The sequence below is a fragment of the Kitasatospora dryopteridis genome (genome assembly GCF_050749075.1).
Taxonomy (GTDB): domain Bacteria; phylum Actinomycetota; class Actinomycetes; order Streptomycetales; family Streptomycetaceae; genus Kitasatospora.
The window spans coordinates 3,326,127-3,382,757 of the sequence record NZ_CP192749.1 but is presented as its reverse complement, the minus strand read 5'-3'; the positions used below and the strand labels follow the sequence as shown (position 1 = coordinate 3,382,757).

Sequence of the window (56,631 nt, the reverse complement as noted above, 5' to 3'; positions counted from 1 at the left end):
CTGGGCCTCAAGGAGAACGTCATCCTCGGTAAGCTCATCCCGGCCGGTACGGGTCTGCCCCGCTACCGCAACATCCGGGTCGAGCCGACCGAGGAGGCCAAGGCCGCCATGTACTCGGCCGTCGGCTACGACGACTACGACCTGTCGCCCTTCGGCGCCGGCTCCGGCCAGGCGGTCCCGCTGGACGACTACGACTACGGCCCGTACACCGGCTGAGTCCACAGGTCCTGAACGCCGCAGGGCGGTCACCCCTTCCGGGGTGGCCGCCCTGCGGCGTTTCCTGTGGGTTCCGGGGCCGGTGGTTCAGTGGTCGGACCGTTTCCGTCGGGCGTTCGAACTGCCCTGCAATTGAACGGAGTTGGGCATGGCGCGCGATGGTCTGCGCTACGCTCGCCGCGCGAGGTGGGGGCGCCGAATCGACGAGCGGTCCAGTGCGTGTCTTCCCTGCCGCCAGGACTCCTGCCGCAGCCGGCCCGGGTGTGCCCCGGGCTGCGCGCGCGTCGGCAGCAGCGAGAGGGAACGGTGCCATGGCCCGGGGCGGGCTCCTTGACCACGTCACGATCGCGTCCGGGCTGCGCGGGCTCGCCGGGAAGCCGGAACTCGCCGGACGGAGCGCGGAGCTGGAGGCGCTCGCGGCCGCCCTGGACGGCCCGGGCGACCCGGGGCCGTGGGCCGAGCTCGACCTGCTGCACTCCTTCGTCCGGCCGGAGAGCGTGACGCCGGCCGGCCGCGGCGAGGCCAGGATGTGGTCCCTCGTCGAGGTCGGCATCGGCGCGCTGGTGTTCGTGCCGCTGCTGGTCACCTGGTTCGGCCTGATGCGTGCCACCAGCGCCTACCAGGCCCTGATCGGCAGCGACCCGCGGCAGGCGGGCCGCCCCTTCCTGCAGCTCTGGCAGACCGGCTTCGACGGGCGGCTCGGCTCCTGGGCCACCTTCGGCCACGTCGCGGCCGGCGCCAGCGCGGTGATCGGCCTGCTGCTGGTGCTGTCGGTGGTGCACGGCCTCAAGCGGAGCGGGGCCGAGCGCCGCGAGGCCGAGTCCGCCCGGACGGCGGAGGGCCTGCTCGCCGAGCTGGCCCCGCTGCTGACCCGTGCCCAGGCCGCCCTGCACGAGCACCGGCGGGCCTCGCCGCAGCGCTTCGCCGCCGAACTCACCGGCGCCGCCGAGACCCTGGAGCGGCTCGGCGAGCAGGCCGTGCAGGCCCAGCGCGAACTCGGCAGCGCGGCCGAGGCCGTCCGGGACACCGTGCTCGACGCCCGGGGGCAGCTCGCCGACGTCGCCGCCTCGGTGGCCCCGCTGCGGGCGGCCGTCGGCGACGTGGAGCGGGCCGCCGGCCGGGTCGAGCAGGCCGTGGCCGCCGGGGCCGAGAAGCTGGTGGAGACCGTCCGCGACGGTGCGGCCGCCACCGACGGGCTGGTCGACCGCAGCGGCCGGCGGCTGGCCGATGCGGCCGCTGCCGTCCGGGACTCCGCCGAGGCCGTCGGCGCCGAACTGGCCGACGCCGGCACCCGCGTCGAGGAGGCCGTCCGCGACCTGGCGGCGGCGCAGCGCGGCTTCACCACCGGCGCGGAACTCGCCGCCGACGTCAGCGGGCGGGTACTGGAACGCCTCGACGGCCTCACCCGGCACCTCGCCGAGCTGGGCGAACAGGTCGCCGGCGCCTCCGCCGCCGCCCGTGCGGCCGCCCGGCACGCTGATGACACCGCCCGCCGGGCCGACCACGCCGCGCACCGGGCCGACGCCGCGGCCCGGCACGCCGACACTGCGGCCCGACACGCCGACGACGGGGCGCGGCAGGCCGCCGACCTGCTCCGCGAGCGGGGCCCGCAGCCCGCCCCCGGTGCCCGCGTCGAGCCCCAAGCCCCCGGCAAGGAGCACCCGGCCGCTCCCGTGGAGAGCGGCACCTCCCTGCTCGAGGCGGACCGGCTGACGCTGCGCAAGGCGGCCGGATGATCCGCCGTCCGCGCCCCGGGCGGGCCCGCGCCGACGGCCTGGCCATGGCCGGCTGGCTCTTCGCGGACATGCTGCTGGTGCTGGCCCTGGTGGCGATGGGCGACCAGGGCGACCCGGTCGCCGCCGAACGCGGCGCCCGCCCGTCGCCGTCGGCACCGACCGGCCCGTCGCCGTCCGCGAGCCCGTCCCCGGTCAGTACCGGCCCGCGCGGTGTCGAGCACGACCCGGTGACCATCCGGGTGTCCGGCGACGACACGGCGGCCACCGCGCAGATCCGTGCAGCCACCGAGGCCCACCGCGGCCGGCGGGCCGCCGTCGTCCTCACCTTCGGCAGCAACCGCGACCCCGGACTCGGCCAGGCCTATGCGCACACGGTCAACGGCCTGCTGCCGCAGGCCCGTCCGGAGATGTTCGCGGGCGCCACCACCCGGGACTTCATCTCGCTGGAGGACAACCCCCGGCACGCGTCCCTGGAGATCTACTTCTACACCCGGTGAGCCCCTCCGGCTCCCGACCCGTCCCTCGAACCTGGAGACAGCGCAGTGCAGATCCTCCCCTTCTACATGGTGTGCGACGAGTCCGGCTCGATGTCCGGCGACATCGACGTGCTCAACGACGCGCTGGTCGCACTGCACAGTGAGATCAGCACCAACCCGACCATCGCCGACAAGACCCGCTTCGCGCTGATCGGCTTCTCCGACGACGCCAAGGAGCTCCAGCCGCTGGTCGACCTCGGAGAGGTGACCGCGCTGCCGCGGCTGCAGGCGGGCGGGTTCACCTCGTTCGGCAGCGCCTTCCGCGTCCTGCGGTCGGCGATCGAGCGGGACGTGCCCGCGCTGAAGGCCCAGGGGCACGACGTCTACCGACCCGTGGTGTTCTTCCTCTCCGACGGCGTCCCCACCGACGGCGGCTGGGAGCTCGGCTACGACGAGCTGCTCGGATCGGCCTACCGGCCGCACATCATCGCCTTCGGCATCGGCACGGCGGACCAGTCCGTGATCGGCCACGTCGCCACCTTCAAGGCGTTCATGCAGCAGGACGACAACGTGAAGCCGGCCGAGGCGCTCAAGGAGTTCGCCGGCAGCCTCACCCGCTCGATCGTCCGCTCGGCGAGCGGTGCCCGGGCCGGCGAGGGCATGAGCCTGCAGGTCGACGACCACGTGCCCGGTTTCACCAGCGTCTCCCTCGACAAGCTGTGAACGGGAACGAGCCGATGAACGAGGAGCACGCCGGCCGGGACGGGTCGGCCCACCGGAACCCGCACGCCGCCGCCGCGGCGGCCGAATGGCGCTGGCCGCCCCTGCAGGCACCGCAGCGCACCGAGCAGGCCGACGGCCGCCCGGCCGGCCCGGCCGTTCCGCCGTGGGAGCCACCGCCCCCGCAGCACACCGGCTACCGGCCGGCGCAGCAGCGGCCGGACACCGCCGTCCCGCCGTGGGAGCCCCCGCCCGCCTCCGCCGCACCCGTACCGCCGGACGACCGGTCCTACGTGCACCGGCAGGCCGAGCGGCCGCAGCAGGCCGGGGTCGAGGAGACCGTGGCCATGGCCGTCCTGCGGCCGACCGCCGACCATCCCGGGCACGACCCGGGCCTCGGCCCCGCGGCGCACACCGGCGTCCGTCCGCCCGCCTACCCGGCCGAGCCCGGCGAACTGACCGAGACCGGCTCCGACCTGTTCGCCGCCATGGTCCCGGACACCGTGGTCGACGGCGGCACCGTCGGCTCCGCCACCGTCCGCGCCGCCTCCATCCGCGGCGACTCCCACCGCTACGCGAAGGAGTGCCGCCAGGACTCGGTGCTGCTCGCCCGGGTCGGCGGGATCGCCGTCCTCGCGGTGGCGGACGGCGTCGGGTCGGCCCGCTACTCCCACCGCGGTTCGGCCGGCGCCTGCCGACTGCTCGTCAGCTGCCTCCTGAACGACGCCGAGCGGCTCTCCGCCGCCCTCCACGCCGGGGACGGGAACGGCTTCGCCCGGCACGCCCACGTCGTCATGGGCCGGGTCGCCGAGCGCCTGCGGGCCGAGGCGGAGAAGGCCGGGCACGGCCCCGCCGAGTACGCCACCACCCTGCGGGCCCTGCTGGTGCCGACCGACCCGCAGTCCCGGGTCCGCGGCTTCCTCGCCGTCGGCGACGGCGGGCTGTTCCGGCTGCGCGGCGGCAGATGGGAGTCGCTGGAACGGATCGCCGGCGAGGGCGCCGTCTTCGACACCGGCACCGAGGCCCTCCCGGTCAACTTCGGCGCCCCCGTGGTGGACCTGGTCACCGACGGCCTGCCCGGCGACGTCCTGGTGATGTGCACCGACGGCCTCGCCAATCCGCTGGTCAAGGAGCCCGGCGTGGCCGAGTTCTATACGCAGCGGTGGGGCGGCGGCACGGTGCCCGGCCTCGCCGAGTACCTGTGGCAGGCGCAGATCAGGGTCCGCAGCTACGACGACGACCGCAGCGTCGTCTGCCTCTGGGAGGGCGAGCGGTGACCGGCGCGGTCGCCACCGCGGTCGCCGACGGCGGGGACCTCGACCTCGCGGACCTCGCGCTCGACGGCGTGGTCGGCGCGGGCGGCCAGGGCCGCATCCACCGGCTCGACGGCGGCTTCGACCTGCTCTACAAGGAGTACCTCGACCCGGCCCGGGTGCAGGCCTCCGCCCTGTCCGAACTGGTACGGCTGCGGCGCGGCCTCGACGAGGCGGAGCGCGGCGCCCTCGACGCCCGTTCGGCCTGGCCGCTCTGCCGGGTCCTGACCGCCGGCCGCTGCACCGGCTTCCTCATGCGCGCCGCACCCGACGCCATGCGGTGGCAGACCGCGGCCGGCAGCCGCAAGCTGACCGAACTCCAGTACCTGCTGCACCCGGAGCGGCCGGCGACCGCCGGTGTGGTACGGCCCCTGCCGGAACAGCGTCTGGTGCTCGCCCGGACGATCGTGGACCTGGTCGCCGGGCTGCACCGGCACGGCCTGGTCGTCGGGGACCTCTCCCAGGCCAACATCCTGTGGACGGTGGTGCCGGAGCCGGCGGTGTTCCTGATCGACTGCGACGGAATCCGGCGGGCCGGCTCCCGGCCCGTCCTGGACCAGGCCGAGACCCCCGACTGGGGCGACCCGCTCTCGCCGAACGGCAGTGCCGCCACCGTGGACAGCGACCGCTACAAGGCGGCCCTGGTCGTGGGCCGGGTCCTCGCCCGGGCCGCCTACCTCGCCCCGGGACAGCCGCTGGTGCCGCTGCCCGGCGTGCTCAACGACCGGCAGCACGAGGCCGTCCGCCGGCTCTGGCGGGAGGCCGCCGGGCCCTTCGGCACCCGCCCCGACCTGCGGGCCTGGGCGGCCGCCCTGGACGAACGGGGCGTCATCCCCGTCCCCCGCCTGCGGCCCCCGCCGCCCCGCCCCGTCGACACCTCCCTCTTCGGCAACCGCCGAGGCCCCCGCGGCACCATCCCCCTGCCACCCCCCTGACACGAAGGGGCGCAGTGCTGAGGGGTCACCCCGAGGGGCGCGTGGAGGCACCTGGGGCGCCGGCCGTCACTGCATGCGGAAGACCGGGCCGCGGGGGGTGAAGGGGAGGGCGGCGTGGCGGGGCACGAGGTAGGCGTGCTCGCGCCGCACCCGCAGGACGTCGCACTCGGCATCGGTGATCACCAGCACCGGCGCCCCCGGCGGGAAGTCCTCGGCGCGCTGCAGCAGGTCGATCCCGGGCTGCAGGACGGTGCCGCCGCGGCCGCGGATGCGGACCCGCCCGGCGATCTCCTCGGGCGGGAGGTACCCGGCGTCGTGCGGTGCGGCGTCGCAGAAGACCACGCGGGCGGCGGCGACGTCCCGGGCGGCGGCGTAGGAGGCGATGGCGCCGAGGGCTTTGCCGAGCAGGGCCCGGCTCATCGATCCGGAGGTGTCGAGGACGACGCCGAAGGTGCAGCGGGCGGTCTCGGTCTCCGGGCGCCACCGCCCGGCCCGCGGGATGCCGGGGGTGGCGGACTGGCGGCGCGACGGCCGGGCGTAGCTGCGGACGGACTCGGGCGAGGGGACGAACTCGTCGAACCAGCGGGCGAGTCGGGCGTCCCAGGGCAGCGGCGGGTGGGAGAGGGCGCGGATCTCCTCGACCAGTCCGGCCGGGAGGGTGCCGCGGTCGCGTTCGTGAAGTTCGAAGCCCTGCTGCAGGCCGCGCCGGTAGAACTCGTCCAGGTCGACGTAGTCGCGGACGTCGCCGAGCGCCTCGCCGAGGATGTCGGGCCGGCCCTTGCCTGCGAGGGTGGCGAGGCGCCGCAGCCGGCGCTGGTCGCGGGCGATCCGGTCGTAGACCTCTTCCGCGGAGAGGCCCTTGAGCTCCGGGTCGTACAGCGAGCCCTCCGGCATGGTGCCGACGTCCATCTCGACCAGCCAGCCGTTGACGACGTAGTCGCAGGCCACGTTGAAGAGGTACGGGTCCCGGGCGCCGGCCCGTTCGCCGTGCCGCAGGGCGGCGTGCAGCATCTCGTGCCCGAGGACGAACCGCCATTCCTCGCCGGTGAGGTGCAGCAGCGGGTTGACGTAGATCTCGCCGGCCGCGGCGTTGACGGCGGCCACCGAGATGCCGTGGGCGCGGGCGAGTTCGGCGTCGGCGACCAGGGTGATGCCGGCCGCGATGCCGCCGAGCAGCGGGTAGGAGGAGACGAACCAGTTCAGGGCCCGGGTCCACGGGCGGACGGGCTCGCGGGCGGCGGTGAGGCCGGAGCGGCGTCCGCCGGCGACGTCCATGGCGGCGGAGACGGTGCGGGTGAGGGCGGCGGCGAAGGCGGTCGTCCAGTCCGGCGGGTCGTCCCAGCGGGACCACGGCACCAGCAGCTGGTCGGACAGACCGGGCCCGCAGGCGGTCGGGACGCCCGGCACGCCGTCCTGCCGCCAGCGCCGGGCGAGTTCGTCCTCGTCCCCGGCGGGCAGGTTCTGCGGCAGGTCGAACGGGCTGCGGCCGACCTGGAAGGTGGCCTGGAAGCGGTGGACGACGGCGCAGCGGGCCGCCTGCAGGGCGTCGTCGGCAGGGGTCCGCCTCCCGTGGGCGGCGGGCACGTGGCCGAAGCCGAGGTGGAGCAGGCAGTGCGTCAGCACCCAGGCCCATTCGGCGGGTTCGGCGCGGCGCCGGGCATCGGCGTGGACGGTGCCGTCGGAGTCGACGACCGCCCAGCCGCCCCGGGGGACGGCCGTGCAGTCGGGGTCGGTGCAGATCCGGGCGCCGATCGCGCCGAGTGCGTGGTTGCGGTGCACGAGGGCGACCGCCTCGGCGAAGGCCTCGGCGGCCGGGTCGGCCGGGCGCTGCTCGCCGGTGCGGGCGGCGGCCCGTCGGCCGGCGGCGCCGCGGCTCACCGGCGGGCCTCGACCAGCCGCGGCATGTCGCGGGCGGCCTCGATCAGGAACCAGGAGGGCAGCACCGGGTTGCCGTCCGGCCCGTCGGCGATCACCGTCTGGGCGACCTCCACGGAGATCTCGGCGAGCTGCACGAGCAGCGACTTCGCGCGGTAGGCGGTGCGCCGCAGCCCCTCGGAGGCGTGTTCCTTGCGGGCCGGGAGCTCCTTGACCAGCCGGCCGCGGAAGGCGTCGGCGAGGTAGTACAGCAGGTCGCGGTCCTCGGGGCGGCCGGGCCAGCGGGCGTCGCCCTTGAGGATGGCGTCCAGCCCGTAGGCGTGGCGGACGATCTTGGCGTAGCCGCAGAAGGCCACCGCGTGCTGCGGGGTGAGCAGGCCGTGCGCGAGCACCTGGAGGGTGGGCTCGGTGATGTCGGGGCCGAAGGAGTGCAGCGCGTCGGAGAGCATGTGCCAGGCGCGCGGGGTGGAGAACGGCTCCTCGGTCTTCGGCGGCGCCGACCACAGGTGGTCCGGCCGGTCGGTGAGGTGGTCGAGCACCCACGGGTGGATGCCCGCGCCGGCGGCCCAGGCCAGCCAGTCCGTCGAGCTGGCCCGCAGGTGGACGTGGACCAGGCGGTTGACCAGCGCCGACGCCATCGGCCTGGCCAGTGCACCGTCGGTCGCCCGGTTGCCGGCGCCGATGACGATCGAGCCGGGCGGCAGTTCGTAGGAGCCGATCCGGCGGTCCAGGATCAGCGAGTAGAAGGCCTTCTGCACGTCGGGCGAGGCGGCGTTGAGCTCGTCCAGGAACAGGCAGTAGGGCTCGTCGCGGGCGACGGACTCCGGCGGGCAGAACCGGGAGCGGCCGTCCGGGGTGATCTGCGGGACGCCGACCAGGTCCTCCGGTGCCAGCTGGGTACCGATCAGGCTCACGCACTCCAGGCCGAGCGAGGAGGCGAACTCCCGGACCAGGGAGGACTTTCCGATGCCGGGCGCACCCCACAGGAAGACCGGGCGGACGGTCGCCAGACCGAGCAGCAGCTCGGGCACCTCGGACGGCGAGACGGTGACGGCACCCTGCACAGGACTCCTTCGACGGTGGGGTTCGCCGCCAGTGTGCGCAGCCGCAGCACGGCGCGCACCCGGTTTTTCCGGTGGCGCCCGCGGCGGGCCGCCGCGTACCGTCCGGACCATGAACGCCAAGCGGCCCCTGATCGCCGTCCTGACCGGCGCGGGCATCTCCACCGACTCCGGCATCCCCGACTACCGAGGCCCGAAGGGCCTGTGGCAGCGTGACCCGAAGGCGCAGGAGCTGGTCACCATCGGTCCGTACCTGGCCGATCCCGACATCCGCAGGCGCTCCTGGCGGATGCGGCAGGAGGTCGGCGCGGCCGGCGCCCGGCCGAACGCCGGGCACCTCGCCCTGGTCGAACTGGAGCGCTCCGGGCTGCCGTTGCGCGTCCTCACGCAGAACGTCGACGGCCTGCACCAGCGTTCGGGCCTGCCCGAGCGCAAGGTGCTCGAACTCCACGGCACCGCCCACCGGGTGCAGTGCGTCCGCTGCCGGGTGCGCAGCACCATGGAGGAGGCCCTCGCCCGGGTCGCCGCCGGCGAGGACGACCCGGCCTGCCTGGCCTGCGGCGGCGTACTGAAGCCGTGCACCGTGATGTTCGGCGAGATGCTGGACGAGCAGGTGCTCGCCCAGGCCGCGGCGATCGCCCAGAACTGCGACCTCTTCATCGCCGTCGGCACCCTGCTCCAGGTCCACCCGGCGGCCGGCCTCGCCCAGGTCGCCGTCGACCACGGCGCCCGCCTGATCGTCGTCAACGCCGAGCCCACCGCCTACGACGAGGCCGCCGAGGAGGTCGTCCGCGAGCCGATCTCGCAGGCCCTGCCGCAGCTGGTCCGCCGGATCATCGCCGACAGCCGGGGCTGACCGGCGGCCGCCACAGCCGGGCCGCCCGCCCCGGCCGGGTGACGCGCGTAGCATGGGCCGTCCCCGAGGAAGAGGGAGTCGGACGATGGCAACCGGTGGCTTCGACCCGTGGTCGGCGGCATTCGTCGCCCACCCGTACGACGCGTACGCCGAACTGCGGGAGAAGGCGCCGGTCAGCTGGTACGAGCCCAGCGGGCAGTGGCTGGTGGCCCGCCACGCCGACGTCTCCGCCCTGCTGCGTGACCGCCGCCTCGGCCGCACCTACACCCACCGGTTCACCCACGAGGAGTTCGGCCGACCGCAGCCCGACCCCGCGCACGAGCCCTTCCACACCCTCAACGACAACGGCCTGCTCGACCTGGAGGCCCCCGACCACACCCGGATCCGGCGGCTGGTCGCCAAGGCCTTCACCCCGCGGCGGGTCGAGTCGCTGCGCCCCACCGTCGCCAGGATGGCCGACGACCTCGTCACCGGGCTGCTCGCCGACGGCGGCGGCGACCTGATCGCCAAGGTCGCCGAGCCGCTGCCGGTCGCCGTCATCGCCGAGATGCTCGGCGTGCCCGAGAGCGACCGGCACCTGCTGCGCCCCTGGTCGGCCGACATCACCGGCATGTTCGAGCTCAACCCGACCGAGGAGACGGCGCAGCGGGCGGTGCGCGCCAGTACCGAGTTCTCCGACTACCTGCGCGCCCTGATCCGCGAGCGCCGCGCCGACCCCGGCGACGACCTGATCAGCGCCCTCGCCCTGGTCGCCGACGAGGGCGACGTGCTCAGCGAGCAGGAGGTGGTCTCCACCTGCGTGCTGCTGCTCAACGCCGGCCACGAGGCCACCGTCAACACCACCGGCAACGGCTGGTGGGCGCTGTTCCGCAACCCAGACGAACTCGACCGGCTGCGCGCCTCGGTGGACGAACTGCTGCCCACCGCCGTCGAGGAACTGATGCGCTACGACACCCCGCTGCAGATGTTCGAGCGCTGGGTGCTGGAGGACATCGAGGTCGGCGGCACGGTGATCCCGCGCGGCTCCGAGGTCGCGCTGCTCTTCGGCTCCGCCAACCGCGACCCCGAGCGCTTCGCCGACCCGGACCGGCTGGACATCGGCCGCACCGACAACCCGCACATCACCTTCGGCGCCGGAATCCATTTCTGTCTCGGCGCCCCGCTCGCCAGACTGGAACTCAACGAGTCGTACGGTGCACTGCTCCGCCGGGCGCCCGGCCTGCGGCTGGTCCGCGAGCCCGCCTGGCAGCCCGGGTACGTGATCCGCGGGCTCGAAGAACTGCTGGTCGAGGTCTGAGGCGTACAGGAGGAGCTGTGGGAGCAGCGACGGGGGCACTGCTGGGTCTGGCGATCGGGGACGCCATGGGGCACCCGACCGAGTTCGACACCATGGCGGGCATCGCGGCGGGCTGCCAGGACTGGCGGCGGCTCCCGCTGCCCGCACCCGCCCGGGTCACCGACGACACCCAGATGACGCTCGCCCTGGGCCGCGGCCTGCGCACCGCCCTGGAGCGCGGCGCGCTCACCCCGCTGCGCCTGGAGCGGCCGCTGCGCGAGGAGTTCGTCGACTGGTGGCGCTCGCCGGAGAACACCCGCGCCCCCGGCCGTACCTGCATGCGCTCCTGCTGGCGCCTCAGCCAGGACGGCCGCCGCTGGCAGGAGGCGAGCGACGTCGGCTCCAAGGGCTGCGGCGCCAACATGCGGGTCGCCCCGCTCGGCCTGGTCCGCGACCTGACGGTGCACCAGATGGCCGGTGCGGCCCAGCTGCAGTCCGGGCTGACGCACGGCCACCCCACCGCGCTCGCCGCGAGCGACCTCACCGCGTACACCGTGCGGCTGCTCGCCACCGGCACGGAGCCGGCCGAACTGCCGCGCCTGCTCCGCGCGTACGCGCTGGAGAACCGCACCCGCTACGACGAGTTCTGGCTCGGCGACCTCGCCGAGCAGGCCCAGGACCACTCGGCGCAGGAGTTCATCGCCCGCGGCTGGGACGAGTGCCTCTTCGTCCTCGACCGGCTGGACGCGGCCCTCGCCCGGCCCTCCCTCGACACCGACCCCTGCGAGATCACCGGCGCCGGCTGGATCGCCGAGGAGGCCTTCGCCACCGGCCTGCTGTGCTTCCTGCTGCTGCCCGACGACCCGGTCGCCGCGGTGCGCCGCGCGGCCTTCTCCTCAGGCGACTCCGACTCCATCGCCTGCCTCACCGGTGCCTTCGCCGGTGCGCACCACGGCGAGTCCGCCTGGCCCGCGGAGTGGGCCGAGCGCATCGAGTACCGCGACGAACTGCTCGCGCTCGGCGCGCTCTGGGACTGAGGGAACAGCGACCGCACCGCCGGGCGGGGGTGACCCCGCCCGGCGGTGGCGTCACTGCCGCGCGTACGCCGTCCGCGGATCGGACGGGTCGGCGAGCACATGGAGCAGCTCCGCGGTCGCCGGCTGCAACTCGGCGTTCAGGTGCTGCAGCTGGGTGTCGAGCCGGATCGCGTAGGACTCGACGGCAGCCCGGTCGCCCATCCGGTCGGCGGCCTGGAGCCCGAGCCGGTACAGCACCTCCGCGCCGGGCTCCACGGTGAGACCGGTGTCGACGGCCTCCCGGGCCGCTGCGCGGTCGCCTTCCGCCAGCCGGAGCTCCGCCAGGCGCACCGCCACGTCCACGATCGCGGCGACCATCAGCTGCCGGTGGTACTCCACCCAGGCGTACCGGCGCGGCGGCACCCCGTCGAACGGGCGCCCGCGCACCAGGGCCAGGGCCGCCGAGAGCTCGACCGCCCCCGCCGCACCCAGGGCGAACCCGCGCTCGGCCAGCCTCCGGAAGACCTGCCAGTCGCAGCCGACCTCCGGTCCCAGCACCAGCCCGCCCGGCGACTCGGCGGGCAGGTGCTGCCCGCCCTCCGCGTCCGTGCCGAGCCAGCGCCGCAGCGCCGACAACTGGGCGCTGCGATAGGGCAGCGTGGCGCCGGACGGCCACACCTCGGCCGCCAGCGCGTCCGGCTCGGCACCGGGGTGCAGGGCGATCCAGGCGGCGATCTCGGTGAGCCTGGCGGAGGCGGCGGCGTCGATCGCGACCGCCGTGTCGGTCACCACCGGGTGGCCCAGCAGCGAGATCTGGGGCCCCGAGGTCTCCGGCAGAGCCTCCGGGACCTCCGGCTGCCCGGCCGCGCCGGACTCGGCGGGCACGGGCGGAGCGGCCCAGAGCGGCTCGGCCGGGTCGGCCGCCCCGGTGGACTCCGGGGCCGGCTCCGCGGCCAGTCCGAACAGCCCGAGCAGCGCGGCGTAGTCCTCCTCGTCCAGTCGCTGCGGCGTCAGCCGGCAGGTCAGCGGCCCGAGGGTCAGCAGCCCGCCCGCAGCCCCGGGAAGGCGGACCACCCCGTCGTCCGGCACGGCTGCCGCAGCCACGATCGCCGCGCAGGCACCGGAGAGCGTGTCGGTCAGCTCCTGCTGACCGACGTGCTCGGCGAGGGCCTCGGCGGACAGCACCACCTTCGGCGTCCAGGCGTCCGGGGTGACCGACTGCGAGCGGGCCGTCGCCACCGAGTCCGTCCGGCTGTCCGCCAGCGCGGTACGGATCACCCGGGCCCACGAGCGCAGCTCGCCGAGTGCGGTCGGCAGGTCCTCGGCGACCGCCAGTCGGCCGTACCCGTCGCCGATCGACGTCAGACCCGAGCCGAGGCCGACCAGCAGCACCGAGAGGTCGTCCGACCACGGTGCGGTCGCGAGCTCGACCGCGATCGCCCGGAGCACCGCCCGGGCGTCGGCCGGATCGGTCGGGGCCAGCAGCACCCCGAAGGCCTCCAGGTTCGCCAGCACCAGGGACCCGTCCGCCTCCCGGCCGAGGGTCGCCAGCGCCGGGTAGGGCGAGCAGACCTGCCGCGCCTCCTCCTCCGCCAGCAGCTCGGCGCCGGTGGCCGGGCACACCCAGTGACACGGGTCGGACCCGTCCCCGGCGAGCGCGAACGGCGGCAGCGGCTCGGAGTCGGGCGCCTGCAGGTGCAGCGAGAGCGTCCCGGCCGGGCCGGGCGTCAGCCGGGCGGCCGCGAGCGCCGGCAGGACGCGGCCGGCAGCGGTGACGCGGGCCGCCAGGGTCCGAAGCGCGCGGTCGACCAGCTCGGCACCCTGCGGGTCCTCGGTCGCCCGCATGCGGAGTTCGAACTCGGCCAGTCGGGCGGAGAGCGCGTCCAGCTCCGTGTGCTGCGGGCCGGCGGCCGGGTCCTCGAAGGCGCCCGCCCGGGCGGCCGGCTGCCCGCCCGTGGCCTGCGCCGCGGGCGTGCGAGGCAGCCGCACCTGGCGTCCGGAGGCCCGGTTGCGCTGCTGGAGACGGCGCTTGAGCGCCAGCGCGGAGACCACACCGGCGGCGAGCATGCCGCCCCAGGTCACCGCGGCGACGATGCCGGGGACGGCGGAGTCGCTGTCCGCGGCCGACACGCCGGCGGCGACGGTGGAGGGCTCCGGCGTCGAGGCGGGCGCGGACGGCGCGGCGGGCTTGTCGGTACCGGAGGAGGAGGCCGGGGCAGTCGCCGAGGAGGCGCCGGCCGTCGGTGCCTGGGTGGTCGGTGCCTGCGTGGCGGGTGCCGGTGCTTGGGCGGTCGGCGCCTGGGTTGCAGGTGCCTGCGTGGCGGGTGCCTGGACCGCGGGCGCCTGGGTGGCGGGTGTCCGGGCGGCAGGCGTCTGAGTGGCCGGTGCCTGCGTTGTCGGTGCCTGCGTCGCCGGCGCCTGGGTGGGCGGGGTTGCGGCGGGTCGGTCGGGCGAGGGGAGGGTGATCTTCCAGCCGGGGAAGATCAGGTCGGGGTCGGTCAGGGCCCGTCCGTCCGCCATCTGCCGACCCTGGTTGGCCTCGAAGAGCTCCGGGTAGCGGTCGCCGTCGCCGAGGGTCTCCTGGGCGATCCCGGAGAGCGTGTCACCGGGGTGCACCACGACTTCGTGTCCCGCCGGCCCGTCCGCAGTGGCCGGGGCGGTGCCGAGGTCGGCACGGTCCACCAGGTCGCCGCCGACCGCGTCGGCCGGCATCTCCAGGATCCAGCCGGGCCGGATCAGTTCGGAGTTGGACAGCTTGGCCCCGTCCGGCTGCAGGCGGTCCTTGTTCAGCCGGAAGATCTCCTGGTAGCGCCTGCCGTCGCCGAGGTGGCGCTGCGCGATGTCCCAGAGGGTGTCGTGGTGCCTGCCGTCGGGGGGCTGGATCCGGTAGAACTTCGTTCCGTCGGTGCTCTGCCGGGCCTGGGGTACGGCGGTGGCCGATGCCGGGCCGTCCGTCCGGCCGGCGGTCGGCGCGGTGGTGGCGGTGCCGGTCCCGTCCTGCGCGGCCGGTGCCGCGGTCGCCGTGGCGGAGGCGACGGGACGGACGGTGGGCTCGGCGGCCACGGCGGTGCCGGCGAGTGTGGGCACCAGGACGGTGGCGCCGGCCGACACGAACAGCATGGTCGACACGAGTTTGCGGGCCAGTGCCTGGGTGGCTCCGGCGGCGGGGACCCGGACCGGCATCCCGATCCCGGACACCGCCGCCCGCAACTCGACCAGGACGCAGAACAGGAACTGTGCCCACACCAGCCACACCGCGACCGCGAGGACGTCGACGAACACCTCGGTGGTGATCGGTTCGCGGAGCAGCTCCAGCGTCGGCACCTCGTGTGGCAGCGGCCAGCCCACGTACCGGACGAGCCCGTACGGGATGCCGCCGACCAGGGCGAGGAGCGCCACTGCGGCGGCGAATGCACGCAGGACGTCCGCGGCCGTGCGCTGCGGACCGTTGCCCGGTCCAGGCCTGTTCTTTCCCCCGAATACCACGCCAGTCCTCTGTTGGTCCGTCAGGAACGATGAGCGGCAAGCGCCGCGACCCCTGTGCAGGTGTGAGTGAACAGGGCCGGAAATGAATGAAGTTGAGCGTTGAGCTGCCGGAATATTCTACTGGGGGGTGATATCCGCTGCCATGAATTGACCAACCGTCGAAGGCCGGCCGGCGCACGGCCCCGGCGGTCGCCGCCCTTCCCGGGGCCGTGCTCGTGCGGTCTGTCCGGTCAGCCCGTGACGACGGTCTGGATCTCCTTGACGGTGATCTCCTGCGGCGGTGCCGAGACCTGCACGTGCCGCGGCCAACCGGCGCCGCCCGCACTGAAGTTCACGTCCCACACCAGGGTCGCCGTGAGGCTGTTCCGGGCGTGCACGGTCGCTCGCAGGAAGGTGAGCGAGCAGTCCGAGCCGCCGGCCGCCCCTGCGTGCCAGGCCGTGCCGATCGAGCCGTCCGGCTTCACCTTGCAGCTCAGTCGGGACGGGGAGGCGTCCGCGTCCGGACCGCTCACCGTGATGTCGAGCCGGGTGGGCACGGCGGTGACGGTCGCGCTCATGTTGAACCTGGGCAGCGAGGCGGTGGCGGACTGCGCGGGGATGGTCTTGGCGTCGACCCAGATCCAGGTCGGCAGGTTCACCGTCTGGGAGGCCGGCTCCGGCGACAGGGTCACCCGGGTGTCGGGGATGCGCAGGGCGCTCGCGGCGATCTCCGCGAGGACCGTGGTGTTCAGGACGGTCCGCCCGCCGACGCTCGGCGTCCCGTTGTTCACCCACCGCCAGGGCCAGCCGCCGGGGATCCCGGTGTCGGACCACTCGGCGGTGGAGGCGTTCGAGTTGCACACCCACGAGTACCAGCGCCCGGTGGCGTCGTCGTTGGAGAGCTGCGGGCCGTAGAGCTCGCCGAACTGCCTGATCTCCTCCACCGGCACGTTGTCGATGTGCATCATCTTGTTGATCGTCTGGTAGACCTGCCGGAACTCGGCCGAGGTCATGGACGGTTCCCACCAGCAGGTCGGTGGCTTCCAGTCGGTCACGGCCGCCTGGCTGCCGCCGGTGGACTTGCTGCTGCACGAGATCTGCGACCGCACGTTCTGGCTGTTGATGACCACGGTCGGGAACGAGCACGCGCCGGTCGGGGATCCGGTGCCACCGCCGTCACCGGCTTGCGCCGGGGGCGGGGTGAGGCACAGGACGGCGAGTGCGGTGAGGACGGCGGCGGGGAGTCTCCTTGCTACTGGCACCGTGAATCTCCTTCGTGTCCGAGGAGGGCAGATGTGAGCCAGCGTCCGTCCGCAGCCTTCTCCAGGATCGCGTCGAAGAAGATGTAGTCGGTCCGGCTCGGAGTGGTGGTCAGGACCTTGCCGGTGGCGACCTCCCTGGCGAACGCCTTGGTCTGGTCCTCGCACCAGGTGACGTTCGCCTTGGCGGCGTCGACGGTGACGAACTTCGGGTCGTAGACGCGGTAGGCGCCGGTGACGGTGTGCTTCTTGCCGACCAGGTTCGCGATGTACGTCCGGTCGTGCTGGCGGGCGCTGGCGGTCTTGACGGTCGCGGTGGTCCACTGCTTGTAGAGCGCGTCCTCCGGGTCCTGGCGCCCGATGGCCTGGTAGACCGCCCGGTACCGGGCGGTGACGCCGGCCAGGACGGCATCCTTCTGCGGGTCGCCGGTGGGCTGGGCCTCGACCGTCAGGGTGACTCCGTCGGGAAGCACCGCCTCCGGGACGCCGGCGGCGGAGGAGGGCGATGCGCTCGCGGACGGCGAGGCCGAACCGGTGGCGGCTCCGGCGATGGTCGGGGCGTCCGTGCTCTTGGCGCCGTTGCTGCCGCACCCCGTGAGTGCGGCCATGCCGAGGGCGCCGGCGGCGATGGCGGTTCCTACCGTACGAAGTCGCATGGTTCTCCCGTTGCTGTTACTGGACGACCGCCTCGGCCGTCGCCTTGCCGTGCACGGTCAGGCTGTCCGTGTAGAACATGTTGATCATCGCGGGCGTGTACGTCAGGGCGATGTGTGCGGTGACGGCGTTCGTGCCCACGGGCTCGCAGTAGGACTGCGCGACGTCGGCGTCGGAGAGACCCGAGCGGCGGGCGAACGTCCTGACGTTGTCGGTGCAGGCGGCGGTGTCGACGGCGACCGCGCCGCCGCTCCGCAGTGCGTCCACGTCGATGTGGCCGGCGGCGAAGCGGGCGGCCTGTTCGGCGATGTCGGCGGCGCGTTCGCGCTGGTGGATGGAGAGGCCCCCGTCGATGACGAAGGCGGCCAGGGTGATGAAGAGCAGCCCGAAGAGCACCGCGGCGACCGACCCCGAGCCGCGGTCGCCCGAGAGGCGGCGCCGGAGCCAGGTCATCCCGTCCTCCGGAAGGTGTCGAGGGGAGCGGTGGAGGTCGCTTCCACGTGGGTGGAGACGTCGAGGCCGAGCGAGGCCAGCCCGTGCACCTCGCAGCTGACCCGGACGGTGAACATCCCGCCGGACACGAACGGCCCGCCGGTGTCCTCGACCGTGACCTTGCCGCCGGAGCAGATCGACGCCGCGTCCGCGGCGGCCGCGGCGGCGGCCGCCCGGACGGCCGCCGGACGGGTGCGCTCGAGCGAGCCGGCGCGGGCCGCGTCGCGGGCGGCGCCGTCCAGCGAGCTCTTGGCCCGGACCAGCAGCCCGAAGGCGACCAGCACCAGCACGAACAGCATCAGCAGCGGTGCCAGGAAGACCATTTCGACCGCGCTGACACCCGCGTCGGGGTGCCGCCGCAACGCCGCACGGCGGCGCCTGAACCAGTCAGCCGCCATCCGGGACGAACCTTTCGATCGGTCCGATCGAGGTCGAGACCACGTGCAGGTCCAGGAAGGGCACCACGCTCGGGACGTCGGCCTCGACCCGCACACCGACCTGGTCGCCGGCCGCGAGCCGCTTGCACGTCGGGCCGAGGACCAGCTGGGGGCCGAGGCTGTCGACGTAGTCGCCGGCCTTCCGGCAGGCCTGGGTGTCCCAGTCGCCCGAACGGTCCGCGGTGGCACGGGCTTTGCGGGCCCCGGCCTGTGCGGAGGCCTCGACGACCTCCTGGGCGAAGAAGTACATCGCGAACTGCACCGCCGCCAGGATGATCATGAACAGGACGGGGGTGAGGAAGACGAATTCGACCGTGCTCATGCCGGAGTCGTCCTGCAGCCGTGCCCGCAGCGCGCGGATCCGCCGTCGCACTGTCCTTCACCCCCGTTCCTGGTCACAACACCCGGTTTGGCCGGGTTACTTGCACTTACCGCTGTTGCTGTGGGTGGAGCCGGTGATGCACTCACCGGTGTCCTTGGCCTTCGTCTCCAGGGCGTTGTAGAGCAGCGTGCCGACGACGATCACGATGGCGACGATGATCGCCGAGATGATCACCCACTCGACCGCGGAGGCACCCCGGTCGGTGCCCCTGTCGCGGGCCCGCTCGATCCGGGCGAGCAGCATGACCTTGGTGTAGTCGAGCGCAGGGTGCGATATCACCGGAATCCGCATTGCATGTCCCCCTTGGAGGTGTGAAGTGATCTGCTCCGACCGGCGGTTCACCACTGGAGCACCCGCATGACGGCGGGAAAGGTCAGGAAGATCAGGAAGGCCGCGCAGAGCAGCAGCTGGGCCACCAGCATGGACTGGGACTGGGCGCCGGCCTGGCCCTCGATCTCGGCCATCTCGCGGTGCCGCATGGTCTCGGCCCGGGCCGCGAGCGACTGGCGGACCTTGGCACCGTCGTCGGCGACCAGGCCGAGGGCGGCCGAGAGGTCCTTCAGCTCGTCCACGTTGAGCCGGTCGCCGAGCCGGCCGAGTGCCACCCACTGGCTGACGCCGGTGAGCCGGGCGTCGGTGAGCGCGTCCCGGATCCGCCGCAGTGCCCAGCCGTCGCTGAGTTCGGCGGCCGCCATCAGGGCCTCGGGCAGACCGCGGCCGCCCGCCAGGTTCATGGCCACCAGGTCGAGGTAGGCGCCGACCACCCGGCGGAAGTCCTTGCGCTTCTCCTGCGCGTTGTTGCGGATCTCCAGGTCCGGCAGGAAGAAGAACAGCGCCATGCAGGCGAGCGAGAGCCACACCGGGACGAGGAGGCTGCGGCTGAGGCCGGTCAGCCACAGCCCGGAGGCGATCAGCGGCCCGAACAGCAGCCCGGACACCGACAGCAGCACCTTGGTGGCCAGGAACCCCTCCCAGCCCCGGTCGAGGATCGCCAGGTCGGCCCGGAGCGAACGCTGCTGCCAGCCCATGCGCGCATAGAACTCGGCGACCCGCGGCCCGATCGCCGCCCGCAGCCGTGACCCGCGCTCGCCCTGGCCGTCGGGAACGGAGGCCGCCATGTACTGGCCCCGCGAGCGCAGTGCGTCGATCTGCGCGACCGTGGCGGCCGCGCCCGGACGGCCGGGGAACACCGCGCGGACGAGCAGGAACAGGCCGAGGCCGAGGGCGGCGCCGGCGAGGGCCTGGTAGATCACCGGACCACCTCCGAGGGCATCCGGCCGGCCAGGAACCGCTCCGGCGTCTTCACCTTGGAGAGCCGGCGCAGCCACCAGAAGCCGGCTCCGAAGAGCGCGAGCACACCGGTCAGCACCAGCTGTCCGACGAAGGTCCCGTACGGGGCGACGAACTCCCGGTTGAGCACCGACAGGCCGAGGATGAACACGGCACTGACGGCGACCACGATCTGCACGCTGCGCCGGGTCGAGGCGCGCTGGGCGATCACCCGCTGTCGCATGTCGACCTCCTCGCGCGCCGACTTGGCGAGGGCGCCCAGCACCTCGCGCAGACCGGGCCCGCGCAGTCGGGAGTTGAGGATCAGTGCGGCGATGACGAGGTCGGCACTGGGGTCGTCGAGCTCCTCGGCGAAGAGCTGGAGGGCGGCCGGCAGCGGCATCCGTGCACGGAAGCGGTCGATCATCGCGTTGAGCTGCGGACGCAGCATCGGCCCGGCGGCCCGGGCAGAGGCCGGGATGGCCTGCTCGAGGCCGACCGCGCCGGCGATGGTGTCCCGGAGGGACTCCGTCCAGGCGGCCAGGGCCTCGACCCGCTGCATGGCGGCACGTTCCTCGCCGGCACCGCCGAACAGCTGGTTCCAGCTCAGCACCAGGATCGCCGAGGCGATGCCCGCCACCGGCCAACGGGAGACCAGCAGCACGGCCAGGCCGACGCCGAGCGCGAGCAGGCCGCGGCGGCCGAGGGAACCGAGTGCCTCGCCGACCTTGGGGCGCCGGTCCGGCGGCGGGGCGGGCCAGCCGTACAGCGAGACGACGAGCAGCGCGAGGCCGCCTCCGCCGACGATGCCGCAGAGCAGCGCGGAGAGCGCGACGGGTGAGAGGAGTGCCGTCATATCCACATCCCGCTCGGCTGGTAGCCGTGGGCGATGAGCTCGTCCACGCAGGAGATCTGCGAGTGCGGCATCAGGACACCGTCCGTCGTCAGGGCGAACACCTCGCTGGACAGCACCCGGCCGTCCACGCCGTTCACCTCGCGGACGGAGGTGATCTGCCGCCGCAGCCGGCCACCGGAGTGGAAGTCGTTCACCCGCTCGACGAAGACGACGAAGTTGACCGCGCCCGCGATCAGCATCTGGCTCGCCTCGACCGGCAGGTGCTCGGCCGCTTGCAGGGCGTAGGTGGAGATGCGGTTGAACACCTCCATCGAACTGTTGGCGTGGATGGTCGACAGCGAACCGTCGTTGCCCTGCGACATCGCGTTGAGCATGGTGACGATCTCGTCGCCCAGGACCTCGCCGACGATGACCCGGGAGGGGTTCATGCGCAGCGAGCGGCGGACGAGCTCCGCCATGCCGACCGCGCCGAGCCCTTCGGAGTTGGGCAGCCGCTCCTCGAACGCCACGACGTTCGGGTGGAGTTCGGGGAACTGGTCGAGGCCCAGCTCCAGGGCCCGCTCGACGGTGATCAGGCGTTCGTGCGAGGGGATCTCGTTGGCGAGTGCGCGCAGCAGGGTGGTCTTCCCCGCGTTGGTGGCACCGGCGATCATGATGTTCTTGCGGGCGCGGACGGCGGCCGCCAGCATCGACCCCAGCTCCGGTGTGGCGGTGGCGTTGCCGACCAGGTCGGCCAGGAACACCTTGCCGAGCCGGGCGCGGCGGATCGACAGCGCAGGGCGCCGGGTCACGTCCATGACGGCCGACAGGCGCGAGCCGTCGGGCAGCCGCAGGTCGAGCTGCGGGTTGGCCGAGTCGAACGGGCGCGACGAGAGGCCGGAGTAGGCGCCGAGCACCTGGATGAGCTCGACCAGCTCCTCGTCGGACTCGGCCACCGGGTCGCCCAGCACCTCGCGGCCGTCCGAGTAACCGATGAACACCCGGTCGCAGCCGTTGATGTCGATGTTCTCGATGTCCGGGTTGTCCAGCAGCGGCTGCAGCCGGCCGACGCCGTACAGCGCCGCGTGGACCGCCGAGGCGAGGTTCTCCTCCTCCTCGGCCGTCGGGGGCCGCCGGCCGCCGGTGATCTCGGCCCGGGCGTACTCCTCCAGCACCTGGCCGATCACCGAGCGCGCGAACTGCCGCTCGTCCTCGGTGGACATCCCGGCAACACCGGACAGTGCGTCCACCCGGCGCTGCTCGGCGAGCCGGTCGCCGACGTCCTGGCGGAGCCGCTTGACGAGTTGGTGATCCATGATCAGCGCACCTCCGGCTCGCGCGGTCGGGTGGCGGACACCGGACCGGTCCGGAAACCGGACGGCAGGGTGACGCCGTTCGGGGCGGGCTGCGCCACGGCCGGCGGTGCGGCGGGCTCCGGTGCCCGGTACGCCTCCTGCGGGACGTACGCCGGCGGAGGCGTCTGGGGTGTCTGGGGTGTCTGGGGTGTCTGGGGCACCTGGGCGGCGTACGGCGCCGGTGCCGGTGCCGGTGCCGGGGGAGCGGGTTCGGGTACCGGAACGTCGGCCCGTGCGGGTGCGGCGGGCAGGGGACCGGTGCCGACGCCGTACCGCGACCGGAGGGTGCGGGCGACCTCCCGGGCCGAGCGGACCAGCAGCGACCGGCCCACCCGGCCTCGCCGACGGCCCGCCAACTGCTCGGCGCCGGAGGGGTCGTCGGCGATCGCGCCGAGCAACCGGACCGGCAGTCCGGATCCGGCGAGCACGTCCTCCACCTGCGAACCGAGCGACTTGCGGCGACCGGGTTCGACGATCAGCAGCACCCCGATCGGCGGGGTCGCGAGCGAGCCGGGAGAGGTGCCGTGCAGCCTGGCGGCGAGCGCGGCGGCGCGGTCCCTGGTCCGGCCGATCTGCTCGGGACGGGAACCGCTGACCAGCAGGACGAGCGAGGCGTGCGGCAGCAGGTCGAGCGCGGGGGAGTCCGGTCCGATCCGGCCGCAGTCGGCGATCACGTCGATGCCGTCCGCGTCCGCCAGGCCGGCGAGCGCCCGGCCCAGCACCGGCCACTGGCCGGTCCATCCGGCGGCCTGCTCGGCGACGGCGAGGCCGATCAGGGCGTCGAGGCCGCCGGAGAGGCGCTGGGAGTGTTCCATCACCTGGCCCGGCGTGAGACCGCGGCGGGCGGCGGCGGCCAGGGAGAGCATGCCCCGGTTGGGGTCGAGCGGTCCGCCGTGGTCGGCGGCCTGCCGGTACGCCAGGTCGCCTCCGGCCGGGTCGCACTCGGCGAGGAGGGCGCGGCGCGGCCAGACGGCGGCCAGGGCGAGGGCGGTGGTGCTCACACCGGGTGAGCCCTTGCCGCTCGCGAGGGCGATCAGTGCCATGGTTCCGCCCCCGCTGTCAGGATCCGGCCCGGGCGGGCAGCAGCACCACGGCCGCCTCCCCCGACGACGCCGCGGACGCGACCGCGGCAGCGCGGTCGGCGGGCACGTAGACCGAGAGATTGAGTCCGGACGAGATCGACCCCGAGGAGTCGTCGGCGATGCCCTGGACGACTGCCTCGGCGGCGAGCACCGTGCTGGCGGTGCCGGAACTGCCGGGCGCCGCCGTCGCCTTGCCGGCGTCCCTTCCCACCCAGAGCACGCGGACGCGGTCGCCCTCGCGCAGGCCCGGCGGGTACTGGCCGGACTTCAGCGACAGGCCGACCACGACCTGGTCCGCCTTGATGCCCGGGGAGTCGCTCAGCATCTGCCCGGTGAGCAGCGTGCCCGGCACGATCTCCGAGACCGCGTAGTAGCGGTCGGTGAGCAGGGAGCGCTGGGTCCACGGGACGACGGTGAGGCCGGAGTCCTTGGCAACCAGGACCTCGGTGATCGCCCCGGCCGGGATGTGCTGGCCGGCCGCGATCCGCTGGGTCACCTTGATGGCCGAGATCCGCTCACCGGAGCGCATGACCAGGACGGTCGTTCCCAGCGCGCCCGCCAGGACGAGGAGTACGGCGAGCAGCGCGAGCGCGGGCTTCCGCTCGCGAGGTGCGGACGGCAGCCGCTCCCCGTACGGAGCCTGCGGTGCCGGCTGCGCCTGCGGGGCACCCGCCGGCTGTGCGGCGGCGGCACGCTCCGCCGCCGCGCTGGACTTTCCCCCGATAGCCACGCGTAGGTCCCCTGTTGATCCGTCGGAACAGGGCGCCGGGTGATCCCCCTTGCACCCCGTTGCGCGTGAACGGCCATGTGTATGACCAAAATTGATCGATGAACGCCGAGGCATTGTAGCGGCCGGTCAGGCCGTGTTGTCCATCGGAAATCCGAGTAGGTGCAGGTTGACGATCCGTCATGTCCCTTTGTGGGACGGTTGATCCCATCGCCGCATGCGGAACCTCCGCTTCCGCGATCAGCCGCTGAGATGCAGCCGTGCGAGGCGGGCCCGCAGCCGTGCGGCCCCGGGCGCGTCCGGGACGAGTCCGCCCAGGGCCAGCAGGTCGCGGCCCAGCGCGACGGCGGTGTCCCGGTCGGCCACCTGCTCCCAGGCCTCCCGCGCCCGGCCGAACGCAGCCAGCGCACCGGGGTGTTCGGCCCCGTGCGCGGACGCGAGATCGGCCGCCAGCGCCCGGTACCGCTCCACGGCCGTCGCCGGATCGCCGCCGAGCAGGGCGATCCGGGCGTGCAGCTCGCGCAGCAGGGCGGACTCCTCCGGGGTGGAGCCCGATTCGGCCAGCCGCTCGGCGGCCAGCCGGTCGGCCGTCCGCCAGTCCCGGGCGGTCAGCGCGTCGCCGAGCGCCGAGCTCCCGTGCTCCGGCGGGGCGGTCGTAGCGGCCGGAGCTACGGGGGACTCCGTGAGGGGGGACGGGCCGGTGCCCGTGGCCGCAGGCCCGTCGGCCGGGTCCCCGAAAAGCTCCGCGAGCGACGGGGCGGCGGACTGCGGCCCGCCGACCGGGGTGCGCTCCGGGCCCGGCCGGGCGGTCTTGCCCTTGGCCTTGCCCTTCCGCCGCCCCTTCCCGGGCTGCTCGGGCGCCGAGAGGACCGACTCCGTGCCGTCCGGCGCCACGGCGAGCAGCCACACCAGCCCCTCGGCGTCGGCCAGTTCGACCCGTACCGCACGTCCCAGCTGCCCGGCGGTCGCGGCCGCGTGCGCGATCGCCGCGGCCCGGCCGTCGGGCCCGTGGGCCCCGCCCACCGGTACGCCGTCGACCGTGGCCGACCCGTCCTCGCCGATCACGGCGACGAGCAGGGGCCACCCCGGCACCTGCGGGGTCCCCGCCTTCCCGCTCATCCCTCGTCCTCCGTCCGGTGCACGGCCGCGGCGGCCCGGCGGATCGGTAGGCCGGCGGCCACCCTCGTTACCGCCACTCGAGGACGGCGATGGTCGGCTCGGCGAGGACCCCGGCCATGGTGCTCCCGGCGAGCTCCTTGGGCGTGCTGTCCGGGGTGGTCGGCGCGACGAACAAGCGGTAGTTCTGCGACTTGGCCGTCCGGTAGAGGAGTTGGCCTCCGTCGGGGGAGACGGCCAGGAGGTCGGGCTCGTCCGCGGCGGCGAGCTGGGTGAGGATCGGCTGACCGGAGGCCGCGGCGTCGTAGCGGCCGGAGGCGGCCACCTTGTCGACGTCGAGGATCCAGAAGTTGTGGACCTTCCGGGGGTCGATCATGACCGGGAGGGGGTCAGAGGTGCACAGCACCCGGTGGCCGTCGAGCATCCGCCACGGTACGCAGGCGTCCTCCGAGAGGGCGTCGCCGAACGGCGTGTCCGCGATCTTCGGCACGTCGGCGGTGCCCTCCGTCCGGGTGCCGTACGTGGGGGAGGCCGCGGAGAAGTCCCAGAGCCGGAATCCGTTGCGCGTGGGGTCGTTGGCGCCGACCGCCCTGGTGCCGTCGGGGCTGACCGAGACCCGGAAGGCGAGGAGGGCCGAGGGCTTGTCGCCCACCAGCCACAGCTGCGGCGCGTCCTGGGTGCGGGCCGAGGGCAGCGGCGCCGTGGCCCGCTCGGCCAGGGCACCGGTGTCGGCGGCCCGGCTGGCGATCCGCACCGGGTCGCGCGGCTCCTTGCCCGGGACGGTGAACCACAGGCTCCTGCCGTCGGGCGCGAACAGGGCGTCCTGCTCGGCGGGGACGCCCGCCGCGCCGGGCGCCTTGGCCGTGAGGTCGGTGTACTTGCCCGCCCGGTCCACGTGGCCGACGTGCGATCCGCCGGTCTGCGGGTCGCGGACGGTGACGGCGAGTCGCTGGTAGTCGCGGTCGAAGAGCTGCCGCAGCCTCGGCATCAGATGGGTCGTGGGGTTGCTGCCGGCGGACTGCGGGTTGTTGTGGAGGCACAGGTCCTGCAGGGCCGTGGCCGGGCCCTTCCGGTCCATGAACTGGGCGTGCTCGGGCAGGGCGAAGGAGACCTCCGCGACGGGCTTGGCGGTGTCCGGCCGCCAGCCGGTCAGGGACACCCGCGCCTTCGTGCCGTCCTTCTCCGCACGGCAGTCGGCGGTGATCACGATGCCCTTGGCGGTGAAGTCGGTGCCGATCGCCCCGTCGTCCGCGCTCGGCCCGCCGCTCGCCGGGGCGGGCCCGGACGGCGTGCCGCCGTCGGTGCCCGAGGAGCAGGCCGCCGCGAACGGCAGCAGCAGGGCGGCCGCCGCCAGGGCGGCCCCGGTGCGGGCCGGGAAGGCCAGTGTCATCGAATGTTCCCCCTGTGTCCTGGCGGGTACCGCCACAGCCGACGGCGGCAAGGCTAGACGGATCTTGGTGGGCCCGGCGGGAAGTCGTGCAGATGTCTCCTGCGTCACATCGGGGTGCTCTCGATCTGCGAGATCCGCCAGTGGCCGTCCGCACCGCGCTCCAGGGTGAGGAAGACGGCCGCCTTCGGGCCCGGGCCGTTCCACCCGTCGCGGCCGTGGGCGGTGCCGTCGACGAGGAGCTGGCGCTGGGCGCTCCGCTCGGTGTCCGGGGAGTGCTCCTCGGTGCCGAGCACGGCCCCGGCCTCCGTCCAGGCCCGGTGCCGCGACCAGCCGAGCCAGTCCGCACCGGCACCGGCGCGCGGCGCGTACTCCCGCTCCTGCCCGGCGAGCCGGTCGTCGAGCAGGCCGGCGGCGGCCGCCCGCAGCAGCGCGTCGTGCGGGCTGATGTCGTACGCCGTGTCGTAGCCGTAGGCGGTGGCGGCCCAGGCGAGCGCCACGGCGGTCGGGTCCTGGCGTCCGCCCGCGGGCGGCGGGGTGATCGGCGAATCGGGCCCGAGCGGCCGGCCGGAGGGCAGCGGGGCCGCCACCGAGGGCGGGTCGGCCGACGGCACGGCGTCCGAGGCCGTGGCCCGCGGCTGCGAGCGGACTCCGAACGGGTCGGGCGGCGCTCCGCACGCGACGCAGCCGAGCAGCAGGACGGCACCGGCCGCGGCCGCCCGCCGTACGGTCTCGAACACCGGCATCGGTTCGCTCCTCCCCGCCCGCTCAGGCGATGTGCCGCATGACGACGACGGTGTTCTTCGGGCCGGCCGAGCCGGTCCACTGGGACAGCGGCGTGATCTTGACCACGTCGCCGGTCTTGGGGGCGGCGATGACCCGGCCGTCGCCCATGTACATCCCCACGTGGCCGGGGTGCTCCCGGCTGCCGTCGCTGCCGGGGGTGAACAGCAGGTCGCCGGCCTGCAGATGGGCCAGATCGGGGACCGCGGTGCCGTCGTCGACCTGGGTCCAGGTGGTACGGGTGATCCGTACGCCGGCCGCGCGCCAGGCCATCTGCATCAGGCTCGAACAGTCGCAGTGGTGCTGCATGTTGCTGCTGTGCGGGTCGGTGCAGTCGCCGCCGAACTGGTAGGCGGTGCCCAGGGCGGTCATCGCGGCCGCGACGGCACGCTTGCCCATCTCGGTGCCGGTGCCGGTCGGCAGCGGGCCGCCGCCGGCGACGGTGTACTTGGTGATCAGGTCGCGGATCCGCAGGATGTACTCCCGGGTCTCCTTGTACGGCGGCACGCCGTGGTGCTGCTGGACCGCGCCGGGGCCGGCGTTGTAGGCCGCGAGCATCAGCTCGATCGGATTGCCGGTGGCGTCGCCGTCCTTGATGTACTTGCTGACCAGTTTCAGCAGGTGGCAGTCGTAGTTGCCCTGGGCCATGATCGCGTCCGGCGGGTCGAACGGGCTGTTGGTGCCGTCGTTGTCCGCGTCCTTGCCCCAGGTGGCCCAGGTCCCGTCGATGAACTGGGACAGCCCCTTGGCATTGGCGGGCGAGACGATGTCGGGGTCCCAGCCGGACTCGGCCTCGATCTGCGCGGCGATGACGGGCGCGGTGAGCCCGAGTTCGGGGCAGAGCATGCCGGCCTGGTTGATCCAGGTGATCCACGCCTTGTTGGGGATCTTGGTTTCGTCGAGGATGCCGCCGATCACGTTGCCCACCGGTGTGCTGAGCCCCGGATCGCCTCCGATCGCGGCCAGCAGCATGACCGGCAGCATCACCACCGCCAGCATCGCCCCCAGCGCGCCGACCACGACCTTGCCGGCGGATCCGCCGCCCCCGTCCGCCACTTCGCCCCCGTCCGAAGCACGCCTGCGGATACCGATACGGTCACAACAGGCCATGAACGATCGGTAATTTGCCATAAACATTGCTCGCGCGGCGTGAGTTCCTGCAAAGATCTACCAGCCCTGCCGCACGGCGGCCGCAACGGGCGAGACAACCACATCGGGGGACTGACATGAGGTCAATGCTGGGGCGCACCACGTATCTTGCCGACGTCTTCCAGCCGACCAAGGGCGCGCCGCCGGAGCTCGACAGCAGCGTCAGCAAGGTGCTCGGCTTCATCGCCTGGGTGGGAACCGCGGCCGGCGTGGTCGGCATCCTGGCGGTCGGCACCATGATGGCCGTGTCCGTGAAGCGCGGTGAAGGCTCCGAGCACATGGGCAAGTTGGCCATGGTGCTGGGCGGCTGCGTGTTGGTCGCCACGGCCGGCCCGATCATCAGGTTCCTCTTCGCCTGACGGCCGGTCATGATGTGGCGCAAGCGCGAACGAGACCAGTGGGACGGGCCGTTCTGGCAACAGCGCAGCTGGATGGTGGCGGCGGTCTTCCTCACCTCGCTGCTCTCGATCGGCGCGGCGGGCCTGATGGCCGGCCGCGACTCCGGGAACGGCGGGAAGCCGGTGGCCGCGGCCTCCTCGGCAGCCCCCGCAGCGGGGCCGACGACCACCGCGGCGTCCCCGGCGGCGCCCGCCGTGTCGGCGTCCGCCGGTGACGGCGACCGCGGACCGGGCTGCCGGACCGACGACACCGACCAGGCCCGCCCGACGAAGGCACCGGAGGGGACCGAGTTCAAGCTGACCGGCGTCACCCTGGTGCCGACCTCGCGCACCGCGGGCCCGCTCGTCCAGGACGGCGGCGTCTGGCGCTGCTTCGCCCACACCCCGGAGGGGGCCGCCCGCGCGGCCGCGGTGATCAACGCCGTCGACACCCCGCGGGACGACTGGGAGGCCTCCGCGAGGCTGCAGTTGACGCCCCAGGAGGCGGCCCGGCGGTACGTGGACAACCGCAAGGCCGACCCCTTCGGCGAGCCGCTGAAGGGCGTCGTCATCAAGATGATGGGCTTCGCGATCCAGACCTACAGCCCCGAGCAGTGCACGGTGATGATGCTCGCCAGTGCAGGCCCGGACCGCTACCTGGTGGTCACCCGCACGGTGCGCTGGGTCGACGGGGACTGGCGGATGCTGGCGGACCAGGACGGCTCACTCGGGCAGAAGGCCCTCACTGTCGGTGGCACCAACGGATTCGTGATCTGGTAGGCGCGCATGGGATGCGGTTGGACGGACATCGTTTGCGAGGCCAAGGAGGTCGTCAAAGCAGTGGCCGACAGCGCGGTGGGGGCACTGGCGCAGGCGATCGGGGACGCCGTCGGCTCGGTGATCGAAGCCTTCGCGACCCTGTGGGTGAAGGTGCCGAGCTCCCAGATCGAGGGCTCGCCGGCGGTCGCCAGCATCAACGGCAGCATCTACTGGATAACCATGGCCGTCGCGATCGGATCGGTGATGGCCGCCGGAACGAAGATGGCCCTCGACAGACAGGGGGAGTCGCTGCAGACCCTGCTGAAAGGTCTGGGGCGACTCGTCCTCGTGGCGTTCGCGGGGCCGTTCGCGGTCCAGCTGTTCAGCGACGCGTCGGACGCGGTGACCAGTGACCTGATCGGCCAGGCCAAACTCGGCGACGACGTCAAGAAGGCCCTCGGCGCCATGGTGGCGACCAACCCCGGCCTCGTCATCGTCTTCGGCATCCTGGTGCTGGTGGCCTCCCTGATCCAGGTCATGCTGATGATCGTCCGGATGGGCGTGCTGATCATGTTGGTCGGCACCCTTCCGCTGGCGGCCTCCGCGTCGATGACCGGCTGGGGCGGCGACTGGTGGAAGCGCCACACCGGCTGGCTGATCGCCTGGCTGCTCTACAAGCCGGCGGCAGCGCTGATCATCTTCTCCGGCGCCACCATGACCAGCAGCGACAACAAACTCCTCACGCAGATCGCCGGCATGGCGATGCTGGTGCTGGCCGTGTTCACGCTCCCCGCCATGCTCAAGCTCGTGGTGCCGGCAACGGCTGCCATGGGCGGCGCCTCGGGCGGAGGCATCGCGCTCGCCGCGGGCACCGCCCTGGCCTCGGGCGCCGTCCAGCTCGCCGCCGCGGGTGCGACCGGCGGCGCCTCCGCCGCGGCCACCTCGGGATCGATGCAGATGAGCAGCCTGAGCGCCTCGATGAGCGGCCCGACCGGCTCGTCCGCCGGCGGCGGCGATCCCGGTGGAGGCGGGGGCGGGAGCGGGGGCGGCATGCTCGCCATCGCCTCGTCCGCCGGCGGTGGTGACCCCGGCGGTGGCGGTGGTGACTCCGGCGGTGGCGGTGGCGGCGGTGGCGACCAGGGAGGCGGTGGAGGCGGCTCCCCGCCCGGTGGCGGCATGACGACCGCCACGATCACCGCCACCACGATGTCCGCGGAGTGGAGCAGCACGCCCGCCCAGGGCAGCCGGCCCGCGGGAGGCAACCAGACGACCGGCGGGACCGTCGCGATGGACACGCTGCGCGCCGCCGGGGGAGCGGCCCAGGACGCCCTGGGCGACACCGACCAGGTGACCTGACCGCAGCCGTCGGCAGGGATCGGTACGAAAGCGGGGGGACATGACCGGGAAGGCGGCCAACAGCCGTCCGACGTACGGGAACTGGCGCAGGCCGAGGAAGCCGGGAGTCGGCTCCCTCGGCCTGCTGGGCACGCTGATCGGCTTCGCGGCCGTCGTCGTGGCCCTGATGATGTCCCTGGTGTCGCTGCTCCTGGCGGCGGCGGTGCTCGTGCTGGCCGTGATGGTCGTCGCCCCGCTGGCCGTCCGTACGGTCGACGGACGCAACGTCTACCAGATGGCCGCGGCACGGGCGGGCTGGGTGATGCGGCTCGGATCCGGCTCCCACCTGTACGCGGCCGGGGTGCTCTCGCCGCGCCACCTCGGCCGCCACCACCCGCCGGGCCCGCTCGCCCGGACCACGATGCTGGTCGGACGGGACTCGCTGGGACGCGAGTTCGGCGTCCTCCACCACACCACCCGGGCCCGCTACACGGTGGTGCTCGGCTGCGACCCGGACGGCGCGTCCCTGGTCGACGCGGACCAGGTCGACGTCTGGGTGGCCTCCTGGGGCGCCTGGCTCGCACGCCTCGCGCACGAGCCGGGTCTGCGCGGCGCGTCGGTCATCGTCGAGACCGCCCCCGACCCCGGCACCAGGCTCGCCGCCGAGGTGCTGCCGAGACTCAGCCCCACCGCCCCGGCCGCCGCCCGGGCGGTGATGGAGCAGATCGTCGCGGCGTACCCGTCGGCCTCGTCCGAGATGCACACCTACATCTGCCTCACCTACGGCAGCACCGGCCTGCGGCGCAAACCCGAGGAAGTGGTCGCCGACCTGGCCGGCCGACTGCCCGCCCTCTCCTCCTCGCTGATCGCCGCGGGCGGCGGCTCCGCCTACCCGCTCTCCCCGGAGCACCTGGCCGAGGCGGTCCGGGTGGCCTACGACCCGCGCTGCGCGGGCGACATCCTCGCCGCCCGCGCGGACACCGCCGGCAGCGGCGTGACCTGGGAGGACGCCGGTCCGGCCGCCACCCACGAGAGCGCGGGGCACTACCGGCACGACTCCGGGGTGTCGCGCAGCTGGCTGCTCACCCTCGCCCCGCGCGGCACCGTCCGCTCCTCGGTGCTGCAGAACCTGCTGGAGGCGTCCCGCGGCACCCGGCGCAAGCGTGTGGCGCTGTTCTACCGCCCGATGGAGCCCGCGATGGCCGCCCGCGCGGTCGAGGCCGACCGGCGCAACGCGCAGTTCATGGCGAACTCGAAGAAGGGCCTGGTGCAGGCGCGGGCCGCCCTGGAGGTCAGGGCCGCCGAGCAGGCGGCGGCGGAGGAGGCGGCCGGGGCCGGCCTGGTCGAGTTCAGCGTGGCCGTCACGGTCACCGTGGACGATGAGTCCGAGCTGGCCGATGCCAACGTGACGATCCGCAACCTGCAGGCGTCCTCGCGGACCCACCTGCGCGCGGCCGACCGCCAGCAGGCCGCGGCCTTCGCCCTCACCCTCCCCGTGGGCCTGCTGCCCTGGGAACTGACCCTGCTGCCGCACCAGATCAGGGAGGCCCTGTGAGCAAGAAGTCCTCCGCCCGGAAGACGCCGCCGGTCCCGAAGCCCGGCGGCTACGGCTGGGCCGGGCCGGGCGGCGGCCAGGTCGGGCACCTCGACCCGCCGGCCCTGTGGCGCGCCACCACCGTCCAGGCCTGCGGCCTGTGGCCGTTCAGCGCGGGCTCGGCCGCGCCGATGACCGGAGTGCCGCTCGGCCAGCACCTGTTCACCGGCGCGACGGTCTGCGGCGACCCGATCTCCTGGTTCATGCGGGCCCGCTACATCTCCAATCCCAGCCTCTTCCTGCTCGGCATGCCAGGCCTCGGGAAGTCCACGCTGATCAACCGGATGCTGATCGGGCTCGCCGCGACCGGTGTCGTCCCGCTGGTCCTCGGCGACCTCAAGCCGGACTACGCCGACACCGTCCGCGCGCTCGGCGGCCAGGTCCTCTCCATCGGCCGCGGCGTCGGCGGCATCAACGTGCTGGCGCCCGGCGCCATGGGCGAGGCCGCCCGGAAGATCGGCGGCGAGGCCGGCCGGCAGCTGGAGGCCGAGACCCACGGCCGCGTGCTCAACATGGTCGCCGCCCTCATCACGATCGTCCGCGGCCGGGCGATGGACGACCACGAGCAGTCGGTCCTGTCCGCCGCCCTGCACGTGCTGCGCGAGCGCACGCCGTCCGGCACCGACCCCGTCCTGCCGGACCTGCTCGCGGTGATCGACGAGGGCCCCGAGCGGGTGCGCGCCGTCACCCTCGACCGCGGCGACGACTCCCGGTACCGGGAGGCCGTGGACCCGCTGCACCGCTCCATGCTCGGCATCCTGGACGGCCCGCTCGGCGGCACCTTCGCCTCCCGCACCTCCACCCGCATCGACCTCGACGCCCCCGCCGTCTGCGTGGACATCTCCCGGATCGGCGAGTCGGACACCCAGCTGACCGCCGCGGCCATGCTCGCCGCCTGGTCCGACGGGTTCGGCACGGTCGCCGCCGCCCACGCCCTCGCCGACGCCGGACTCGCCCCCCGCCGCTGGTACTTCGCGGTGATGGACGAGCTGTGGCGGCCGCTGCGCGCCGCATCCGGCATCGTCGACCGGATCGACGCCCTGACCCGCCTCAACCGCTCGCTCGGCCTCGGCGACGCGAAGATCACCCACACCCTGAAGGACGCCGAGGCGCTGGGTGCCGAGTCCGACCGGGCCAAGGCCCGCGGCTTCGTCGAACGGGCCGGCATGGTCGCCTGCGCCGGCCTGCCGCGCAGCGACCTCGTCGACCTCGGCCAGGTGGTCGGCATGTCCGAGCGCGAGATCGACCTGGTGTCCTCCTGGTCCTCGCCGCCCGGCTGGGCCGCCCGCGCCGACGAGGAGCCGCCCGGCCGCGGCCGTTTCCTGATCAAGGTCGGCGGCCGCCCCGGCATCCCGCTGCGGGTCAGCCTCACCCAGGCCGAGCGCGAACTCCACGACACCAACGCCCGCTGGCGCCCCACCACCCTGGAGAAGCAGTGAGGACCGCCCCCGGACCGGAGGGCCGACGATGACCGCCACAGAAGGCCGGCGCGGGCCGGGCAGCAGCATCGGCCCGGCCCTCGCGCTCGGCGCGATGCTGCTGCTGATCACCGGCGTGCTCGGCACCTGGGTGGCCGCCCAGGCCGGCGCGAAGCTCTCCGGCCGTCCGCTGCCGCCCGGCAACCCGGTGGAGCTGGTCCTCTCCCTGGTGTCCGGCGACTACGCGTGGCCGGGCACCGCCGCCACCGCCGTGGCGGGCACCGAACTGCTGCTGCTGGCCCTGTTCGTGGCACTGGCGGTCCGGGTGTTCCGGGGTGGCGCCAAGCGCCCGGCCGTCGACCGCGCCGCCGGACGCCTCGGCCGGGGCCGGGACCTCGACCGCCTGGACGCCCGCCGGGCCTCCGCCACCGCCGCCCGGCTCGGTGCCAAGGGCGGTTCGCCGGGCGTCTTCATCGGCCGCAGCGTCCCCGGCGGCCGCCCGCTGTACGGCAGTTGGGAGGACATGCACGTCGACATCTGGGGCCCGCGGACGGGCAAGACCACCCGGCGGGCCGTTCCCGCGATCCTCGACGCACCCGGCAGCGTGCTCGTCACCTCCAACAAGCGCGACATCGTCGACGCCACCCGCGGTCCGCGCGAACAGCAGGGCCCGGTCTGGGTGTTCGACCCGCAGGGCCGCGCCGAGGAGCCCGCGAGCTGGTGGTGGGACCCGCTGTCGTACGTGACCGACGTCGCCCGGGCCCGCAAGCTCGCCGCCCACTTCGCGGCCGGCTCGCGCGACGCGGGGGCCAAGACCGACGCCTTCTTCGACCCGGCCGGCCAGGACCTGCTCTCCGGGCTGCTGCTCGCCGCCGCCACCGACCGCCGGCCGATCACCCAGGTCTACCTCTGGCTCACCCGGCCCAAGGACGACGAGCCCGAGCGCATCCTCCGCGAGGCGGGGCACCTGCTCACCGCGGACTCGGTGGCCGGAGTCGTCAACGCCCCCGAGAAGCAGCGCGGCGGCATCTACGGCACCGCCATGCAGATGGCCTCCTGCCTGATCAACCCCGCCGTGCACCCGTGGATCACCCCCGGCCGGGGCCCCGCACGGCCCGCGTTCGACCCGCACGAGTTCGTCCGGGACGGCGGCACCCTCTACTCCCTGTCCCGGGAGGGCAAGGACTCCGCGGGTCCGCTGGTCACCGCGCTCACCGTGGCCGTCGTCGAGGCCGCGGAGGAACTCGCCACCGGCATGCCCGGGGGCCGGCTCACCGTCCCGCTGCTCGGCGTCCTCGACGAGGCCGCCAACGTCTGCCGCTGGAACGACCTCCCCGACCTGTACTCGCACTACGGGTCGCGCGGCATCATCCTGATGACCATCCTCCAGTCCTGGGCGCAGGGCCAGGAGGTGTGGGGCGAGAAGGGGATGGACAAGCTCTGGTCCGCCTCCAACATCCGGGTCTACGGCGGCGGCGTGGTCGACACCAAGTTCCTCGGCGACCTGTCCCAACTCGCCGGGGAGTTCGAGGCGCTGACCGTCTCCACCTCGCGCAACCACGGCGGTCAGCAGGGCAGCGGGCTGTTCGGTCAGGGCTCGTCCAGCCGCTCGACCCGGCGGGAGCGGATCCTCGACGTGGCCGACCTCGCCGCGATGCCGCCCGGGCGGGCCCTGGTGCTCGCCTCCGGAACCAAACCCGCTCTCGTCGCCACCGTGCCCTGGTGGGAGGGCCCGCACGCCGAGGCCGTCAAGCAGTCCCTCGCCACCTACGACCCGGGAGCCCGGCGATGACCGAGCCGACACCGGAGAACGGCACCGCACCGGGTGCCGAGGAGCCGGTCTTCGCCAGCCTGGACGCCTTCGTCACCGAGCTGTTCGCGCCGATGATCAGCCGCAAGCTGAACGGCACGACCACCACCTGGTGCCCGTCCTGGTGGGAGCACGCCGAGGCGATCTCCCGGCTCAACGCGCTGTGGCGGGCCTGGGAGTACCTGAGGCTGGACCCGGCCCTCGGCATGTCGACCTGGTGGCTGCACCACGCCGACCCGCACCTCGGTGTCCTGCTGGACGCCGACAACGGCCCGTTCGCAGCCTGCAGCCCCACCGGGGGCCACACCTCCCGGCCGCTGCCGCCGCTGCCGCTGGAACCGTCCGACCCGCTGATGTGGGTCGGCACCGGCTTCACCACCGAGCGGCACGACCAGGAGGCCTCCGCGTCTGCCCCCTACTCGCCGATGCCCCCGGGCGCCTGACGCTGGGTCGTCGCGCCCCGGACCGGGGTCTTGGGGTCAGGGGCGCCGCCGCCGGACCGGCCCGCCGACGGGCCGGTCGGCGAGCCGCCCATCCCGATCGCCGCCAGCCGTGCGGCGGGGCTGGCGGTCGACGGCGCGGGCGGGCCCGACGGGCCCGGTACTGCCGCGGCAGGGTCCTGGCCGCGGGCGTCGAAGTACCGCCGGGACTGCTGGGTGGTGGCCATGAAGCCGGCGTCGAAGTTGCCGCTCTCCATCGGCGCCTCCACCCGGCCCAGCGCCGCGACCCGGTCCACCTCCGCCTGCGAGAAGACCTCGCGCGGCAGGTTGCGGGACGCCGCACCGATCACCTCGACGCTGAAAGTCCGGTCCTCCGACCCGAACTCCAGCTTGTAGCCGAGGTACTGGCGGTCGGTCGAGAACATCAGCTCGCCGCGGACCGCCCCGCCGTTCTCGCGGGCCCAGGAGTCCACCGGGTCGAGAGCGGCGGGAAGCCGTGCCAGCCGGCCGAGGCACCCCACGTACGCCCCGCCCTCCTCGCCGGCGACGTGGAACACCGGCGTCCCGTCCGGACCGTCGTACACCTCGACCTCGTTCAGGTACTTGCCGGTCACCACCTTCAGGCGGCCGTCGCCCCCGTGCTCGGCGTCGTACTTCGCCCGCATCGCCAGGTACTGCGCGTCGTTGTTCTGCACCCAGGGGACGGTCTTGCCCACCATGATCACGGAGGCGTTGGGGTTGGCCTCCAGGATGATCTCCGAACTGGTGCTGGCCGCGCCGCCGACACCCGCGATCACCCAGGTGTCCGAGACCATCGGGTCGTACGCGCCGTCACCGACCTCGCCCGCCTGCAGGGCCCGCCCCGGCGCGACCGCCCGGGCGTGGTCCCAGGCCGCGAAGGCGGTCATCGTCACGACCGCGTCCTTGCCGTCCTGGCCCGTCGGCGACCAGCCCGGCACGTGGTCGCGCAGGATCCCCATCGCCTCCTCGCCGGCGCCCGGCCGGTCCTCCACACGCGCCATGGCCGCCGCAGCCGCGTCGCCCTGCGGGGTGCCGAGGTCGGCGAGCTCCGCCGCGAGCGCCTTGCGGGCCTCCGGGATCCGCGGCACCGACGCCTTGGCACCCGGCACGATCTCCGGCGACACGCCCGTGGCCACCACCGGCGTGCCCACCACCTCGAACCGCACCGGCTCGCTGCCGTCGTTCGGGGTCACCTCCGCGACCAGCCGGTCCTGCCCGTCCACCGCCAGAGCGATCTGCCCGTCGATCACCGGCCCCCGGGCCGCCGCCTGGTCCTCCCACATCCGGACCGCGTCCAGCGGAATCCGCTCCCGCGGAGCCGCCACGTCGTACGGGTCGCCGATCCCCGACTCGAACGTGCCGCGCACCTGGTCGGCGGACTGCGCGATGCCCCGGATCGGGTCGAGGTGCCAGCGGCCCCGCGCGTCCACCACCAGGATGTCCGGGTCGCGTCCTGCGAGCGCCGCGCCACCGCCGATCATCAGCGGCCGCTTCGGCAGCTCGCCCGGGGGCAGTGCCGCCGCCTCCTGTCGCAGCTCGTCCAGCGTGAGCGCACTCCGCTCGTCCCGCGCCCCGGCCGCCTCCCGCGCGCGGTCCTCCAGTGCCTGCCGGGCCTGCTCCACCCCCTGCGGGCGCACGGCGGCATCCGTGCCGGAAACCTCGCGGCCGGCGGTGGCCTCGCGGTAGGCGACGAGTTCCGCGGCGTCCTGCGCGGACAACTCGCTCAGCGGGCGGCGCAGTTCCCTCAGACGGTTGGCGGCAGCGGGGGTGAGCCGTTCCCGGGCCTCTCGGTTCCGCCAGGCCAGCCCTTCCCGCTCTGCCCTGCTCACCAGGTCGCTGCTGTCCTGCTGCGGGCGGAGCCCGAGGTCGTCCAGCATCGCCGAAAAGTCGCTGCGTGCCGCACCGCGTTGTTCCGGGGCGAGCCCGCTGTCGTCCATCCGTGCGGCCAGCCAGTTCAACTGGCCGAGCCGGCCGGCGTCGTGCGGGGAGAGCGCCGTCACCGTGGCATCCCGCTCGCCGGACCGGAAGACATCGGTGCGGGAGGGGCCGATCCCCGCCTCAGCGCGGTTCCGGGCCTCCGCCAACTCGCCTAGCTCGTAGGCGAGGACCATGCCCACTTCGTCGACGGAGAGCTGGTCGGACAGCTGGACGACGTGATTCTCGGACGTCGTGTTGGGGAACGTCCTGGCTTGCCGCCCCTCGGGAAGCGCGACCGCGTCCACCCGGACCGTCATGTGCCGTCCGTCGCGGGCCTCCGCGCCGGCGATGTAGGGGACCAGGTCCTCGAAGGTCCGGTTGGTGGTCCGCTCGTCCGCCACCGGTGCGGGACGCGCCTCCATCACGTCGGCCAGCGCCCCGGGCAGCAGCCGGATCGCCTCGGCGCGCACCGTCTCCGCAGTCACGTGCTCTCCCCCCGAAGGCCGCGATATTTCTCAACAGATCACTGTGGAAAGGAAGTAGACCACAAGTTCGATGGCCGTCGGGAGAATCAGGGCGCTCCGAAAGGCCCCGCTGTACCATCTGGCCATGGTGACCACGCGCTCGGCCAAGGAAGCCCACCTCTACATCGACATGCACGCCTGCGACTGCGGCGAGACCTCACTGGAGCGCGAGCACTCGATCCAGAAGCGGGACGAGGCGCTGGTCGCGGTGTACGAGGGCGTGTGCCCGGGATGCGGCACGGAACGGCGCTTCGAGTTCGTTCTGCCCGAAACACCGGCCCCGGCCGGCAAGTTCGGCGGCGACGAACCGTCGGCCATCCTGGACGCCGGTGAGTTCCTGGCGGCGAGCGATCGGTACGGTGACCTCGCCTACGCCCGTTCCCGGCAGGGGACGCCCGAGGCGCGCGCCACGGTCGTCCCGCTGCTGGACGAGGCCATCGCCGCACTCGAGGAGGTCTTCAAGTTCATCCCCGCGGACGCCGAGGAAGTGCCTGCGGATGCGATCGCCTCGGAGGCGGGCCGGAAGATCTGTGCCGCCAATCCCGGCCGCTTCCACCGGAGCCACCTGGCCGGTGGGCTGGAGAACCTCCACGAGCTCCGCTCCATCTACCTGGAGCCATGAGGCGTTCGCTCCCGCCCGCTACTTCCCGACCCGCGGCGTGCGGATCAGCCGCGTGCCGCCGAAGCCCAACGGCAGTGCGGCGATGAAGGCCCCCGCCTGCATGCCGTAGGCGGGGCGCAGTGCGATCCGCGGCCGGGCCGCGAGGGACTCGGTTGCCTGGGCGGCCCACTCGTCGTCGGCCGGGCCCGTGAGCGTGACCAGGGCGCCCTGCCGGACGGAGGGCTCGTCCCCGGCGGGCGCCGGCGCGGCCAGCACCGACACCCGGCCGGCACTCGCCCCGGCGGGCCGGGCGGCACACCACGCCAGGATCTCGGGCAGCGAGCCGGACGTCACCTCGGGCGAGAGCGACCAGGTCACCGAGGCTGCGCCCTCGTGCTCGAACCGCGCCCAGGGCTCGCGGAACGCCGCGGGCGGAACGTCCGTCCATTCCGGCACCGGGGCCCGTCCGCCGGCCAGGAACGCGGCGATCGACGGGTCGTAGGCCAGCCGGGCGAGCACGCACAGATCGGCCGGGTCCGCGGCCCGCACCTGGCCGGCGCCCTCGGACACCAAGTACCGCGCCCAGAGCGGGAGCTGGCTGGAGAACCAACCCGCCGCGCCCGGTCCTGCCTTGCGGCGCGCGCCCGAACCTCCGCCGTAGGCACGGCTGATCGCGATCCGCGCGACCGCGCGGTCCGCGCCCGCCGCGTACTCCACGGACACGGTGGCCTGCGCGACGTCCGGCTCCGCGGCCAGCCGGAGTGCCCACCGATCGGCCAACTCGGCCTGCACGGAGGGTGAGTCGGGCAGTGAGCAGGTGAGCGCCGCGGTGTACCGGCCGGCCGTCGGAACGGCGACGACCGCGAACGGGCGGCCGTCCGGGCCGAGGGACTCGACCAGCTGGCACTGCGCGGTCACGCCCGGCAGGCGGACCGCCCCGAGCGGCTGCCAGTTCGTCGATCCGCCCGCGGGTGCTCCGCGTCGGGCACCTGCTGCCGTTCGCTCGGCGGTCTTCATCCGGTTCCCCCTGGTGTGTTCGTCGGTGTGGAAGAGGTCGGCGGCCCTCAGCCGCGCCCGCCCTGCCGGGCCGGTGCCGCGCCGCGCCGCACCACGGGCGGTGCGACGTGCTGTGAAGGAGTGCGTACGGCGGCGGGGGCGGCGTTCCCGCGGACGGCCGCCTCCGGGCGGTGCGGGAAACTGGACCGGTTCAGCCGCACGGCCTCGGACACCTCGCGCCGATTCTGCCGAGCCGTCGCCGCCGCGGCAGCGCCCTCGCCGGCAGGGCCCGCGCCCGGAGTTCGGCCCGGTGCCGGGCCCGGCCCGGACTGCGGCCGGCCGGCCGGGTCACGGCCGTTGTCCCGGTCGTGGCCGGCCGAGGGGGTGCGGTGGTCCTCCTCGTCCCGGCGGAGGTAGTCCGCCCGGTCCTCGCGGGCCACCGTGGTGTACCGGGTCTCCAGCCCCTTCAGCCGGTCGGCCTCGGCGCGCAGGGCGGCGAGCCGGTCCGGGTCGGCGTCCCCGTCCAGGGCGAGGCGGTCCGCCTCCTCCGTGATCGACTGCCGCCGCACCTTCAGGCCGTGCGCCTCGGCCTCCGCGTCCCGGCCGTGCTGCTTCAGCTGCGCGGCCTCCAGCGACAGCCCGGCCCCGACGGCCGAACGCTCCCCGCCGCCACCGGCCCCGGACCGTTCCGTCTCGGAGCGTTCCGCCCGGGACCGCTCCGCCTCGGACCGCTCCGCCTCGGACCGTTCTGCCCCGGATCGGCCGTCCCCGCCGCGCTCCGCATCCGGGCGTCCGGCCGGCAGGGCGCGGTCCGCGGCGGACAGACCGGCGGCCTCGTCGAGCAGTTCCCGGACGGCGGTGCCCGGGGTGCCCGGCGGGATGTCGTACCCGTGGTGCCGGAACAGGCCGTCCCGCAGGGCGCTCTGGACGGCGTCCCGCTGCGGCCCCGCCGGCAGGCGGTCGGCGGCGTCCCAGACGGCGGCGGTCTCCGCGGGGGAGGCGTCGCGCCACCACCGGTCGTCGAGCCCGCCGGCCACCGGTGGAAGACCGGGGCCGCCCGGCAACGCGGCCGACAGATCGGGCGACTCCCCGGGAGGCAGCGGGAGCCGGACACCCGTTCCGGCCGACAGCCGCTCCTCGACATGGCCGAGCACGGCCGCCGCACGGATGTCCGACCCGCGCCACTCCTCGGCGGCCCGGACGGTGAGGCTGATCCGCTCCACCGACAGGTGCTGCCAGAACCGCTCCTCGTACACCGCCCCGAACAGCGCTTCCGCCGACTCCCGTTCGGCCCGGATCCGCTCCACCGCCAGGGACGCCCCCGGGCCCGCCGCCGACCCCTCCAACAGCTGCCGCCGCGACTCGGAGATCCGCCGGGCGATCTCCATCGCCTGCTCCAGCGCCGTCCTCAGCGCGGAGCCGATGCCCTCCTCCAGTTCGGAGTTGGCAGCCCCGACCGACGCGATGTGCTCGTTCATCCCACCCCCGTGGTCACCGATGCCGTGCGGACGATCGTCCCACTCCGAGCCGTTCCTGCGGCAGCCCCGCGGTCCGATCGCGGCCGGGCCGGCGGGCCGTCCGTCATGTCGGGCGGAGGTCGGCGGCCACGGCGGCGACCAGCTGCTGGTAGCCCGGCACCGGCACGGTGCGGGGCTTGCCGAGGCCGAGCGCGCCGGCCGGAATGAAGGCGGTGTGGCAGCGGAGGCAGAGGAAACCGGCGCTCCACACCGCGAGCAGCGACGGGTACCGCGCCCGGTAGTCACGGAAGGCGGCGCGGTTCTTCAGCCGGTCCCGGAACCGCTTGACCACCAGCGCCAGCGCCGCAGCCAGGAACGGCAGGGCGAGCACGACGAACACGATCAGGGCCTTCCGGCCGGCGCCGGGTTCGTCGGACGCCAGGAGCGGCAGCACCATCACACCGCCCCCGAGCCCCAGGGCGGTCATCAGGGCGAGTGCGCAGCCACCGGTCGGCTGCAGCAGCCGGGGGACCGGCGGCGGTGCGATCTGATCGGCCAGCAGACTGCTCGACGAGCCGGACGTGCGATAGACGCGGGGCCCGTACCCGCCACCGTGGCCGCTGATGGTGCCGGAGTAGGTGCTGGTCTGCGCCCGGTACAGCCCGGGGACGCTCTGGACCTGGTCGATCCGCCCGCAGTCCGGGCAGTTGATGCGGCTCATGACTCCCCCGGGTCGGCTGGACGCCCGAGGATCATGGCATACGGCGGCCCGGCCGGGTCAGTGCTTCACGATCCCCGCCCTGCGGGCCGCCGCGAGCCACTCGGGGAAACCGCGCAGCAGCCGGTCGTACAGCTCGGCGTCGGGGATCGCCCCCGGATCGCGGCCGGCCGGGAAGAAGCCCGCGTTGTCGACCGGGCGCGCGGCGGGCACCGGGAGCTCGTCCAGCCTGCGGAGGAACGCGAACTCCTGGTCGGCCGGGTCGCCGAACCCCACGAACTGCCAGTAGACCGGCAGCTCGGCGGCCAGGCAGAGCAGCTCCCGGGCCGCGGCGCGCGAGGTCGGGCCGCCGTCCGTCTGGAACACCACCAGCGCGGGGCCGGCGGAGCCCGACAGCTGGTGGAGCCGGACGACCGCTTTCATCGCCAGGTGGTAGTTGGTGCGGCCCATGTGCCCGAGCGAGTCGTGCAGTGCGCCGATCCGGCCGCGGTGGTCGGTGAGCGAGAGCTCCGCCACCCCGTCGACCTCGGTGGAGAAGAACACCACCGGCACCCGCCCGTCGTCGTCCAGGTGCGCGGAGAGCGCGAGCACCTGCTCGGCGAAGCGCTGGACAACGCCGGACCGGTAGAACGGCCGCATCGACCCCGACCGGTCCAGCACCAGGTACACGGCGGCCCGCACCCCGCCCAGCCCGGACTTCTCCAGGCTCACCCCGGCCGACGTGTAGTGGCCGACCAGCCCGGGTGCGGCCGCCGTCACCTTCTCCAGGCTCAGCCCCACCGGCTCAGTCCCGGGTCCGGAACCGCGAACGGCCGGCGGTGCGGGCCGCACGGGCGGTGCGGGCGGAGCGGTGGGGGAGGGCGGCACCGGCGGCGTGGCCGGGCCGGCCCAGGCGGGCGGCACGGGCCAGGCGGACGGCGCGGTCGGCACACCCGGAGCAGGCCAGACGGCAGGCGCGGCAGGCGAAGCCGGGGCAACCGGCGCAGCGGGCTCCGTCCCGGCAGGCGCCAGGGGGTAGCGGTCCGCGATCCGGTCCCGATCCCCGTCCGCGAAGGCCGCCAGCAGGTCGTCGGCCACCTGCAGCACCACGTCCCCGCCCTCGACCTCGGCGATCCAGTCGGCCGGCAGCCCGGCCGTGCCGTACATCGCGCCGACCAGGTTGCCGCACACCGCCGCGGTGGAGTCGCTGTCCCCGGAGTGGTTGGCCGCGAGGACCATCGCCTCCCGCGCGTCGGCGCCCGCCAGCGCCGCGTACACGGCGACGGCCAGGCACTCCTCGGCGATCCAGCCGAGCCCGACCTGCTCCACCCGCTCGAAGCCCGCCGGGCCGAGCCCGGCGACCCGCACCGCGCGCCGCAGCGCCGTCACCGTCTCCTCGCTGCCCGGGTACTCGGCGGTCTGCTCCACCGTCTCCTCGACGGCCCGGCGCAGCTCCGTCCCCGCCACCAGCCGCTCGACCAGCGCGGCGAAGGCGCCCGCCGCGAGGTAGCCGGTCGGGTGGCCGTGCGTCAGCTGCGCGCAGTCCGCCGCCAGTTCGAAGGCCCGGCGGACACCGAACCCGGCCAGGCCGAACGGCGCCGAGCGCATCACCGTGCCGCAGCCCTTCGACTGCGTGTTCACCTCGCCGTGCACGCCGTACGCCACCGGCGGCAGGTAGCGGTACCCGGTGAGCCCGCTCATGCAGGCGCTCCCGGGCGCCCGCGAGGCGTAGAGGAAGTCGTGGCCGAGCAGCCAGCCGTCCGGGCTGCGCTCCGGGCCGGACAGCCGCTGGGTCAGCAGCCAGCGCAGATAGGCCCGGTGGACGTCCTCACGGGTGCCGCCGCGCAGCAGGCCCTCGGCGGTGAACAGGGTCATCTGCGTGTCGTCGGTGACCTGCCCGTCCCGGCCGCCGGCCGCCGGGGACCGCAGACCCCCGGGTCCGAACCGGGCGCGGATGTCGTCCAGCCGCAGGAACTCGACCGGCCAGCCCAGCGCGTCGCCGAGCGAACCGCCCAGCAGCGCACCGCGCACCCGGTCCGCCCGCCCCGCACTCCCGTGATCCACCGTCATGGCCCTCCCCCTTTGCGTACCGTCAATCCTCGATCGCGCCGGCGCGGCCGTGCAGCGCCGCCCGGTCCGCGGCGGCCCGGCCGGCCGCCCACCCCTCGCCGTCGCTCACCCGCACCCGCTGCGACACCAGCTTCGGGAACATCCTGCCCACCGTGTCGTCGACGGCCTGCTCCCGGGCCGCCAGCACGGGCAGCAGCCGCTCGTCCGGCGCCAGCTGCTCGGACGTGCCGTCCTCCCGCAGGTGCCGCCCGGCCGCCGCCTCCGCCGTGGCCCGCTCGGTCGCCTCGGTCAGCCGCTCGCGGATCCGCGCAGCATAGGAGATGAGGAACGACTGGCGGAACGCCTTCGTCCGCGGCGCGCCGTCCCGGTGCCTGCGGCTGCCGGCCCGGCTCATCGCCGCCGTCCCCTGCACCAGCAGCGAGGTGTACAGCAGCTCGACCGCGTCCAGGTCCGCGTCGAAGCCGACCACCGTGCAGAACCCGAACTCCTTCGCCCACACCACCCGGCACCGGTTCGCCGCCGCCACCGCGTCCAGCAGCATCGCCTTCGGACTCTCGTACGGCTGATCGACCCCGATCCGCAGCGCCACCGGCGCGTCCTTCGACGGCCCGCCGGCCGCCAGCAGCGCCTCGTCGATCGAGTGCTGGGCCATCAGCTGCTGCGCCTTGGTGGTCAGCGCCTCCGCCTCGTCCGGGTACTCCGTCGACTCGGCCTTCGCCAGCAGCGCCCGGATGCGCCCCAGCATCCGCGGCTCGCCGGCCGCCCGGCCGTCCGCTGCGGCGAACGGCCGCCGCGCCGCGCCGCCCGACTGCCCCGGCACCGGGCCGACCGGCTCGATCGGCGGCAGCAGCGACCAGACCCGCAGCAGCTCCAGCGCGGCCGTCGCCAGCGCGAACCGGTCCTGGCGGTGCCGCGCGGCGAACTCCGGGAGGAACGCCGCGTCCGACTCCCACCACACCTCGACGGCCAGCTCGCGCAGCTGCTCCTGCCAGCGCCTGTCCAGCGAGGCCGCCGGATGCCGTCGGCCCTCGGCCGCGATCAGGTCCACCGCCAGCGCCAGGTGCACCGGACCGAGCCCGCGCCGCACCGCCCGCGCCAGGTCGGCGGGCCGCCAGCCCGCCGTCCAGCACCGCCCGACGGCCCGCTCCGCGAAGGCCAGCAGCGAGCGGCTGACCTCCGGCCACTGGTCGGCCGATGCGGCCAGCAGCGAGGCGCCGCCGTCCAGCGCGTGGTCCAGCGCGTCCGCGGGTGCGGCCACCACCTGCTGGACCGCCCGGGCCAGCAGCCCGTCGACGGCGGACTCCTGCCCGCCCCTGCTGCTGCGCCTGCCCACGGTGCCTCTTCCGTTCGCTGTTCCGTCGTTCCGTCCTCGCCCGACCCGGCCCGTCCATGATGCCGGAGCCGCCGCGCCGGGCCCGGGGCGCGCGGGGCGGGCCGCGCTCCGGAGGGGTGCCGGAAGGTGCGATCCCCGTCACACCGGCGGGCGGACCGCCGCGGCCCCGGGGCCGCGGCGGGAATCCGGACGGCGTCGTCGGCAACTACTCGGGGCCGCCGCTCGTCCTGCATCCTGTAGGGGCAGCGCGCGCAGCCGACGCGCGACGGGGTGTCAGGGAGGTGGCCGCATGGCCGTAGAGCCGTGGAGGCAGGCGCAGCAGCCGTACGGGCCGCCGCCGCAGCCCTGGCAGCCGGCGTCCACCCCGCAGTCCGCGATGCGCGCCGCGCACGCCGACCGCGAGCGCACCGTCGACGTCCTGAAGGCCGCCTACGCCGAGGGCCGGCTGACCGCCGAGGAGTACTCGCAGCGCTTCGACGGCGCCCACCGTGCGCAGACGTACGGCCAGCTGGCGCAGCTGGTGGCGGACCTGCCCTCCGGGCCGATGGTGGCGCCTATGGGCGCGGCCGTGCCGGTCGTGCCGCCGACCTTCCTGCCGCCGCCGGTGCCGTACGCGCCGCCCCGCACCAACGGCATGGCGATCGCCTCGATGGTGCTCGGCCTGCTGTGCGTGCCGACCTTCGGCGCGCTGGGCATCCCCGCGGTGGTGACGGGGCACATCGCCAAGTCGCAGCTGCGGTCGGGCCGCGAGGAGGGCGACGGGATGGCCACCGCCGGCCTGGTCATCGGCTGGCTGTCGGTCGCCGGCTGGGCGCTGATGATGCTGCTGGCGGTCGTGTCCTCGGTCTGACGCCCCGACCTCCGGCGCCGTCGGCGGAATGGTCCGACGGGCGGGACGGAGCCGGTGCCGGGTGGCAGGCGGCGCCGATGTGTGGTAGGACGGCCGGACGTTCCCGCACCGTTCCGGTTGTCCCAGGCTCGCCCGGGTGAGCAGCGGCGTTGCATTTGTTTTGACCGCCGCCGATGCGCTAGGTACGCTCTGATTCGTGCCTGGGGTGTCCCCGGGTCCTTGTGCGTGCCAGTAGACCGGCCGCCGTAGCAGAGCGCTGATCCCGCTCTCGCCGTGCGAGCGCCGTCGCTGTCCATCAGCTCATGGGATTCCGCGATTCCTCCGCCGGGAGACTCGACACACCCGACCGCGTGGGTCGGTGGGTCGAGGGGCGCCACAGGTTAGTTTTACGCAGCCTTGGCACACAGAAAACGGAGAAACGGTGCCTACGATCCAGCAGCTGGTCCGAAAGGGCCGGCAGGACAAGGTCGAGAAGAACAAGACGCCCGCCCTGAAGGGTTCGCCCCAGCGTCGCGGCGTCTGCACGCGTGTGTACACGACCACCCCGAAGAAGCCGAACTCGGCTCTGCGTAAGGTCGCCCGTGTGCGCCTCACCAGCGGGATCGAGGTCACCGCCTACATCCCGGGCGAGGGCCACAACCTGCAGGAGCACTCCATCGTGCTGGTCCGCGGTGGCCGTGTGAAGGACCTTCCTGGTGTCCGCTACAAGATCATCCGCGGTTCCCTTGACACCCAGGGTGTCAAGAACCGCAAGCAGGCCCGCAGCCGCTACGGCGCCAAGAAGGAGAAGTAAGAATGCCTCGTAAGGGCCCCGCCCCGAAGCGCCCGGTCATCATCGACCCGGTTTACGGCTCCCCGCTGGTGACCTCGCTGGTCAACAAGATCCTGCTGCACGGCAAGCGCTCCACCGCCGAGCGGATCGTGTACGGCGCCCTCGAGGGCGTCCGCGAGAAGACCGGCGCCGACCCGGTGGTCGCGCTCAAGCGCGCCCTGGAGAACGTCAAGCCGACCCTCGAGGTCAAGTCCCGCCGTGTCGGTGGCGCGACCTACCAGGTGCCGGTCGAGGTCAAGCCGGGCCGTGCCAACACCCTGGCGCTGCGCTGGCTCGTCGGTTACTCCCGCGCCCGCCGCGAGAAGACCATGACCGAGCGTCTGCTCAACGAGATCCTCGACGCCAGCAACGGCCTCGGTGCTTCCGTGAAGCGTCGCGAGGACACCCACAAGATGGCCGAGTCCAACAAGGCCTTCGCGCACTACCGCTGGTAGTCCGAACCCCGTCACTAGACAGAGAGAGAACGAGCCACCATGGCTGCAACCTCCCTTGACCTCGCCAAGGTCCGCAACATCGGGATCATGGCGCACATCGACGCGGGCAAGACCACCACCACCGAGCGGATCCTGTTCTACACCGGTGTCTCGTACAAGATCGGTGAGGTCCACGACGGCGCTGCCACGATGGACTGGATGGAGCAGGAGCAGGAGCGCGGCATCACCATCACGTCGGCCGCGACGACCTGTCACTGGACGCTCGACGGCGTCGACAACACCATCAACATCATCGACACCCCGGGCCACGTCGACTTCACCGTCGAGGTGGAGCGCTCGCTGCGCGTGCTCGACGGTGGCGTGACGGTGTTCGACGGCGTCGCCGGCGTCGAGCCCCAGTCCGAGACCGTGTGGCGGCAGGCTGACCGCTACGGCGTCCCGCGCATCTGCTTCATCAACAAGCTGGACCGCACGGGCGCCGACTTCTACTTCTGCGTGCAGACCATCGTGGACCGCCTCGGCGCCACCCCGCTGGTCATGCAGCTCCCGATCGGCGCCGAGTCCGACTTCGTCGGTGTCGTCGACCTGGTGAAGATGAAGGCTCTGGTCTGGTCGCCCGAGGCCACCAAGGGCGAGATGTACGACGTGGTCGACATCCCGGCCGACCTCGCCGACAAGGCCGAGGAGTACCGCGAGGCCCTGCTCGACACCGTGTCGAACGTCAGCGACGAGGTGATGGAGCTCGCCCTGGAGGGCGAGGACATCCCCGAGGAGCTGCTGGTCGCCGCGATCCGCAAGGGCACGCTGAACTCGGACTTCACCCCGATCTTCTGCGGCTCCGCGTTCAAGAACAAGGGCGTTCAGCCCCTGCTCGACGCGGTTGTGAAGTACCTGCCGTCGCCCCTCGACATCGAGGGCATCGAGGGCACCAAGCCGAACAACCCCGAAGAGAAGATCGTCCGCCAGGCCTCGGACGACGAGCCGCTGGCCGCCCTGGCGTTCAAGATCATGTCCGACCCGCACCTGGGCAAGCTCACCTTCGTCCGCGTGTACTCCGGCCGCCTGGAGTCCGGCACCTCGGTGCTGAACTCCGTCAAGGGCAAGAAGGAGCGCATCGGCAAGATCTACCGCATGCACGCGAACAAGCGTGAGGAGATCGACTCGGTGGGCGCCGGCGACATCATCGCCGTCATGGGCCTGAAGCAGACCACCACCGGTGAGACGCTGTCCGACGAGAAGCAGCCGGTCATCCTGGAGTCCATGGACTTCCCGGCCCCGGTCATCCGCGTCGCGATCGAGCCCAAGTCCAAGGGTGACCAGGAGAAGCTGGGTGTCGCCATCCAGCGTCTCGCCGAGGAGGACCCGTCCTTCCAGGTCAACACGGACGAGGAGACCGGCCAGACCATCATCGCGGGTATGGGCGAGCTGCACCTCGAGGTGCTCGTCGACCGTATGCGCCGTGAGTTCAAGGTCGAGGCCAACGTCGGCAAGCCGCAGGTCGCGTACCGCGAGACGATCCGCAAGGCCGTCGAGCGCATCGACTACACGCACAAGAAGCAGACCGGTGGTTCGGGTCAGTTCGCGAAGATCCAGATCGCGATCGAGCCGCTGGAGTCCGGCGAGGGCTACGAGTTCGTCAACAAGGTCACCGGTGGCCGCGTGCCGAAGGAGTACATCCCCTCGGTCGACGCCGGTTGCCAGGAGGCCATGGAGTTCGGTGTCCTCGCCGGCTACCCGCTCCAGGGCGTTCGCGTGACCCTGCTCGACGGTGCGTCGCACGACGTCGACTCGTCCGAGCTCGCGTTCAAGATCGCCGGTTCGATGGCCTTCAAGGAAGGCGCCAAGAAGGCCGGTCCGGCCCTCCTGGAGCCGATGATGGCCGTCGAGGTCACCACGCCCGAGGACTACATGGGCGACGTGATCGGCGACATCAACTCCCGCCGTGGCCAGATCCGGGCCATGGAGGAGCGTCACGGTGCGCGCGTCGTCAAGGCGCTCGTGCCGCTCTCCGAGATGTTCGGCTACGTCGGTGACCTGCGCAGCAAGACCTCTGGTCGCGCAAGCTACTCGATGCAGTTCGACTCGTACGCCGAGGTTCCGCGGAACGTGGCGGACGACATCATCGCCAAGGCCAAGGGCGAGTAAGGCCGGCTCCGCCGGTCGATGGTTCGGCCCGTTATTCGGGACGAATCAGACCCCTTAGGCTAGAAGGAGGTAACCCGGGGCGAATCCCCACGGATTCCCCCGGGCCCTCCCGGCACCCCACCCCGCGGGACGGCATGGAGCGCTACCAGCGCCCCGTTCCCAATCCCGATCAAAGACCAACTGACGTCGTACGGCGTACAGAACTGTCCTCAGGAGGACTGCAGTGGCGAAGGCGAAGTTCGAGCGGACGAAGCCCCACGTCAACATCGGCACCATCGGTCACATCGACCACGGTAAGACCACGCTGACCGCGGCCATCACCAAGGTGCTGCACGACGCGTACCCGGACATCAACCCCTTCACGCCGTTCGACCAGATCGACAAGGCGCCGGAGGAGCGTCAGCGCGGTATCACCATCTCGATCGCTCACGTCGAGTACCAGACCGAGGCGCGTCACTACGCCCACGTTGACTGCCCGGGTCACGCTGACTACATCAAGAACATGATCACCGGTGCGGCCCAGATGGACGGTGCGATCCTCGTCGTCGCCGCCACCGACGGCCCGATGCCGCAGACCAAGGAGCACGTTCTCCTGGCCCGCCAGGTCGGCGTCCCCTACATCGTCGTCGCCCTGAACAAGGCCGACATGGTGGACGACGAGGAGATCCTGGAGCTCGTCGAGCTCGAGGTCCGTGAGCTCCTCTCCGAGTACGAGTTCCCGGGCGACGACCTGCCGGTCGTGCGCGTCTCGGCGCTGAAGGCGCTCGAGGGCGACAAGGAGTGGGGCGAGAAGCTCCTCGGCCTCATGCACGCCGTCGACGAGTCGATCCCGACCCCGGCCCGTGCCACCGAGCTGCCGTTCCTGATGCCGATCGAGGACGTCTTCACGATCACCGGTCGTGGCACCGTCGTCACCGGCCGCATCGAGCGCGGTGTCCTCAAGGTCAACGAGACCGTCGACATCATCGGCATCAAGACCACCAAGACCACCACCACGGTCACCGGTATCGAGATGTTCCGCAAGCTGCTCGACGAGGGCCAGGCCGGTGAGAACGTCGGTCTGCTCCTCCGTGGCATCAAGCGCGAGGACGTCGAGCGCGGCCAGGTCATCATCAAGCCGGGTTCGGTCACCCCGCACACCGACTTCGAGGCCCAGGCCTACATCCTGTCGAAGGACGAGGGTGGCCGTCACACCCCGTTCTTCAACAACTACCGCCCGCAGTTCTACTTCCGTACCACGGACGTGACCGGCGTCGTGACCCTCCCCGAGGGCACCGAGATGGTCATGCCGGGCGACAACACCGCCATGACCGTCGCGCTGATCCAGCCCGTCGCCATGGAGGAGGGCCTCAAGTTCGCCATCCGTGAGGGTGGCCGCACCGTCGGCGCCGGCCAGGTCACCAAGATCGTCAAGTGACGATCTGACCCTGGTCTGTCGTAGACAGGCTCGCCGCAAGGCAAACGGAAGGGCCCGCCCCCTCCGTCCGCGAGGACGGGGAGGGCGGGCCCTTCCGCGTGTGCCGGAACGGCCGGCTCGGGTGGTCCGTCCAGGGGCCGCCGCGGGGCGGCAGCCTCAGAGACCGGCGGTGTACTCCGTGCACACGTCGTACGAGGGCAGCAGGCCGCTCGCCAGCGCCTCGGCGAGCGAGGGGGCGGCCGCGTCCCGTGCGGAGAGCTGCGGCTGCTCGACCGGCCACTCGATGCCCAGGTCCGGATCCAGCGGGTGTACGGCGTGCTCGCCCGACGGGTTGTACGTCTCCGAGCACAGGTAGGAGAGGGTGGCGTCGTCGGTCAGCGCGCAGAACCCGTGGCCCAGGCCCTCCGGCACGTACACCGCGCGGCGGTCGGTGTCGTCCAGCAGCACGCCCTCCCAGCGGCCGAAGGTGGGGGAGCCCACCCGCAGGTCGACCACCACGTCCAGCGTGGCACCGCGCACACAGGTCACGTACTTGGCCTGGCCGGGCGGCACGTCGGCGAAGTGGATGCCGCGCACCACGCCGCGGGCCGACACCGAGAGGTTGCCCTGGGCGAGCCGCAGCGGGTGCCCGACCACCTCGGCCAGCCGGTCGAAGCGGTACCACTCGGTGAACAGGCCGCGCGGGTCGCCGTGCAGCTGCGGGGTGATCTCGAACGCCCCCGGAATCGCCAACTCGCGGAACTTCACCGGGACTTCTCCTCCTGCAACAGGTCCAGCAGGTACTGGCCGTACCCGCTCTTCAGCAACGGCTCGGCCAGCGCCCGGAGTTGGGCGCCGTCGATCAGCCCGGCCCGCCAGCAGGCCTCCTCGACGCAGCCGATCTTGAACCCCTGGCGTTCCTCGATCACCCGGACGAACTCCGAGGCCTGCACCATCGACACGAAGGTGCCGGTGTCCAACCAGGCCGTACCGCGGTCGAGTCGGGTCACCTGGAGCTCACCGGCCTGCAGATAGGCGTCGTTGACCGCGGTGATCTCCAACTCGCCCCGGGCGCTGGGCTTCAGGCCCCGGGCGATCTCCACCACGCGGTTGTCGTAGAAGTACAGGCCGGGCACCGCGTACCGGGACTTGGGAGCGGCCGGCTTCTCCTCGATGGACAGCACCCGGCCGTCCGCGTCGAACTCCACCACGCCGTACGCGGTCGGGTCCGCCACCGGGTAGGCGAAGACCAGCCCGCCCTTGGGGTCGGTGTGCTGCGCCAGCCGGGTGCCCAGGCCGCTGCCGTGGAAGATGTTGTCGCCCAGGATCAGTGCCACCGGCTCCTCGCCGATGAAGTCCGCGCCCAGCACGAACGCCTGCGCGATGCCTTCCGGGCGCTCCTGCACCGCGTACTCCAGCCGCAGGCCGAGCTGCGAGCCGTCGCCGAGCAGCCGGCGGAACTGCGGCTGGTCCTCCGCGGTGGTGATGATCAGGATCTCGTCGATGCCCGCCATCACCAGGGTGGAGAGCGGGTAGTAGACCATCGGCTTGTCGAAGACCGGGAGCAGCTGTTTCGAGACCGCCCGGGTCAGCGGCCACAGCCGGGAGCCGGTACCGCCGGCCAGGAGGATTCCACGCATGGGCAGCAGCCTACGGGAGGCCTCACCAGCCACCCGAGCACGCCCGCGGCGGTCGGCGGGCCCGGCGGTAGACTGCGCGCACTATGCGCATCCTGGTCACCGGCGGCGCCGGCTTCATCGGCTCCGAGTTCGTCCGCTCCCAGCTCGCCGCCGACGCCTCGGCCGAGATCACCGTCCTCGACAGCCTCACCTATTCGGGCGTCGAGGCCAACCTCGCCCCGGTCGCCGACCACCCCGGCTACCGCTTCGTCCGCGCGGACATCTGCGACGGGGAGGCCGTCGACGCGGCCATGGCCGGCCACGACGCGGTGGTGCACTTCGCCGCCGAGTCGCACGTCGACCGGTCGATCGAGGGCGCCGGCCCGTTCGTGCGCACCAACGTGCTCGGCACCCAGGTGCTGCTCGACGCCGCCCGCAAGCACGGCGTCGGCCGCTTCGTCCACGTCTCCACCGACGAGGTCTACGGCTCCATCACCGAGGGTTCCTGGACGGAGGACTGGCCGCTCGCGCCGAACTCCCCGTACTCCGCCTCCAAGGCCTCCTCCGACCTGCTCGCGCTGGCCTACCACCGCACCCACGGCATGGACGTGGTGGTCACCCGCTGCTCCAACAACTACGGGCACCACCAGTTCCCGGAGAAGGTCATCCCGCTGTTCACCACCAACCTCCTCGACGGGAGGAAGGTGCCGCTGTACGGCGAGGGCGGCAACGTCCGCGACTGGCTGCACGTCTCCGACCACTGCCGGGGCATCGACCTGGTGCTGCGCGGCGGCCGGGCCGGCCGGGTCTACAACATCGGCGGCGGCACCGAGATCACCAACAAGGAGCTCACCGCGCTGCTCCTGGAGGCGGCCGGCGCGGGCTGGGAGATGGTCGAGCACGTCGAGGACCGCAAGGGCCACGACCTGCGCTACTCCCTCGACATCACCCGCATCCGCGAGGAGCTCGGCTACGAGCCGCAGGTCTCCTTCACCGACGGCCTCGCCGACACCATCGCCTGGTACCGCGACAACCGCGCCTGGTGGGAGCCGCTCAAGGCCCGGGCGGCCCTCGCATGACCGCCTGGCTCGTCACCGGCGCCGGCGGCATGCTCGGCCGCGACCTGCAGGACGTCCTCGGCGCGGCCGGCGAACGGGTCACGGCCCTCGACCGCGCCGCGCTCGACATCACCGACCCGCAGGCCGTCCGCGCCGCCGTCCGCGGCCACGGCGTGGTCGTCAACTGCGCCGCCTGGACGGACGTCGACGGCGCCGAGACCGCCGAGGCCGCGGCCACCGCCGTCAACGGCACCGGCGTGCGTCACCTCGCCCTCGCCTGCCGCGAGGCCGGCGCCCGCCTGCTCCAGGTCTCCACCGACTACGTGCTGCCCGGCGACACCGACGGCCCCTGCCCGGAGGACGCGCCCACCGGGCCGGTCAACGCCTACGGCCGGGCCAAGCTCGCCGGCGAGCGGGCCGTCCTGGACGTCCTGCCCGACACCGGCTACGTGGTGCGCACCGCCTGGCTCTACGGCGAGCACGGCCCCAACTTCGTCGCCACCATGCTGAAGCTCGCCGCCGTCCGGGACACCCTCGACGTCGTCGACGACCAGCACGGCCAGCCCACCTGGTCCCACGACCTCGCCCGGCAGCTGCACGCCCTCGGCGGGCAGGCCGGCGCCCCCGCCGGCATCTACCACGGCACCGCCGCCGGCCGCACCACCTGGTACGGGCTGGCCCGCGCCGCCTACCGGCTGGCCGGCCTCGACCCCGACCGCATCCGCCCCACCACCTCGGCCGCCTTCCCCCGGCCGGCCGCCCGACCGGCTTACAGCGTGCTCGGCCACGACCGCTGGGCGCTCGCCGGGCTCGCCCCGCTGCCCGCCTGGGAGACCTCGCTGGCCGAGGCACTGCAGCGGCCGGCCTTCCGCGCCCTCACCGGGGCCCACCCGTAGGACGCGTCCCACGGATCTCGCCGGGCCCGCCGAGATCCCTGAGGTGCGCACCGGCCGACCACCCGTTCGAGTGCGAGCCGGTGCTGCCTTAGGCTGTTGGCCACTCACGGGGACGGCCCGCGCACGGAAGGCGCCACCGGCAGTGCAACTCTCGATCCTCACCTCGATCACCGGCGTGGTGGTGCTCGCCTACATCCTGGAACTGCTGAGACGCCAGCAGCTCCGGGAGAAGTACGCGGCGATATGGCTGGCCATCGGCCTCGCGATAGCCCCGCTCGGGTTCTTCCCCTCGCTGCTCGACTCCACCGCCAGGCGGCTCGGCGTCGCCTCCGGCGTCAGCCTGGTGCTCTTCGCCGGCTTCGTGCTCGTCCTGATGGTCAGCCTCCACCTCAGCTGGGAGGCCAGCCGCCTGGAGGCCGAGACCCGCACCCTCGCCGAGGACGTCGCCCTCATCCGCGCCCACCTCGCCGAACAGGGCCTGATGCCGGGCCCCGAGGCCGCCGGCCGCGCCGCCGCCCCTGCCGCCCCCACCGTGACCCCGGAGGCCAAGCCGTGACCGACGGGCGCCGCGTCCTGATCATCCTGCCCGCCTGGAACGAGGCCGACGGCCTGCCCGCCGTCCTCGGCGAGATCAAGCGGCAGCTGCCCCACGTCGACACCCTCGTCGTCGACGACGGCTCCACCGACCGCACCGCCGAGGTCGCCGCCGCGGCCGGCTCCGCCGTCGCCCGGCTGCCGTACAACCTCGGCGTCGGCGGCGCGATGCGCCTCGGCTACCGCTACGCCCAGCAGCACGGCTACGACGTGGCGATCCAGGTCGACGCCGACGGCCAGCACGACCCCTTCTACGTCCCCGTCCTGCTGGAGAAGCTCGCCGACGCCGACCTCGTCATCGGCGCCCGCTTCGACGGCGAGGGCGACTACCGGGTGCGCGGCCCCCGCCGCTGGGCGATGAAGCTGCTCTCCGTCGTCCTCTCCCGGATCACCCGGACCCGGCTCACCGACACCACCTCCGGCTTCCGCGCCTGCAACCGGCCGCTCATCGAGTTCTTCGCCCGCTGGTACCCCGTCGAGTACCTCGGCGACACCGTCGAGAGCCTGGTCGGCGCCGCCCGCTGCGGCTTCACCGTCCGCCAGGTCCCGGTCGCCATGCGCGCCCGCGCCACCGGCCGCCCCAGCGCCTCGCCCCTCAAGGCCATGGTCTACCTCTCCCGGGCCGGCCTCGTGCTGCTGCTCGCCGTGATCCGCCGGATGCCGCGCCACCTGCGGGACTTCGCCCCCGGCTCCGACTTCTACCGCGCCTTCGCCGCCCAGCGCGCGCTGACGGCCCTCCCCGCCGACGTAGACGCCTAGGAAGCCCATGTCCCGGTACGAGATCCTGCTGCCCTACTACGGCAGCGTCCCCCTGATGCAGGACGCCGTGCGCAGCGTCCTCGCCCAGAGCGGCGACGACTGGCGGCTCACCGTCGTGGACGACGGCCGTGAGAACGGCGTCCCCGAGTGGTTCGAGGCCCTCGCCGACCCGCGCGTGCGGTACTTCCGCAACGAGCGCAACCTCGGCGTCACCGGCAACTTCAACCACTGCGTCTCCCTCGCCGAGTACGAGTACCTGGTGCTCATGGGGTGCGACGACCTGATGCACCCGAACTACCTGGACGTCGTCCGCGCCGCGGCCGAACGCGAGCCCAAGGCCGCGATGATCCAGCCCGGCGTCGAGGTCATCGGCACCGACGGAAAGCCGTACGACACCCTCGTCGACCGCACCAAGCGCCGCCTCTACGCACCCAAGGGCCCCGGCCGCGACCTGCTCGGCGGCGAGGACCTCGCCCTCAGCCTGCTCCGCGGGAACTGGCTGTACTTCCCGTCGATCTGCTGGCGCACCGAGGCCGTCAAGCGCTTCGGCTTCCGCCCCGACCTCGGCGTCATCCAGGACCTCGCCCTGGTCGTCGACCTCCTCGTCGCGGGGGAGTCCCTCGCCACCAGCCCCGAGATCTGCTTCAGCTACCGCCGCCACGCCGAGAGCGAGTCCTCCGCCAAGGCGTACACCGGCAGCCGCTTCACCGAGGCCAAGGGCTTCTTCCTGGAGACCGCCGACCGCCTCGACGCCCTCGGCTGGCACCGCGCCGCCACCGCCTCCCGGCGGCACCTCTCCTCCCGGCTGCACGCCCTCACCCTGCTCC

At 73.6% G+C, this 56,631-nt stretch carries 53 protein-coding genes and 1 pseudogene (2 of these 54 running past the window's edge); 27 read left to right on the top strand and 27 right to left on the bottom strand.

Annotated elements, in window-relative coordinates; all coding sequences use genetic code 11:
* The 6 genes from ACQ614_RS15325 to ACQ614_RS15300 all read left to right on the top strand — a co-directional run.
* A protein-coding gene (locus ACQ614_RS15325) for a DNA-directed RNA polymerase subunit beta' (protein ID WP_431679121.1) crosses the window boundary here: on the top strand, nt 1-216 show its end. Its footprint begins 3,690 nt before the window's first position; the window shows 216 of its 3,906 coding nt (coding positions 3,691-3,906); its start codon lies beyond the left edge, outside the window; it ends in the stop codon at nt 214-216.
* A 311-nt stretch (nt 217-527) separates the two neighbouring features.
* Nucleotides 528-1,952 carry a hypothetical protein gene (locus tag ACQ614_RS15320; protein WP_431679120.1) on the top strand — a complete coding sequence of 475 codons (1,425 nt, stop codon included), beginning with the start codon at nt 528-530 and terminating at the stop codon, nt 1,950-1,952.
* On the top strand, nt 1,949-2,449 hold the full coding sequence (locus ACQ614_RS15315) for a hypothetical protein (RefSeq protein ID WP_431679119.1): 501 nt from the start codon (nt 1,949-1,951) through the stop codon (nt 2,447-2,449). The genes ACQ614_RS15320 and ACQ614_RS15315 overlap by 4 nt, the downstream gene beginning before the upstream one ends.
* 45 nt (nt 2,450-2,494) lie before the next feature.
* Nucleotides 2,495-3,151 carry a vWA domain-containing protein gene (locus tag ACQ614_RS15310; RefSeq protein WP_363493254.1) on the top strand — a complete coding sequence of 219 codons (657 nt, stop codon included), beginning with the start codon at nt 2,495-2,497 and terminating at the stop codon, nt 3,149-3,151.
* Between the two features lie 14 nt (nt 3,152-3,165).
* On the top strand, nt 3,166-4,425 hold the full coding sequence (locus ACQ614_RS15305) for a protein phosphatase 2C domain-containing protein (protein WP_431679118.1): 1,260 nt from the start codon (nt 3,166-3,168) through the stop codon (nt 4,423-4,425).
* Nucleotides 4,422-5,396, top strand: coding sequence for a hypothetical protein (locus ACQ614_RS15300; RefSeq protein ID WP_431679117.1), 975 nt, complete (start codon nt 4,422-4,424; stop codon nt 5,394-5,396). Before ACQ614_RS15305 ends, ACQ614_RS15300 begins: the two co-directional genes overlap by 4 nt.
* Nucleotides 5,397-5,462: 66 nt before the next feature.
* On the opposite strand, the gene ACQ614_RS15295 is transcribed toward ACQ614_RS15300, so the two are convergent.
* On the bottom strand, nt 5,463-7,274 hold the full coding sequence (locus ACQ614_RS15295; protein ID WP_431679116.1) for a vWA domain-containing protein: 1,812 nt from the start codon (nt 7,272-7,274) through the stop codon (nt 5,463-5,465).
* Nucleotides 7,271-8,335 (bottom strand): ATP-binding protein, encoded by a 1,065-nt coding sequence (locus tag ACQ614_RS15290; protein ID WP_431679115.1) that lies wholly within the window; start codon nt 8,333-8,335, stop codon nt 7,271-7,273. The genes ACQ614_RS15295 and ACQ614_RS15290 overlap by 4 nt, the downstream gene beginning before the upstream one ends.
* A gap of 109 nt (nt 8,336-8,444) precedes the next feature.
* Between ACQ614_RS15290 and ACQ614_RS15285 the strand changes: the two genes are divergently transcribed.
* The 3 genes from ACQ614_RS15285 (at nt 8,445) to ACQ614_RS15275 (ending at nt 11,501) form a co-directional block, all read left to right on the top strand.
* Nucleotides 8,445-9,188 (top strand): SIR2 family NAD-dependent protein deacylase, encoded by a 744-nt coding sequence (locus ACQ614_RS15285; protein WP_431679114.1) that lies wholly within the window; start codon nt 8,445-8,447, stop codon nt 9,186-9,188.
* A gap of 85 nt (nt 9,189-9,273) precedes the next feature.
* A complete protein-coding gene (locus ACQ614_RS15280) occupies nt 9,274-10,485 on the top strand; it encodes a cytochrome P450 (protein WP_431679113.1) in 1,212 nt (403 codons plus the stop codon).
* A 17-nt stretch (nt 10,486-10,502) separates the two neighbouring features.
* A complete protein-coding gene (locus tag ACQ614_RS15275) occupies nt 10,503-11,501 on the top strand; it encodes an ADP-ribosylglycohydrolase family protein (RefSeq protein WP_431679112.1) in 999 nt (332 codons plus the stop codon).
* Nucleotides 11,502-11,552: 51 nt separating this feature from the next.
* Here ACQ614_RS15275 and ACQ614_RS15270 read toward each other — a convergent pair whose 3' ends face one another.
* From ACQ614_RS15270 to ACQ614_RS15195, 16 genes are all read right to left on the bottom strand, one after another.
* Complete coding sequence (locus tag ACQ614_RS15270) at nt 11,553-14,879, bottom strand: LysM peptidoglycan-binding domain-containing protein (RefSeq protein WP_431679111.1); 3,327 nt, start codon at nt 14,877-14,879, stop codon at nt 11,553-11,555.
* Between the two features lie 317 nt (nt 14,880-15,196).
* Complete coding sequence (locus tag ACQ614_RS15265; RefSeq protein ID WP_431679110.1) at nt 15,197-16,207, bottom strand: hypothetical protein; 1,011 nt, start codon at nt 16,205-16,207, stop codon at nt 15,197-15,199.
* Nucleotides 16,198-16,860, bottom strand: a complete 663-nt coding sequence (locus ACQ614_RS15260) for a hypothetical protein (RefSeq protein ID WP_431679109.1) — start codon at nt 16,858-16,860, stop codon at nt 16,198-16,200. The genes ACQ614_RS15265 and ACQ614_RS15260 overlap by 10 nt, the downstream gene beginning before the upstream one ends.
* Nucleotides 16,861-16,876: 16 nt before the next feature.
* Nucleotides 16,877-17,311 carry a TadE/TadG family type IV pilus assembly protein gene (locus ACQ614_RS15255; protein WP_431679108.1) on the bottom strand — a complete coding sequence of 145 codons (435 nt, stop codon included), beginning with the start codon at nt 17,309-17,311 and terminating at the stop codon, nt 16,877-16,879.
* Nucleotides 17,308-17,748: a TadE/TadG family type IV pilus assembly protein gene (locus tag ACQ614_RS15250; RefSeq protein WP_431679107.1), complete on the bottom strand. Its 441-nt coding sequence runs from the start codon at nt 17,746-17,748 to the stop codon at nt 17,308-17,310. Before ACQ614_RS15250 ends, ACQ614_RS15255 begins: the two co-directional genes overlap by 4 nt.
* Entirely contained in the window at nt 17,738-18,109 is a 372-nt protein-coding gene (locus tag ACQ614_RS15245; protein WP_431679106.1) for a TadE family protein, read from the bottom strand. The genes ACQ614_RS15250 and ACQ614_RS15245 overlap by 11 nt, the downstream gene beginning before the upstream one ends.
* A 96-nt stretch (nt 18,110-18,205) precedes the next feature.
* Entirely contained in the window at nt 18,206-18,460 is a 255-nt protein-coding gene (locus ACQ614_RS15240; RefSeq protein ID WP_431679105.1) for a hypothetical protein, read from the bottom strand.
* A gap of 47 nt (nt 18,461-18,507) precedes the next feature.
* Nucleotides 18,508-19,422, bottom strand: a complete 915-nt coding sequence (locus ACQ614_RS15235) for a type II secretion system F family protein (protein WP_431679104.1) — start codon at nt 19,420-19,422, stop codon at nt 18,508-18,510.
* The gene (locus ACQ614_RS15230) at nt 19,419-20,294 is read right to left on the bottom strand and encodes a type II secretion system F family protein (RefSeq protein WP_431679103.1); all 876 of its coding nucleotides are present in this window, start codon (nt 20,292-20,294) and stop codon (nt 19,419-19,421) included. The genes ACQ614_RS15235 and ACQ614_RS15230 overlap by 4 nt, the downstream gene beginning before the upstream one ends.
* Nucleotides 20,291-21,589, bottom strand: coding sequence for a CpaF family protein (locus ACQ614_RS15225; RefSeq protein WP_431679102.1), 1,299 nt, complete (start codon nt 21,587-21,589; stop codon nt 20,291-20,293). The genes ACQ614_RS15230 and ACQ614_RS15225 overlap by 4 nt, the downstream gene beginning before the upstream one ends.
* Nucleotides 21,590-21,591: 2 nt before the next feature.
* On the bottom strand, nt 21,592-22,671 hold the full coding sequence (locus ACQ614_RS15220; RefSeq protein ID WP_431679101.1) for a hypothetical protein: 1,080 nt from the start codon (nt 22,669-22,671) through the stop codon (nt 21,592-21,594).
* A 16-nt stretch (nt 22,672-22,687) separates the two neighbouring features.
* Nucleotides 22,688-23,440: a hypothetical protein gene (locus ACQ614_RS15215; protein WP_431679100.1), complete on the bottom strand. Its 753-nt coding sequence runs from the start codon at nt 23,438-23,440 to the stop codon at nt 22,688-22,690.
* Nucleotides 23,441-23,677: 237 nt separating this feature from the next.
* Nucleotides 23,678-24,556, bottom strand: a complete 879-nt coding sequence (locus tag ACQ614_RS15210; RefSeq protein WP_431679099.1) for a hypothetical protein — start codon at nt 24,554-24,556, stop codon at nt 23,678-23,680.
* Between the two features lie 67 nt (nt 24,557-24,623).
* Complete coding sequence (locus ACQ614_RS15205) at nt 24,624-25,943, bottom strand: hypothetical protein (RefSeq protein ID WP_431679098.1); 1,320 nt, start codon at nt 25,941-25,943, stop codon at nt 24,624-24,626.
* Between the two features lie 104 nt (nt 25,944-26,047).
* On the bottom strand, nt 26,048-26,686 hold the full coding sequence (locus ACQ614_RS15200; RefSeq protein ID WP_431679097.1) for a hypothetical protein: 639 nt from the start codon (nt 26,684-26,686) through the stop codon (nt 26,048-26,050).
* Between the two features lie 22 nt (nt 26,687-26,708).
* Nucleotides 26,709-27,779 carry an NlpC/P60 family protein gene (locus ACQ614_RS15195; protein WP_431679096.1) on the bottom strand — a complete coding sequence of 357 codons (1,071 nt, stop codon included), beginning with the start codon at nt 27,777-27,779 and terminating at the stop codon, nt 26,709-26,711.
* A gap of 170 nt (nt 27,780-27,949) precedes the next feature.
* On the opposite strand from ACQ614_RS15195, the gene ACQ614_RS15190 reads away from it, so the two are divergent.
* The 7 genes from ACQ614_RS15190 to ACQ614_RS15160 are packed head-to-tail and all read left to right on the top strand — an operon-like array spanning nt 27,950 to nt 35,608.
* On the top strand, nt 27,950-28,231 hold the full coding sequence (locus ACQ614_RS15190) for a hypothetical protein (protein ID WP_431679095.1): 282 nt from the start codon (nt 27,950-27,952) through the stop codon (nt 28,229-28,231).
* Nucleotides 28,232-28,240: 9 nt separating this feature from the next.
* Nucleotides 28,241-29,029 carry a hypothetical protein gene (locus ACQ614_RS15185; RefSeq protein ID WP_431679094.1) on the top strand — a complete coding sequence of 263 codons (789 nt, stop codon included), beginning with the start codon at nt 28,241-28,243 and terminating at the stop codon, nt 29,027-29,029.
* Nucleotides 29,030-29,089: 60 nt separating this feature from the next.
* The gene (locus ACQ614_RS15180; protein WP_431679093.1) at nt 29,090-30,364 is read left to right on the top strand and encodes a hypothetical protein; all 1,275 of its coding nucleotides are present in this window, start codon (nt 29,090-29,092) and stop codon (nt 30,362-30,364) included.
* Nucleotides 30,365-30,404: 40 nt separating this feature from the next.
* On the top strand, nt 30,405-31,898 hold the full coding sequence (locus ACQ614_RS15175; RefSeq protein ID WP_431679092.1) for an SCO6880 family protein: 1,494 nt from the start codon (nt 30,405-30,407) through the stop codon (nt 31,896-31,898).
* Nucleotides 31,895-33,376, top strand: coding sequence for an ATP/GTP-binding protein (locus ACQ614_RS15170; protein WP_431679091.1), 1,482 nt, complete (start codon nt 31,895-31,897; stop codon nt 33,374-33,376). Before ACQ614_RS15175 ends, ACQ614_RS15170 begins: the two co-directional genes overlap by 4 nt.
* Nucleotides 33,377-33,404: 28 nt before the next feature.
* Nucleotides 33,405-35,147 carry a type IV secretory system conjugative DNA transfer family protein gene (locus ACQ614_RS15165; protein ID WP_431679090.1) on the top strand — a complete coding sequence of 581 codons (1,743 nt, stop codon included), beginning with the start codon at nt 33,405-33,407 and terminating at the stop codon, nt 35,145-35,147.
* Nucleotides 35,144-35,608 carry a DUF4913 domain-containing protein gene (locus ACQ614_RS15160; RefSeq protein ID WP_431679089.1) on the top strand — a complete coding sequence of 155 codons (465 nt, stop codon included), beginning with the start codon at nt 35,144-35,146 and terminating at the stop codon, nt 35,606-35,608. The genes ACQ614_RS15165 and ACQ614_RS15160 overlap by 4 nt, the downstream gene beginning before the upstream one ends.
* Here the strand turns inward: ACQ614_RS15160 and ACQ614_RS15155 are convergent.
* Nucleotides 35,581-38,028 carry a hypothetical protein gene (locus ACQ614_RS15155; RefSeq protein ID WP_431679088.1) on the bottom strand — a complete coding sequence of 816 codons (2,448 nt, stop codon included), beginning with the start codon at nt 38,026-38,028 and terminating at the stop codon, nt 35,581-35,583. The two genes, ACQ614_RS15160 and ACQ614_RS15155, sit on opposite strands and share 28 nt — an antisense overlap.
* A gap of 124 nt (nt 38,029-38,152) precedes the next feature.
* Between ACQ614_RS15155 and ACQ614_RS15150 the strand changes: the two genes are divergently transcribed.
* Complete coding sequence (locus ACQ614_RS15150; protein WP_431679087.1) at nt 38,153-38,689, top strand: hypothetical protein; 537 nt, start codon at nt 38,153-38,155, stop codon at nt 38,687-38,689.
* A gap of 18 nt (nt 38,690-38,707) precedes the next feature.
* On the opposite strand, the gene ACQ614_RS15145 is transcribed toward ACQ614_RS15150, so the two are convergent.
* From ACQ614_RS15145 to ACQ614_RS15120, 6 genes and pseudogenes are all read right to left on the bottom strand, one after another.
* A complete protein-coding gene (locus ACQ614_RS15145; protein WP_431679086.1) occupies nt 38,708-39,586 on the bottom strand; it encodes a hypothetical protein in 879 nt (292 codons plus the stop codon).
* A 146-nt stretch (nt 39,587-39,732) separates the two neighbouring features.
* Complete coding sequence (locus tag ACQ614_RS15140) at nt 39,733-41,142, bottom strand: hypothetical protein (RefSeq protein ID WP_431679085.1); 1,410 nt, start codon at nt 41,140-41,142, stop codon at nt 39,733-39,735.
* A gap of 103 nt (nt 41,143-41,245) precedes the next feature.
* The gene (locus ACQ614_RS15135) at nt 41,246-41,842 is read right to left on the bottom strand and encodes a hypothetical protein (RefSeq protein ID WP_431679084.1); all 597 of its coding nucleotides are present in this window, start codon (nt 41,840-41,842) and stop codon (nt 41,246-41,248) included.
* A gap of 57 nt (nt 41,843-41,899) precedes the next feature.
* Nucleotides 41,900-42,619 (bottom strand): VWA domain-containing protein, encoded by a 720-nt coding sequence (locus tag ACQ614_RS15130; protein ID WP_431683931.1) that lies wholly within the window; start codon nt 42,617-42,619, stop codon nt 41,900-41,902.
* 351 nt (nt 42,620-42,970) lie between these two features.
* Nucleotides 42,971-43,888: pseudogene (locus ACQ614_RS15125) on the bottom strand (ADP-ribosylglycohydrolase family protein); the annotation flags it as partial.
* 22 nt (nt 43,889-43,910) lie between these two features.
* A complete protein-coding gene (locus ACQ614_RS15120; protein WP_431679083.1) occupies nt 43,911-45,221 on the bottom strand; it encodes a DUF2786 domain-containing protein in 1,311 nt (436 codons plus the stop codon).
* A gap of 289 nt (nt 45,222-45,510) precedes the next feature.
* Here ACQ614_RS15120 and ACQ614_RS15115 point away from each other — a divergent pair, with 289 nt between their 5' ends.
* The 5 genes from ACQ614_RS15115 (at nt 45,511) to tuf (ending at nt 50,899) form a co-directional block, all read left to right on the top strand.
* Entirely contained in the window at nt 45,511-46,071 is a 561-nt protein-coding gene (locus ACQ614_RS15115) for a DUF1707 and DUF4190 domain-containing protein (RefSeq protein ID WP_431679082.1), read from the top strand.
* A 421-nt stretch (nt 46,072-46,492) separates the two neighbouring features.
* A complete protein-coding gene (rpsL, locus tag ACQ614_RS15110; protein WP_014144289.1) occupies nt 46,493-46,864 on the top strand; it encodes a 30S ribosomal protein S12 in 372 nt (123 codons plus the stop codon).
* A gap of 2 nt (nt 46,865-46,866) precedes the next feature.
* Nucleotides 46,867-47,337 (top strand): 30S ribosomal protein S7, encoded by a 471-nt coding sequence (gene rpsG, locus ACQ614_RS15105; RefSeq protein WP_030263556.1) that lies wholly within the window; start codon nt 46,867-46,869, stop codon nt 47,335-47,337.
* Nucleotides 47,338-47,376: 39 nt separating this feature from the next.
* Nucleotides 47,377-49,482 (top strand): elongation factor G, encoded by a 2,106-nt coding sequence (gene fusA, locus ACQ614_RS15100; RefSeq protein ID WP_263104938.1) that lies wholly within the window; start codon nt 47,377-47,379, stop codon nt 49,480-49,482.
* 223 nt (nt 49,483-49,705) lie between these two features.
* Complete coding sequence (gene tuf / locus ACQ614_RS15095) at nt 49,706-50,899, top strand: elongation factor Tu (protein WP_030263551.1); 1,194 nt, start codon at nt 49,706-49,708, stop codon at nt 50,897-50,899.
* Nucleotides 50,900-51,055: 156 nt separating this feature from the next.
* Here the strand turns inward: tuf and rfbC are convergent, their stop codons facing one another.
* Complete coding sequence (rfbC, locus tag ACQ614_RS15090) at nt 51,056-51,646, bottom strand: dTDP-4-dehydrorhamnose 3,5-epimerase (RefSeq protein WP_431679081.1); 591 nt, start codon at nt 51,644-51,646, stop codon at nt 51,056-51,058.
* The gene (gene rfbA / locus ACQ614_RS15085) at nt 51,643-52,518 is read right to left on the bottom strand and encodes a glucose-1-phosphate thymidylyltransferase RfbA (protein ID WP_431679080.1); all 876 of its coding nucleotides are present in this window, start codon (nt 52,516-52,518) and stop codon (nt 51,643-51,645) included. The genes rfbC and rfbA overlap by 4 nt, the downstream gene beginning before the upstream one ends.
* Nucleotides 52,519-52,601: 83 nt before the next feature.
* Between rfbA and rfbB the strand changes: the two genes are divergently transcribed.
* The 5 genes from rfbB to ACQ614_RS15060 all read left to right on the top strand — a co-directional run.
* Nucleotides 52,602-53,576: a dTDP-glucose 4,6-dehydratase gene (rfbB, locus tag ACQ614_RS15080; RefSeq protein WP_431679079.1), complete on the top strand. Its 975-nt coding sequence runs from the start codon at nt 52,602-52,604 to the stop codon at nt 53,574-53,576.
* Nucleotides 53,573-54,451, top strand: coding sequence for a dTDP-4-dehydrorhamnose reductase (gene rfbD, locus ACQ614_RS15075; protein ID WP_431679078.1), 879 nt, complete (start codon nt 53,573-53,575; stop codon nt 54,449-54,451). The genes rfbB and rfbD overlap by 4 nt, the downstream gene beginning before the upstream one ends.
* Before the next feature lie 142 nt (nt 54,452-54,593).
* The gene (locus ACQ614_RS15070) at nt 54,594-55,007 is read left to right on the top strand and encodes a DUF2304 domain-containing protein (RefSeq protein WP_431679077.1); all 414 of its coding nucleotides are present in this window, start codon (nt 54,594-54,596) and stop codon (nt 55,005-55,007) included.
* Nucleotides 55,004-55,804, top strand: coding sequence for a glycosyltransferase family 2 protein (locus tag ACQ614_RS15065; protein WP_431679076.1), 801 nt, complete (start codon nt 55,004-55,006; stop codon nt 55,802-55,804). The genes ACQ614_RS15070 and ACQ614_RS15065 overlap by 4 nt, the downstream gene beginning before the upstream one ends.
* A 7-nt stretch (nt 55,805-55,811) precedes the next feature.
* Nucleotides 55,812-56,631: the 5' portion of a glycosyltransferase family 2 protein gene (locus ACQ614_RS15060; RefSeq protein ID WP_431679075.1), read on the top strand. It continues 65 nt past the right edge of the window; 820 of the gene's 885 nt are visible here — the first part of the coding sequence; its start codon is at nt 55,812-55,814; the stop codon falls past the right edge of the window.

What these genes read in the sequence shown, in the direction of transcription:
- ACQ614_RS15320 (WP_431679120.1), top strand. Translation starts at nt 528, where the DNA reads ATGGCCCGGGGCGGGCTCCTTGACCACGTCACGATCGCGTCCGGGCTG.
- ACQ614_RS15315 (WP_431679119.1), top strand. Translation starts at nt 1,949, where the DNA reads ATGATCCGCCGTCCGCGCCCCGGGCGGGCCCGCGCCGACGGCCTGGCC.
- ACQ614_RS15305 (WP_431679118.1), top strand. Translation starts at nt 3,166, where the DNA reads ATGAACGAGGAGCACGCCGGCCGGGACGGGTCGGCCCACCGGAACCCG.
- ACQ614_RS15285 (WP_431679114.1), top strand. Translation starts at nt 8,445, where the DNA reads ATGAACGCCAAGCGGCCCCTGATCGCCGTCCTGACCGGCGCGGGCATC.
- ACQ614_RS15280 (WP_431679113.1), top strand. Translation starts at nt 9,274, where the DNA reads ATGGCAACCGGTGGCTTCGACCCGTGGTCGGCGGCATTCGTCGCCCAC.
- ACQ614_RS15260 (WP_431679109.1), bottom strand. Translation starts at nt 16,860, where the DNA reads ATGCGACTTCGTACGGTAGGAACCGCCATCGCCGCCGGCGCCCTCGGC.
- ACQ614_RS15255 (WP_431679108.1), bottom strand. Translation starts at nt 17,311, where the DNA reads ATGACCTGGCTCCGGCGCCGCCTCTCGGGCGACCGCGGCTCGGGGTCG.
- ACQ614_RS15250 (WP_431679107.1), bottom strand. Translation starts at nt 17,748, where the DNA reads ATGGCGGCTGACTGGTTCAGGCGCCGCCGTGCGGCGTTGCGGCGGCAC.
- ACQ614_RS15245 (WP_431679106.1), bottom strand. Translation starts at nt 18,109, where the DNA reads ATGAGCACGGTCGAATTCGTCTTCCTCACCCCCGTCCTGTTCATGATC.
- ACQ614_RS15240 (WP_431679105.1), bottom strand. Translation starts at nt 18,460, where the DNA reads ATGCGGATTCCGGTGATATCGCACCCTGCGCTCGACTACACCAAGGTC.
- ACQ614_RS15230 (WP_431679103.1), bottom strand. Translation starts at nt 20,294, where the DNA reads ATGACGGCACTCCTCTCACCCGTCGCGCTCTCCGCGCTGCTCTGCGGC.
- ACQ614_RS15225 (WP_431679102.1), bottom strand. Translation starts at nt 21,589, where the DNA reads ATGGATCACCAACTCGTCAAGCGGCTCCGCCAGGACGTCGGCGACCGG.
- ACQ614_RS15220 (WP_431679101.1), bottom strand. Translation starts at nt 22,671, where the DNA reads ATGGCACTGATCGCCCTCGCGAGCGGCAAGGGCTCACCCGGTGTGAGC.
- ACQ614_RS15210 (WP_431679099.1), bottom strand. Translation starts at nt 24,556, where the DNA reads ATGAGCGGGAAGGCGGGGACCCCGCAGGTGCCGGGGTGGCCCCTGCTC.
- ACQ614_RS15205 (WP_431679098.1), bottom strand. Translation starts at nt 25,943, where the DNA reads ATGACACTGGCCTTCCCGGCCCGCACCGGGGCCGCCCTGGCGGCGGCC.
- ACQ614_RS15200 (WP_431679097.1), bottom strand. Translation starts at nt 26,686, where the DNA reads ATGCCGGTGTTCGAGACCGTACGGCGGGCGGCCGCGGCCGGTGCCGTC.
- ACQ614_RS15190 (WP_431679095.1), top strand. Translation starts at nt 27,950, where the DNA reads ATGAGGTCAATGCTGGGGCGCACCACGTATCTTGCCGACGTCTTCCAG.
- ACQ614_RS15185 (WP_431679094.1), top strand. Translation starts at nt 28,241, where the DNA reads ATGATGTGGCGCAAGCGCGAACGAGACCAGTGGGACGGGCCGTTCTGG.
- ACQ614_RS15175 (WP_431679092.1), top strand. Translation starts at nt 30,405, where the DNA reads ATGACCGGGAAGGCGGCCAACAGCCGTCCGACGTACGGGAACTGGCGC.
- ACQ614_RS15165 (WP_431679090.1), top strand. Translation starts at nt 33,405, where the DNA reads ATGACCGCCACAGAAGGCCGGCGCGGGCCGGGCAGCAGCATCGGCCCG.
- ACQ614_RS15160 (WP_431679089.1), top strand. Translation starts at nt 35,144, where the DNA reads ATGACCGAGCCGACACCGGAGAACGGCACCGCACCGGGTGCCGAGGAG.
- ACQ614_RS15150 (WP_431679087.1), top strand. Translation starts at nt 38,153, where the DNA reads ATGGTGACCACGCGCTCGGCCAAGGAAGCCCACCTCTACATCGACATG.
- ACQ614_RS15140 (WP_431679085.1), bottom strand. Translation starts at nt 41,142, where the DNA reads ATGAACGAGCACATCGCGTCGGTCGGGGCTGCCAACTCCGAACTGGAG.
- ACQ614_RS15135 (WP_431679084.1), bottom strand. Translation starts at nt 41,842, where the DNA reads ATGAGCCGCATCAACTGCCCGGACTGCGGGCGGATCGACCAGGTCCAG.
- ACQ614_RS15115 (WP_431679082.1), top strand. Translation starts at nt 45,511, where the DNA reads ATGGCCGTAGAGCCGTGGAGGCAGGCGCAGCAGCCGTACGGGCCGCCG.
- rpsG (WP_030263556.1), top strand. Translation starts at nt 46,867, where the DNA reads ATGCCTCGTAAGGGCCCCGCCCCGAAGCGCCCGGTCATCATCGACCCG.
- fusA (WP_263104938.1), top strand. Translation starts at nt 47,377, where the DNA reads ATGGCTGCAACCTCCCTTGACCTCGCCAAGGTCCGCAACATCGGGATC.
- rfbA (WP_431679080.1), bottom strand. Translation starts at nt 52,518, where the DNA reads ATGCGTGGAATCCTCCTGGCCGGCGGTACCGGCTCCCGGCTGTGGCCG.
- rfbB (WP_431679079.1), top strand. Translation starts at nt 52,602, where the DNA reads ATGCGCATCCTGGTCACCGGCGGCGCCGGCTTCATCGGCTCCGAGTTC.
- rfbD (WP_431679078.1), top strand. Translation starts at nt 53,573, where the DNA reads ATGACCGCCTGGCTCGTCACCGGCGCCGGCGGCATGCTCGGCCGCGAC.